Source organism: Thalassospira indica, from assembly GCF_003403095.1.
In the GTDB taxonomy this organism is placed as follows: domain Bacteria; phylum Pseudomonadota; class Alphaproteobacteria; order Rhodospirillales; family Thalassospiraceae; genus Thalassospira; species Thalassospira indica.
In genome coordinates this window covers 1,148,344-1,205,668 of sequence record NZ_CP031555.1, presented here as the reverse complement: position 1 = coordinate 1,205,668, position 57,325 = coordinate 1,148,344, and the positions used below count along the sequence as shown (strand labels likewise).

60 protein-coding genes and 1 tRNA gene (2 of these 61 running past the window's edge) are annotated in these 57,325 nt (G+C 54.1%); 46 read left to right on the top strand and 15 right to left on the bottom strand.

Annotated features, from left to right (window positions below; genetic code table 11):
- The 5 genes from DY252_RS05755 to DY252_RS05735 all read right to left on the bottom strand — a co-directional run.
- On the bottom strand, positions 1-3,213 hold the 5' portion of the coding sequence (locus tag DY252_RS05755) for a tectonin domain-containing protein (protein ID WP_129542686.1). It extends 291 nt beyond the left edge of the window; the window shows 3,213 of its 3,504 coding nt (coding positions 1-3,213); it begins with the start codon at positions 3,211-3,213; its stop codon lies off the left edge, out of view.
- 10 nt (positions 3,214-3,223) lie between these two features.
- Positions 3,224-5,830, bottom strand: a complete 2,607-nt coding sequence (locus tag DY252_RS05750) for a tectonin domain-containing protein (protein WP_064787292.1) — start codon at positions 5,828-5,830, stop codon at positions 3,224-3,226.
- A gap of 29 nt (positions 5,831-5,859) precedes the next feature.
- A complete protein-coding gene (locus tag DY252_RS05745; protein WP_165374898.1) occupies positions 5,860-7,566 on the bottom strand; it encodes a hypothetical protein in 1,707 nt (568 codons plus the stop codon).
- 429 nt (positions 7,567-7,995) lie between these two features.
- Positions 7,996-9,051 (bottom strand): helix-turn-helix domain-containing protein, encoded by a 1,056-nt coding sequence (locus DY252_RS05740; protein ID WP_082923313.1) that lies wholly within the window; start codon positions 9,049-9,051, stop codon positions 7,996-7,998.
- 369 nt (positions 9,052-9,420) lie between these two features.
- The gene (locus DY252_RS05735) at positions 9,421-9,927 is read right to left on the bottom strand and encodes a hypothetical protein (RefSeq protein WP_064787295.1); all 507 of its coding nucleotides are present in this window, start codon (positions 9,925-9,927) and stop codon (positions 9,421-9,423) included.
- A 680-nt stretch (positions 9,928-10,607) separates the two neighbouring features.
- Here DY252_RS05735 and DY252_RS05730 point away from each other — a divergent pair.
- Together DY252_RS05730 and DY252_RS05725 are read left to right on the top strand one after the other, a co-directional pair.
- Complete coding sequence (locus DY252_RS05730; RefSeq protein ID WP_064787296.1) at positions 10,608-11,012, top strand: hypothetical protein; 405 nt, start codon at positions 10,608-10,610, stop codon at positions 11,010-11,012.
- 123 nt (positions 11,013-11,135) lie between these two features.
- Positions 11,136-11,969 (top strand): DNA adenine methylase, encoded by an 834-nt coding sequence (locus DY252_RS05725; protein ID WP_064787297.1) that lies wholly within the window; start codon positions 11,136-11,138, stop codon positions 11,967-11,969.
- 473 nt (positions 11,970-12,442) lie between these two features.
- Here the strand turns inward: DY252_RS05725 and DY252_RS05720 are convergent, their stop codons facing one another.
- Together DY252_RS05720 and DY252_RS05715 are read right to left on the bottom strand one after the other, a co-directional pair.
- Positions 12,443-13,456, bottom strand: coding sequence for a phage portal protein (locus DY252_RS05720; protein ID WP_064787299.1), 1,014 nt, complete (start codon positions 13,454-13,456; stop codon positions 12,443-12,445).
- Position 13,457: 1 nt separating this feature from the next.
- Positions 13,458-15,242, bottom strand: coding sequence for a terminase large subunit domain-containing protein (locus DY252_RS05715; RefSeq protein WP_064787300.1), 1,785 nt, complete (start codon positions 15,240-15,242; stop codon positions 13,458-13,460).
- A gap of 149 nt (positions 15,243-15,391) precedes the next feature.
- On the opposite strand from DY252_RS05715, the gene DY252_RS05710 reads away from it, so the two are divergent.
- The 27 genes from DY252_RS05710 (at position 15,392) to DY252_RS05590 (ending at position 33,703) form a co-directional block, all read left to right on the top strand.
- Positions 15,392-16,177 carry a GPO family capsid scaffolding protein gene (locus DY252_RS05710; RefSeq protein ID WP_064787301.1) on the top strand — a complete coding sequence of 262 codons (786 nt, stop codon included), beginning with the start codon at positions 15,392-15,394 and terminating at the stop codon, positions 16,175-16,177.
- A 43-nt stretch (positions 16,178-16,220) separates the two neighbouring features.
- Positions 16,221-17,228 (top strand): phage major capsid protein, P2 family, encoded by a 1,008-nt coding sequence (locus DY252_RS05705; protein ID WP_064787302.1) that lies wholly within the window; start codon positions 16,221-16,223, stop codon positions 17,226-17,228.
- Positions 17,228-17,887, top strand: coding sequence for a phage terminase small subunit (gpM, locus tag DY252_RS05700; RefSeq protein WP_064787303.1), 660 nt, complete (start codon positions 17,228-17,230; stop codon positions 17,885-17,887). The genes DY252_RS05705 and gpM overlap by 1 nt, the downstream gene beginning before the upstream one ends.
- Positions 17,888-17,991: 104 nt before the next feature.
- Positions 17,992-18,450 carry a head completion/stabilization protein gene (locus DY252_RS05695; RefSeq protein ID WP_064787304.1) on the top strand — a complete coding sequence of 153 codons (459 nt, stop codon included), beginning with the start codon at positions 17,992-17,994 and terminating at the stop codon, positions 18,448-18,450.
- Positions 18,450-18,650 (top strand): tail protein X, encoded by a 201-nt coding sequence (locus DY252_RS05690; RefSeq protein WP_064787305.1) that lies wholly within the window; start codon positions 18,450-18,452, stop codon positions 18,648-18,650. Before DY252_RS05695 ends, DY252_RS05690 begins: the two co-directional genes overlap by 1 nt.
- 2 nt (positions 18,651-18,652) lie before the next feature.
- Positions 18,653-18,847, top strand: coding sequence for a holin (locus DY252_RS05685; protein ID WP_064787306.1), 195 nt, complete (start codon positions 18,653-18,655; stop codon positions 18,845-18,847).
- Positions 18,847-19,059, top strand: coding sequence for a hypothetical protein (locus DY252_RS05680; RefSeq protein WP_082923314.1), 213 nt, complete (start codon positions 18,847-18,849; stop codon positions 19,057-19,059). Before DY252_RS05685 ends, DY252_RS05680 begins: the two co-directional genes overlap by 1 nt.
- Before the next feature lie 40 nt (positions 19,060-19,099).
- Positions 19,100-19,549: a transglycosylase SLT domain-containing protein gene (locus tag DY252_RS05675; RefSeq protein WP_082923315.1), complete on the top strand. Its 450-nt coding sequence runs from the start codon at positions 19,100-19,102 to the stop codon at positions 19,547-19,549.
- Between the two features lie 2 nt (positions 19,550-19,551).
- Complete coding sequence (locus DY252_RS05670) at positions 19,552-19,929, top strand: hypothetical protein (protein WP_129542685.1); 378 nt, start codon at positions 19,552-19,554, stop codon at positions 19,927-19,929.
- On the top strand, positions 19,844-20,119 hold the full coding sequence (lysC, locus tag DY252_RS22760) for an Rz1-like lysis system protein LysC (RefSeq protein WP_425451908.1): 276 nt from the start codon (positions 19,844-19,846) through the stop codon (positions 20,117-20,119). Before DY252_RS05670 ends, lysC begins: the two co-directional genes overlap by 86 nt.
- A complete protein-coding gene (locus tag DY252_RS05665; protein ID WP_064787309.1) occupies positions 20,103-20,528 on the top strand; it encodes a phage tail protein in 426 nt (141 codons plus the stop codon). The genes lysC and DY252_RS05665 overlap by 17 nt, the downstream gene beginning before the upstream one ends.
- Positions 20,528-20,992 (top strand): phage virion morphogenesis protein, encoded by a 465-nt coding sequence (locus tag DY252_RS05660; RefSeq protein ID WP_064787310.1) that lies wholly within the window; start codon positions 20,528-20,530, stop codon positions 20,990-20,992. Before DY252_RS05665 ends, DY252_RS05660 begins: the two co-directional genes overlap by 1 nt.
- A gap of 76 nt (positions 20,993-21,068) precedes the next feature.
- Positions 21,069-21,539: a phage baseplate assembly protein V gene (locus DY252_RS05655; protein ID WP_064787311.1), complete on the top strand. Its 471-nt coding sequence runs from the start codon at positions 21,069-21,071 to the stop codon at positions 21,537-21,539.
- Positions 21,539-21,832, top strand: a complete 294-nt coding sequence (locus DY252_RS05650; RefSeq protein WP_064787312.1) for a PAAR domain-containing protein — start codon at positions 21,539-21,541, stop codon at positions 21,830-21,832. Before DY252_RS05655 ends, DY252_RS05650 begins: the two co-directional genes overlap by 1 nt.
- Positions 21,833-21,836: 4 nt before the next feature.
- Positions 21,837-22,184, top strand: a complete 348-nt coding sequence (locus DY252_RS05645; protein ID WP_064787313.1) for a GPW/gp25 family protein — start codon at positions 21,837-21,839, stop codon at positions 22,182-22,184.
- The gene (locus DY252_RS05640; protein WP_064787314.1) at positions 22,181-23,110 is read left to right on the top strand and encodes a baseplate assembly protein; all 930 of its coding nucleotides are present in this window, start codon (positions 22,181-22,183) and stop codon (positions 23,108-23,110) included. Before DY252_RS05645 ends, DY252_RS05640 begins: the two co-directional genes overlap by 4 nt.
- Positions 23,107-23,742: a phage tail protein I gene (locus DY252_RS05635; RefSeq protein WP_064787315.1), complete on the top strand. Its 636-nt coding sequence runs from the start codon at positions 23,107-23,109 to the stop codon at positions 23,740-23,742. The genes DY252_RS05640 and DY252_RS05635 overlap by 4 nt, the downstream gene beginning before the upstream one ends.
- On the top strand, positions 23,739-24,635 hold the full coding sequence (locus DY252_RS05630; protein ID WP_064787316.1) for a phage tail protein: 897 nt from the start codon (positions 23,739-23,741) through the stop codon (positions 24,633-24,635). Before DY252_RS05635 ends, DY252_RS05630 begins: the two co-directional genes overlap by 4 nt.
- A 3-nt stretch (positions 24,636-24,638) precedes the next feature.
- Entirely contained in the window at positions 24,639-26,924 is a 2,286-nt protein-coding gene (locus tag DY252_RS05625) for a DUF7483 domain-containing protein (protein ID WP_064787317.1), read from the top strand.
- Positions 26,925-26,939: 15 nt separating this feature from the next.
- Positions 26,940-27,617 (top strand): DUF4376 domain-containing protein, encoded by a 678-nt coding sequence (locus DY252_RS05620; RefSeq protein ID WP_064787318.1) that lies wholly within the window; start codon positions 26,940-26,942, stop codon positions 27,615-27,617.
- Positions 27,618-27,623: 6 nt separating this feature from the next.
- A complete protein-coding gene (locus DY252_RS05615; RefSeq protein WP_064787319.1) occupies positions 27,624-28,796 on the top strand; it encodes a phage tail sheath protein in 1,173 nt (390 codons plus the stop codon).
- Between the two features lie 42 nt (positions 28,797-28,838).
- Complete coding sequence (locus tag DY252_RS05610) at positions 28,839-29,354, top strand: phage major tail tube protein (RefSeq protein WP_064787320.1); 516 nt, start codon at positions 28,839-28,841, stop codon at positions 29,352-29,354.
- Positions 29,355-29,418: 64 nt separating this feature from the next.
- Complete coding sequence (locus DY252_RS05605) at positions 29,419-29,733, top strand: phage tail assembly protein (RefSeq protein ID WP_082923317.1); 315 nt, start codon at positions 29,419-29,421, stop codon at positions 29,731-29,733.
- A gap of 38 nt (positions 29,734-29,771) precedes the next feature.
- Complete coding sequence (locus DY252_RS22120) at positions 29,772-29,912, top strand: hypothetical protein (protein ID WP_156518934.1); 141 nt, start codon at positions 29,772-29,774, stop codon at positions 29,910-29,912.
- Between the two features lie 14 nt (positions 29,913-29,926).
- Positions 29,927-32,311, top strand: coding sequence for a phage tail tape measure protein (locus DY252_RS05600; RefSeq protein ID WP_064787321.1), 2,385 nt, complete (start codon positions 29,927-29,929; stop codon positions 32,309-32,311).
- Between the two features lies 1 nt (position 32,312).
- Positions 32,313-32,732: a phage tail protein gene (locus DY252_RS05595; protein ID WP_064787322.1), complete on the top strand. Its 420-nt coding sequence runs from the start codon at positions 32,313-32,315 to the stop codon at positions 32,730-32,732.
- The gene (locus DY252_RS05590) at positions 32,729-33,703 is read left to right on the top strand and encodes a contractile injection system protein, VgrG/Pvc8 family (protein ID WP_064787323.1); all 975 of its coding nucleotides are present in this window, start codon (positions 32,729-32,731) and stop codon (positions 33,701-33,703) included. Before DY252_RS05595 ends, DY252_RS05590 begins: the two co-directional genes overlap by 4 nt.
- On the opposite strand, the gene DY252_RS05585 is transcribed toward DY252_RS05590, so the two are convergent.
- Positions 33,704-34,432 carry an antA/AntB antirepressor family protein gene (locus tag DY252_RS05585; protein WP_064787324.1) on the bottom strand — a complete coding sequence of 243 codons (729 nt, stop codon included), beginning with the start codon at positions 34,430-34,432 and terminating at the stop codon, positions 33,704-33,706.
- A gap of 159 nt (positions 34,433-34,591) precedes the next feature.
- Complete coding sequence (locus DY252_RS05580) at positions 34,592-35,131, bottom strand: helix-turn-helix domain-containing protein (RefSeq protein WP_082923318.1); 540 nt, start codon at positions 35,129-35,131, stop codon at positions 34,592-34,594.
- A gap of 46 nt (positions 35,132-35,177) precedes the next feature.
- Here DY252_RS05580 and DY252_RS05575 point away from each other — a divergent pair, with 46 nt between their 5' ends.
- Positions 35,178-35,693 (top strand): hypothetical protein, encoded by a 516-nt coding sequence (locus tag DY252_RS05575; protein WP_064787326.1) that lies wholly within the window; start codon positions 35,178-35,180, stop codon positions 35,691-35,693.
- Between the two features lie 3 nt (positions 35,694-35,696).
- Positions 35,697-35,939: an ogr/Delta-like zinc finger family protein gene (locus tag DY252_RS22755; RefSeq protein ID WP_064787327.1), complete on the top strand. Its 243-nt coding sequence runs from the start codon at positions 35,697-35,699 to the stop codon at positions 35,937-35,939.
- A 105-nt stretch (positions 35,940-36,044) separates the two neighbouring features.
- Here DY252_RS22755 and DY252_RS05565 read toward each other — a convergent pair whose 3' ends face one another.
- Together DY252_RS05565 and DY252_RS05560 are read right to left on the bottom strand one after the other, a co-directional pair.
- The gene (locus DY252_RS05565) at positions 36,045-36,446 is read right to left on the bottom strand and encodes a helix-turn-helix transcriptional regulator (RefSeq protein WP_082923319.1); all 402 of its coding nucleotides are present in this window, start codon (positions 36,444-36,446) and stop codon (positions 36,045-36,047) included.
- A 33-nt stretch (positions 36,447-36,479) separates the two neighbouring features.
- Positions 36,480-36,737, bottom strand: coding sequence for a type II toxin-antitoxin system RelE family toxin (locus tag DY252_RS05560; RefSeq protein WP_064788213.1), 258 nt, complete (start codon positions 36,735-36,737; stop codon positions 36,480-36,482).
- A 387-nt stretch (positions 36,738-37,124) separates the two neighbouring features.
- Here DY252_RS05560 and DY252_RS05555 point away from each other — a divergent pair, with 387 nt between their 5' ends.
- The 9 genes from DY252_RS05555 to DY252_RS05520 all read left to right on the top strand — a co-directional run bounded on the left by DY252_RS05555 (position 37,125) and on the right by DY252_RS05520 (position 44,439).
- Complete coding sequence (locus DY252_RS05555) at positions 37,125-37,388, top strand: hypothetical protein (protein ID WP_064787328.1); 264 nt, start codon at positions 37,125-37,127, stop codon at positions 37,386-37,388.
- A 2-nt stretch (positions 37,389-37,390) separates the two neighbouring features.
- On the top strand, positions 37,391-37,672 hold the full coding sequence (locus tag DY252_RS05550; protein WP_064787329.1) for a hypothetical protein: 282 nt from the start codon (positions 37,391-37,393) through the stop codon (positions 37,670-37,672).
- Positions 37,660-40,308, top strand: a complete 2,649-nt coding sequence (locus DY252_RS05545; RefSeq protein WP_231959607.1) for a toprim domain-containing protein — start codon at positions 37,660-37,662, stop codon at positions 40,306-40,308. Before DY252_RS05550 ends, DY252_RS05545 begins: the two co-directional genes overlap by 13 nt.
- Positions 40,309-40,944 carry a hypothetical protein gene (locus DY252_RS05540; RefSeq protein WP_064787330.1) on the top strand — a complete coding sequence of 212 codons (636 nt, stop codon included), beginning with the start codon at positions 40,309-40,311 and terminating at the stop codon, positions 40,942-40,944.
- Between the two features lie 18 nt (positions 40,945-40,962).
- Positions 40,963-41,175, top strand: coding sequence for a hypothetical protein (locus DY252_RS05535; protein ID WP_064787331.1), 213 nt, complete (start codon positions 40,963-40,965; stop codon positions 41,173-41,175).
- Positions 41,176-41,603: 428 nt separating this feature from the next.
- On the top strand, positions 41,604-42,317 hold the full coding sequence (locus tag DY252_RS05530) for a hypothetical protein (RefSeq protein ID WP_129542684.1): 714 nt from the start codon (positions 41,604-41,606) through the stop codon (positions 42,315-42,317).
- A gap of 180 nt (positions 42,318-42,497) precedes the next feature.
- The gene (locus tag DY252_RS22325; RefSeq protein ID WP_197482543.1) at positions 42,498-43,166 is read left to right on the top strand and encodes an ASCH domain-containing protein; all 669 of its coding nucleotides are present in this window, start codon (positions 42,498-42,500) and stop codon (positions 43,164-43,166) included.
- Positions 43,163-43,354, top strand: coding sequence for a hypothetical protein (locus DY252_RS22115; RefSeq protein WP_064787334.1), 192 nt, complete (start codon positions 43,163-43,165; stop codon positions 43,352-43,354). Before DY252_RS22325 ends, DY252_RS22115 begins: the two co-directional genes overlap by 4 nt.
- Positions 43,333-44,439 (top strand): tyrosine-type recombinase/integrase, encoded by a 1,107-nt coding sequence (locus tag DY252_RS05520; RefSeq protein WP_197482544.1) that lies wholly within the window; start codon positions 43,333-43,335, stop codon positions 44,437-44,439. Before DY252_RS22115 ends, DY252_RS05520 begins: the two co-directional genes overlap by 22 nt.
- Before the next feature lie 167 nt (positions 44,440-44,606).
- Here DY252_RS05520 and DY252_RS05515 read toward each other — a convergent pair.
- The 4 genes from DY252_RS05515 to DY252_RS05500 all read right to left on the bottom strand — a co-directional run bounded on the left by DY252_RS05515 (position 44,607) and on the right by DY252_RS05500 (position 49,490).
- A tRNA-Ile gene (locus tag DY252_RS05515) sits at positions 44,607-44,683 on the bottom strand.
- 106 nt (positions 44,684-44,789) lie between these two features.
- Entirely contained in the window at positions 44,790-46,868 is a 2,079-nt protein-coding gene (gene rpoD, locus DY252_RS05510) for an RNA polymerase sigma factor RpoD (RefSeq protein ID WP_064787335.1), read from the bottom strand.
- 116 nt (positions 46,869-46,984) lie between these two features.
- On the bottom strand, positions 46,985-48,874 hold the full coding sequence (gene dnaG, locus DY252_RS05505; protein WP_064787336.1) for a DNA primase: 1,890 nt from the start codon (positions 48,872-48,874) through the stop codon (positions 46,985-46,987).
- Positions 48,875-49,034: 160 nt separating this feature from the next.
- A complete protein-coding gene (locus DY252_RS05500; RefSeq protein ID WP_008889523.1) occupies positions 49,035-49,490 on the bottom strand; it encodes a GatB/YqeY domain-containing protein in 456 nt (151 codons plus the stop codon).
- 368 nt (positions 49,491-49,858) lie between these two features.
- Between DY252_RS05500 and carA the strand changes: the two genes are divergently transcribed.
- The 6 genes from carA to DY252_RS05470 form a co-directional block, all read left to right on the top strand.
- Entirely contained in the window at positions 49,859-51,025 is a 1,167-nt protein-coding gene (gene carA, locus DY252_RS05495; RefSeq protein WP_064787337.1) for a glutamine-hydrolyzing carbamoyl-phosphate synthase small subunit, read from the top strand.
- 96 nt (positions 51,026-51,121) lie between these two features.
- Positions 51,122-54,364 (top strand): carbamoyl-phosphate synthase large subunit, encoded by a 3,243-nt coding sequence (gene carB / locus DY252_RS05490; protein ID WP_064787338.1) that lies wholly within the window; start codon positions 51,122-51,124, stop codon positions 54,362-54,364.
- Positions 54,365-54,467: 103 nt separating this feature from the next.
- Positions 54,468-54,941 carry a transcription elongation factor GreA gene (gene greA / locus DY252_RS05485; RefSeq protein ID WP_008889520.1) on the top strand — a complete coding sequence of 158 codons (474 nt, stop codon included), beginning with the start codon at positions 54,468-54,470 and terminating at the stop codon, positions 54,939-54,941.
- A gap of 278 nt (positions 54,942-55,219) precedes the next feature.
- The gene (locus DY252_RS05480; RefSeq protein ID WP_129542683.1) at positions 55,220-56,731 is read left to right on the top strand and encodes a CHASE2 domain-containing protein; all 1,512 of its coding nucleotides are present in this window, start codon (positions 55,220-55,222) and stop codon (positions 56,729-56,731) included.
- Positions 56,724-57,161 carry a hypothetical protein gene (locus DY252_RS05475; protein WP_064787340.1) on the top strand — a complete coding sequence of 146 codons (438 nt, stop codon included), beginning with the start codon at positions 56,724-56,726 and terminating at the stop codon, positions 57,159-57,161. The genes DY252_RS05480 and DY252_RS05475 overlap by 8 nt, the downstream gene beginning before the upstream one ends.
- Positions 57,158-57,325: the 5' portion of a M48 family metallopeptidase gene (locus tag DY252_RS05470; protein WP_082923321.1), read on the top strand. The gene runs 1,602 nt beyond the window's last position; 168 of the gene's 1,770 nt are visible here — the first part of the coding sequence; its start codon is at positions 57,158-57,160; its stop codon lies off the right edge, out of view. The genes DY252_RS05475 and DY252_RS05470 overlap by 4 nt, the downstream gene beginning before the upstream one ends.

The window sequence follows — 57,325 nt, the reverse complement described above, 5'->3', positions numbered from 1 at the left end:
AATTCTGGAAACATTGCCCGGAACCCTGACCCAGCCATTACCGCCCATGCGATAGACGCTGCCGTTCCCGCCAATGTGCCACTTGGTTCCAACGTCATCGACGGCAATATCCGAGGCCCAGCCTGAAATCGGTGTTTTCTTGCCAAGGGAATCCACGTTCCACATTTTACCATCCGTGGTCAGGATAAAGGCATTGTTTGCAAGCCGGTCGGCTTCAACACGAGCGACACCGGATGCAAGAACCTGCTTCCACCCCAAATGTCCTTTGGGTTGGATGTAAAGCGAGCCACTTCCACCGATATGCCAGATATCCCCGCTTTTGCCGATGCTGACCTGGCTTGCGATACCGGCGACATCTCGCCACTTCTTGGGACCGGACATCACGACATAGGTAACTGTTGGTTCATCGACCTCGATATGTGTGATCGTAATCCCGTTGTCCTGCACAATGGTTTTGGTTGAATCAATGAACGAGCCGGGATCAGCCATTGGTGGGCGCGACGCTGATTTGTGTCGATACATGACAATCGCGTTATCTGGCCGCAATGCCCACAATGTACCCGCTTCGCCAGCATCTACCTGATGGATGGTTCCGCCATTGCCTTTCTTCCACTGACCGTTATAGGACAGCCGGAAGACCTCGTTACCCAGACTGGTAATCCAGACAGCTCCGTCTGAACTGACCGACACATCTTGCGCTTTGCGGCCAAAGTCCTTCCATTGATCGTTCAGGAAATAGTGCAGCTTGTCGTTGGTATCGATAACCCAAAGCATCCCGCCCGGTCCTGCCGATATCTTTTTGGCTTTTGGGCCATTGACCCGCTGCCACCTGAAATCATCAGGGCCTGCGACATAAAGGCTGTTGCTGCCACCGATGTGCCATTTGCGTCCATCCGGGGCCACATCGACCGCATGACCGATGCCCGGCACATTGCGCCAGGCCCGGCCATCATAGGTCTTCATTGCCCCACCCTCCATCAGGGCAAAGGCCGATTTTTTTGAAGGCATTGCCGCAATATCAACGAAGGTATCGCCACCGCCAATAGCAGACCATTTGTTGTCACTAGCCGTATCAGCCCAATAGACCTGACCACCACCAATATGCCAAACATCGCCCATTGGACCGGCTGAGATAGCTGTCGCCTGCCCCTCGAAATTATGCCATTGGCCTTCATTATAGACGTAATAGAGCGGATCGGCCGCAAAGCGGGTTTCTTTATAATTTGCCGTTGCCGCGACAGCGATTTTGTTCAAATCACTTACCGATGCGCGCACTTCGTTGCTTGTTGCCAATGCCCAATATGCATAGACCTTGGACGCTTCATCCTTGTTTTGCAGCCAGACACGCAAGCTTGGTTTATAGGACTTTGCGTGTTCAAGTGCGCGCATCAGTGCCGGACGCGCATCTGCTTTTGCCAGGTTCTTGTTGAGTTCTGCCTCCAAAACCGCCGTCGCAATCTCGATCACGATTTGCGGACCACTGACCGCAAGCATTTTGGTGATGAGCTTCTTGGATGCCTTGAACGCTGCCTTTGCCGCAACACGTGCAGCATCATCGGCGCGTTCGCCCATTTCCTGACCGATCTTTGATGCAACCTTGCCCAGGTCATCGGTAGAGCCAAGGACATTATCCAGGCTGTCATCTGCCTGCTGCCCCACTCTTCTCATTTTATCGTCCAGGTTGGTGATCTCATCAAAGTCGTCAAGAACGTCATCCGTCCGATTGGGATAAGCCTCTTTGATTATTCGATCGGCAACCGTTTCATCATCAAGTGGAATAAGTGCTGTCGAAAACATGCCCAATGTAGGAACGGCAGCCACTGTGTTGACCAGAGCTGCACGGTTTGTCACCTGCTCGAAATTCGGCGGCACGGGCAACTGGTCGCTGAACAGGAACCGCATATCCGAACGCCCTGCTTTTGTATCTGCCTCTTGCTTGTTTTTGAGTTTCAGGGTCTGGGCAGCATGCCAGACGTCATAAGCTTTCACGGCCTCAGTCGCCAGATAGACGCGATAGCCGTTGGCAAAACTCTCGATCTCCCGAACAAGTCGACCCTCAGGGCTGCTTGGCGCAACGGAGCCACTTTTTACAGCTGTAATCACGTGATTAAGCACCGCATAGCGCAGTGCAAGGTTCTCTTCGGGGAACTGCGCAATTTCCTGCCAAAGCGCTTCGATGGATCGGGTCCGGTCTGTCCCGATTGCACGTCCCATGTTAACCGCAATGCGCTCGAGCTCCGTGCGCTCTTCGATCAGTTTCAGCACGATTTCGGTCGCCCCGTCCATCTGCATGAAACCTTTGCTCACATACGGCGCCATTTCCCATTCAATTGATGGGGCAAGGCAACCACGGGGCGAATCTACAGACTCTTTTGATCGGGTATAGCCCGCCGGACAGCTGTAACAACTTCCGAAATTCTTCGGGTCCCAGAATGCGTTATTGCCATATTGCTTGCACCCGGCCTTGCCCTTTTTCTCGGCAGAGGCGGTTTCGAAAATGGGGCGCCCACAGGCCTGACTGCTTTTGACTGAATTGATGGTGCGGACATATCCATCACCGCAAGACCAGCAGGTACCACCGTCAATCAGATCGAACACAGCGTTATCGTCACCACACTGCGCACCTTTGAATTCCGCGTTACGCCAACTGAATTGCAAAAAACCAGTCACCCGCTCGCAAGCCTTGTCGGAATGTACCGGGTCAAACAACGTCCGGTTATACCCCGACGGGCAGCGCCAGCAGGTCCCGCCATTATAAGGATCAAAGAAGCTTCCCGCCGGACACTGAGAAACGCCTTCAAGCAGTTTCGCCGGTTTGGCATCAGAAAAAACATCCTTGTCCGTGATCTTGTGGCATGCCGTATCGGTGGTAACATGGTCACCAGAACGGGCATAACCGGACGGGCAGGACCAGCAGGCTTCAAGATCATAGAACTGCCCCGATGGACAGGACGTACCGGGCTTGCCTTCATACTTGGCAGGTCGCCCTGTACAGCTGTCTTGCAATTGTCCGTTTTGATCAAGACCACCACAAATCGCCTCAGCCTTGGCTGGAATAGTGGAGAACGTCAAACCAACGAAACCAAGCAGCACAATGAAGATAGCAAGCATCACTTGCCAGCCAGCTTGGCGCAAAAGGGAACTGTACCCTGCGTGGGATAGTCGGTAATGTCCGATGTCCGCAGACATTGAGATGTTGTTTTGGTTGCTCATGTCCTTGCTCCTAATCGCGTGCCCGTTTGACGAGCGGTGTGTTGTCCACACTCAGCCAGATGCGTCCGTCTTCTTGGACGTCGAAGTTTTCGGCTCTGGAGTTCTTGATGAGATCAAAGCTCTTGTTGGTCGCATTCCAGCGATAGACGTCGTTATCCACGCTGCGGATGAAGACTTCGCCGTTTCGCGAGACCCGGATCGCCTGGGCCTTTTGCCCCTGACGCGGGCGCTTTTCGAAATCTGATCCCGTCCATTGTCGGACATATAGATTGCGATCAACAATCCACACATCTTCACCCGGCCCGACCGAAACGTCGAACAGCGAATTAAAGTTGCTAAACCGTGAAAAGCTGCTTTTGTCGGGATCTTTGGAATACAGCCAGTAATCACCACCGGTATAAAAGATCGCGTAGACTGTATCGTCAGGAGCAACCGAGACGCCTTCGGGTGTCAAACCATTGACCGTGAATTCCAGCTGGCCGTTATTACGTTCTCTGAAAAGGCCGGTCGACGGAGATGTGGTATAGGCCCAGATATCACCATTACTTGTTATGTCAAAATCCTGCACATTGGCGTTCTGGTTTCCCAAAACGGTAGTTTCACTCACAAATCTTTTGCGGCGTTCATCAAACACAAACATTGCACCCGATTGCGTCTGACCACCTGAATAGGAATAACCGTAGACGACGTTGTTGTTGCCAATGGCAAGCTTGATATCGGCGCCAGAGGGTGCTGCATCCGTGTTTACAGTGTCGAACCGGATGTTCTTGGTGAAGGTGAAACCTTCGACAGCGTTTGATGTGACTGACGTTGTATCGCCACGACCGTCCATTTCTTCGGACGTCGTTGCCGCTAAGCGGACATCATTACTTTCATCACGCTCAAAGAACTGACTGGATAGAACCGATCCATCCTTTGTGACCACCCAAGGGTAACCTTGCGGTCCAGCCGCCACGCGTTGGGGCGTTTGACCTGTAATCCGGATGGTTTCAAAGCCTGCTGTATCTGAGTTGTACCGGCGCAACAAACTCTCTGGCGTTACGATCCAGACAGTCCCATCCGAACCGATTGCCAGACTGGATGCTTTTTGGCTGACATTCTTGCATCCCGTTTCGTCGCAATATTGCAGGAAACCATTTTCACCAATAGTCCAGGTACTGCCATCCGGCATTACGCCGACCGCAACACCACTACCATCAATCGGTGTCGCGACAGTGCCGTCACGCTCAATTCGATACAGGCGCCCTTGTGCGTTCACCGTGACAACATCGCCGTTTGCGCCAATTGAAATATCCGCAGCTGTTTGGCCAATCACTTGCTGCCAATCTCGCCCGGTATGGCGAAAAACCCGACCAAGAGCCGAAACACCCCATGGATTGCCATCCGGGTCGACGGCAAGACGAACAAGGCTTCCGGGAAACTCGTTGAACCGTTGTCTGGTATTTGACCAACGCAATATATCGCCACCACGAATGGCGAAAACGCTGCCATCCCGGCCAATGGCGACACGGTCTGCATTGTCTCGCGTATCGGTGAAAGTCAGGGTCCCGGAATAGGTCCGGGCTGCCAGATCATCGGCAATATTATCAGAAACAGGTCGTTCTGTTCGCTGCCCATTGCCCAGACCAGACTGGTCATTTGATGCCGTTTGCGTTTCTGCTGGCGGCGGTGAAACAGGCTCTGCACGAGGCAGCTCTGCGCGCGCGAGCGGTGCTGCGGGCGGACTTGCGGATGGAGCGTCAGAAGTAATTTCATCCGCCTTTATATCATTCGCCTTGATGTCATCCGGGCGGGCTTCCGGTGCACTTAGCCACTCTGGACCAGTTTCTTGATCTTGCGGCTCGATGCCAGATGATACAGCAATCCGAACCTTGGCCAGAATGCTGTGATCCTGCAATATGACCCACGGTGCCCCCGAACGTGTTACCGCGATGTCGGTTGCCGTATCCACACCCTTAAGAAGAAACCAACGCTGATCACGCTTCCGCCAAAGCATTACCCGACCATCCGGGTGTACCTTCGCCACACGTTGATTGACGCCTGCTGCAATGTCGTGTGCCTGACCGGGCAGTGTGTGCCACCCTTCGTCATCAAGCATCCGGATTTCATTGGTCGGGGTGACCGCCCACAAGCGTCCGTCCGGATCGACGGCAAGACGTCTCGCAATGCCGGTTATGTTTTCCCAGCTATGACGGAGTTCCAACCATTTATGAACGGAGCCATCCGTCTTTGCGATATATATTTCGCCGCCTGCATTGCCCGCCACATCAACGACATCACTGCCTTTGCGTTCCCACCACAGACCGTTATAGCGATAAACATCACCATCATCGTCAATGACCCAGGGGCGGCGCTCGGCTGCACCGGTGATGCGCGCAAATGAGCCCGACATTGAGCGCCACCGTTCTTCTTGCGGATCCCAGCGAAGCGGGGTTCCATCCACCGAGATGGCATAGGCTTCGCCAATTGCAGTCACCGAAATGTCCTGTGCCTGCCCGGGCAAAGTGAACCACATCCCATCATCAAGTACCTGCGCGGCATGGCTTATTGGCGCCATTGCCTGCAGAACGCCGGCAAGCAAGACGACCAAAACAATGCGGCATGAAAGTCTTGTCATGATCAAGCCTTTCCGTTGGTGGATCCGGTTCACGACTCTGCAAGAAGATGCTTGCGAAGCTCCGTCAGGTTTTCTTCGACGCTGGTGTCTTCGAACGATGAATTGAGTTCCATGTCCCCACTTCGGAATTCGTCGAAGAATGCCTTGCCCTGAAGCTTGTCCAGGATGTTTTCAAACGTGGGCCGTGGCGTGAACCAGTCACTGTGGCGACGTTCGAGCCGCGACGTCTCCTGTTCCAGTTCAGACATGTGACCGCTGATGCGTTCGCGATCTTCTGCAGACTGACGCACATAATGTGGTCGTCGCGGTGTCAACAGGATCAGGATTGATTTTTCGAAATTGCGCTCGGTGCGTTCGGAAAACAGATAGTTCAGGATCGGCATATCCTTAAGCACAGGCACACCGTCTGAAACCTTCGATGTCTCGCGCTCGCTCAATCCACCAAGGATCAACGTTTCACCAAACTTCATCGTTACGGTCGAATTAACATTTGTCTTTGTCGTATCAAGTCGAAACTCGAACACAACGGAATTGGATGGGTCGGTCAGGAAGGTACGCTCTGCCACCACATGCAGTCTGATGTCGTCGTTTTGAAGAACCTCTGGCGTGACGGCAAGTTTCACACCAACTTCTTTCTGAACAGAGACACTGTCCCCATTGCCGCCAGAAACAGCCGCAGCAAGAATTTCCGTTCCCGAAAAGAACTCAGACGTTTTACCACTTTGTGCAACGAGGCTGGGCTTGGCCAGAACCTGATTATCCGCGTTCAGCGAATTGGCAATATTCAGCGAATAGTTTACCGCCGGAATGCTGATCTGCGAGGTGATGGTCTTGGTGCTTTCCTCAAGCCCAGTACCCAGGAAGTCACGTGTTTTGGTTCGTGTAATCCCGGCTGCCGGGGCTCCTGTCAGGGGGTCTCCAAATTGAAGTTGCAAGCCGTTTAGAAGGTTTACCCCGCGCGAATCGCGCAAATCTTCCTGTGTGCCGATCAGGACAACATCAACCACCACCATTGATGCGTCCGTCGAATTCGCTCTGGTTTCAACACCATAGGCGTCCGCAGGATCATCACCATATGCATCAAAGGGGTCAGGTGAGCCTTCTCCATATGGATCGCCAAAGGGATCGCTTTGATAAGTGGTGCCCCCACCAGCATAGGGATCATAACCACCCTGCGCCAGAATGACCTGAGCATCGCTTTCATAAAATGATCGCCAATTATCAACCCGGCGACGAATGAACGGCAGATCACCCTGATCGGCGGCAACGTCATCATATTTTGCCAATAGGCGATCAACCCCAGCACGGTCATCCATCGCCGCAAGTGCCATCATCCGGGCTTTGAGGATTTCAGGACGCCTTTGAGCATCGGGAAGAATATTTGAAAGGCGCGAAAGTGCCGCATCCGCTGTTTGCGCATCGTGGGAAAAGTACGATGCTACGGCGAGATTATACAGCACATCCGGGCTGTCAGAACGATATATCGCCACATAAGAGAAATGCTCTTGTGCCTCTTGGTAGCGACGCTGACTTTTGTAAAGCAGCCCCAAATGATAGTGCGCTGCAAGGTTGCCCGAGTCAAATTTCAGGGCCTGACGGTATCCTTGCTCTGCAAGGGTATATTTGGCCGTATCACCATCGTCACCAAGTTGGTGATAAACATAACCGTTCAGGAACTGCAAATGTGGATTGGTAATATCAAGCTTCAGCGCAAGATTGGCCGCGCGCGATGCCAAATCAAGCTCACCGTCTTCAAGGGCACTAAATGCCTCTGAAACAAGGAGCTGAACCTGATTTCCTTTATATGGTTCATTTTCCTGAGACGACGCTGTTAGACCACCTGAAAGCAGTTGCGAAGTCCCACCACCGTCAAGCGTTTGACATCCTGCGACCACAAGCAAAGTTGAAAACGCTACGCCCCGACATAGCCGTACCGAGAAATTCTGCATCCCATCCTACTTAATCTGTCCCCGATGCGTCATGACGCATACTCTTCATGTCCGAACTGATTGCTTTTGCTGCAAAATTTGCGCATGCACGAACATGTTTTCGACAGGTTAGTCAGACCTGAGCCGCAGTTACAGGGAATGGCTGTATGGGAAAGGGACAAAATTGTATGGAGAAAGGAAAGCCAAAATTCGCGCCACAAAAACGGAATCTTGATTTCATGCGTTCTTTAGCAGACGCACTACAACCGGTCTGGCCTGTTTGGCGAATTCAGCCGGGGTAACACCATATTTCTGGTTAAAAGCCGTTGAGAAGTTGGTCGAATGGTTATAGCCGACTTCCCATGCGACCTCCTTGATCGCCATATCGGTGCTTTCAAGAAGAGTTTTGGCCTTCTCAAGACGCAGGCAACGCAACACCTCAAAAACGGTATCGTTGTAAAGCTCCCGAAAAGCCTGATTAAGACGCTTTTCCGTTGTTGAAAACCGCTGTGCAAGATCGGCAAGACTAGGTGGTTCGCGCAAGTTGCTTTGTAACAACTGATAAGCGTGCTGCGCATTATCGACATCCGCACATCTCAGGACCATGCCTTGATCTTCGCCACGCGCGCGTAACGTTTGCTCTATCAGCGCAAGATACAAAAGCCCGATGCCCTCCATCTTGATCTGTTGCAGTGACTGCGCAGCATCAATATTCAGGTTCTGCAGCAATGTATCGCGCATCGTACTGGTTACAGAAAAACGGACAGAACGGATGTCGTCTGTATTTGTGCACAGCAGTGGCTGCAAAGCTTCCGGGACATCATTATCGAAGTAGCGCTCAAAGACATCCACCGCGAGACTTAACCCCAGGGATTGAACGTTTTGCCCACCCGGCAATTTAAAAGTCGTGCTAAGACCGTTATGCACAAACAGATATCCTTGCATGGGAGAGAACACGAACTCGGCGCCATCCTCAGGTTGGATCATCGAATACTCGCCCTCAAGTGCAATCATCGCGATGATCAAACGTTTGCCTGACATGGTTTCCGCCTTGATAACCATGTCCTGTTCAACAGGAAGGCATTGATAATCAACACTTCCCCCATTGGACAATAAAACACGCTGATGATGACGGTCGATAACCCGATCTGCGAGATCACGCTCTTCATCGACAAGAATCTTGTCTTTCTCGCCTGTCGGAAGCTCGAGCGTCATCTCATAACGTGTTCCAACAACTGCCTTCTCAGGCGAATTGCCGAAGGCTCGATCTTGTGTATCCCGGCTAGACGCCATCAACCAATCCCGTTTTTGATAAGGCACTGTTTTTTATCAGTTGCACACAACCACTATACTTATGGTCAATTCCAAAAACTATGAAACAATAATTGCAACACCTGCTCGGTCGCATTGAAAACAACAATGTCATAACCCCGAATTATGACAATTCGGGTAGCTGTCGGATCGAACTGATTTTTGCGGGAAATTTGAGAGCGATGGAGCAGTGAGTACGTTCTGTAATCACTGCTCCACGGTAGGCCCGGAGGGTGTATTGAGACCGGGAAAAATCCAACGAAATCAACGGCAGAACGCCCACACCGGAGACATTCTAGCCCAAATACAATCAATAGGTTAGACACAGGGTGTCCCACGATAGACTGGCCATCAATCGGGCTTTGAACGATAGATCGTCATCGTCTTTTTGATCGCGTCGATAAGGCCGAGCGCAAAGCCTTGATGATAGCTGAGATCACCTTTTTCGTGGAAGTATCTGAACTCGACAAATCCGTCATTGATCAGCTTCAATTGGTTGCGGTAGTCCATCCAGTTCGCACCATACAGACCATGCATTTGCGTAGCGAAAATTTGCTCTCTAACTGCCTGAGGCAGCGTGTTGAACAGCTTTTCAATCTCGTGGCCACTGACCTTCTCGCCAACAACTTCATGCAGCGCCTTCAAATACAGTTCGACCGAGAACGCCAAACAAACGAAATCGACCACACCTGTAGGCATCTCATTCCCTCCATATATCTCTGAAGCTGGGGGCAAGTGAGGTTTTTCTTTATTCCGGGAAACGGCGCGATTTTGTCTCTCAAGACGCTGTTCCGCCTCATGCTGTTTCAAAACATGATATGCATTGAGAAAGGACTCCGCTTGGAACTCAATCAACATCGTCACGCTCCGCTGTTTAGCCTTTGAGGGGAACTGAAAGGATAAGTCTTTCGCTTGCTATAGTCTGTCAAAATTTGAGGCCATCGGAAAAGGGTAACAAGAGTAACAACTATATAAATATTCTATCTAACTATCTATAAAATATAAGAAAATCACCAATCACTAAAAAGTTGCAATAGGGTTGCAAACGGTAACGATGTTACCTTTTGGTGGAGTTACAAAATGAATAAAGAAAATCGTTTAATATCAATTCTGTAACCCTTTACCGCTCAAAATGTTACCCTGTGTTACCTTCTGAGGTAACGCCATTGCATCAATGAAATTAGATACTTAACCCATAATTTCATCACCTGTGACGCTTGTTACCTTTTTCCGACGCGACAACCAAAAACGTGGCTGTGAAAGCCATCTGGCTAAGTCACCCTGTCAGGTCATCAGCGCAAAACAGTGCCGAAAAATGCAGAAACTTTTCTGTTTTGAAATCCACGGGAAGCGCAGTCTGCCGCTTACTTCAGCCCTTCTCACGCACTGCAGAATTTTCAACACATAAAGAGCGAAGGCGCGGAGGGGGGAGACTGCGATTTTTTGGCTGTTTTACCCCCGGCACCCCCTATCGGGCATTGCCATTTAAGCGGGATTTTCTTATAATTTAATCAACCATTAAGGAATGAGGTGTCCCGATGAAAAACCTGATCATCAAAGCGGCATGCGCCGCCCTTCTTGCCCTGCTTGGCAGTGGCATCATGGTATCCCCCGCGCTTGCCGCAGAATGTGCACCGGGCACGGCAGCGCATGAGTATGAAGACTGGAAGTGGATCGAGAACAATGCCGCCCGGACGGCAGACAGCTATGCCGCTGAACATCAGCCCATGGCAACCTATATCCGTGCCACCACCGAGGTGGTTTTTCTTGAAGGCCGGGAAGGCTATTTCGTCTATCTGGAAAACACCAGCAGCACCGGTGCCATCAGCACGGCCATCCTGCAGCCGAACTTTGATTTCTGTGATGATCCGGGAAAGCTGAATGACAGTGACCCGAACCTTTTGACCGTGGTGCAAGGCACATACAACGGGCAACCGTTCTAGCCGCTGAGTGGTTGGACAGGGCAATATGCAACCATAAAAACATACAATAAAAGAAACTCTTTTTTAGGTTGTAAAGGTCGGGGGAAGCCCCGGCCTTTTTCATTTGCCTGAAAGGTTGCCTGAATGAACGTTCAATCCCCTGACCCCGCCGATCTTTTGCCCGTCAAGCCTGTTCACCCGGTCGCGCCCTATGTCGGCGGGAAGCGCCTGCTGGCCAAAACACTGATCGAACGGATCGAGGCCACACCGCACAAGCTGTATGCCGAACCGTTTGTCGGCATGGGCGGCATCTTCCTGCGCCGCAGGTCCGCACCGCGTGCCGAAGTGATCAACGACATTTCCAAGGATGTCCATGGCCTGTTTCGCATCCTCCAGGACCATTACAGCTATTTTGTCGACTACCTGAAATTTCACCTTGCCAGCCGGGCGGAATTTGAACGCCTGCTGAATGTTGCCCCGGATACCCTGACCGATATCCAGCGGGCCGCCCGGTTCATTTACCTGCAGCGCTTGTCATTTGGCGGCAAGGTCGATGGACGCAACTTTGGCACATCATCTGAACGACCATCACGGTTTGACCTGTCGCGTCTGGTCCCGATGCTGGATGATCTGCATGAACGGCTTTCCGGGGTGGTGATTGAATGCCTGCCTTATGCGGATTTCATCACCCGATACGACCGGCCTGAAACCCTGTTTTATCTTGATCCGCCCTATTGGGGATCTGAAGACTATTACGGCAAGGAAGTCTTTTCGCGTGATGATTTCAAACAGCTTGCCGGGATCCTGTCGGGGATCAAGGGCCGCTTTATCCTGTCATTGAATGACACAGAGGGGGTCCGGGAAACCTTTGCCGATTTCGCGATCGATGCGGTGCAAACCCGCTACAGCCTGAACGGTTCAAAGCCTAAAGAAACCGGCGAAGTCATTATCACCAATTTCCATCCAACCACGACCTGATTGACGAAAACCAATCAAGGCGCAAAGCTGGGCTTCTCGACTGGAATGCCTCCCTGTTTGCGCCCGAAGGCCCGCGTTTTTCATCAAACGCGGGCCTTTTACTTTGCAATGAAAATGGGCCGCCCGGAGGCGACCCATTCCATTTAGGGTTGGAAAACTCGATCAAGCATTGCTAGATATCTATCGGGACAGGGCCAAAGGATGGCCCAATGCAGGATCAGTTCGACACACCCGTTTTTACCATTTGGTCGCGAAAAGAATTTGCTGCGCTCGGCTGCACATGCGGTTGCGGCCGTCGCAAGTATGTTTTGCTTTGGCAAGATATCTGCAAACGCCATATGGGGTTTCATACACCAAGAGAGATACAAAAAAGGCTGCGCTGCAAAGTATGCCGCGCAACCCCTGTTGATGTCGTTTTGGTTACCTATGATGATTTGGACCGTTGGCGATAGAGCATCATTATTTTCTCTTGGTCACGCTTCCTTGACCTTGCCGACATAATCACGGAATTCAATCACCTTTTCCCCGGTCATGTCGTTCAACCCTTCGAGGGCCGCCATGATCGGGCGGATTTCGTTATTGTGGAATACCTCGGCAGCGTCCTGAATGCTGCCGAAACCACCGGCATTGACAGGCACGATGCCAAGCAGTTGCGGCGGCACACGGTGCGCGGCCAGAATGTCATCGCGGGTGACATTCTTCATGCTGGCAAATTCGTCTTTGGCCGCGACTTCTGACAGCGGCATGATCTGAATACCGTCCTTTTTGCCGTTCGGACTGTAATAGAACAGGTTGCGGAAGTTGCCCGGTCCCTTGGCATCCTTCATGGCTTTGCGCAGGGCATCGACATCTTCAGGGTTAGCCGCTGCATCATTTACATACATCACAAACCCGGCATGACTGCCATTGAGGTAATACTTGCGGCGAAACAGGGTGGCGGCCTCGTTCAGCCAAGCCGACTGCAGGGCCGCGACGTAGGTTGGCAGACCATAGATTTCCTGATTGATATCGGGCTCCTGCAGGTGAATGATCGCGCCGTCTTCAAATTCATGTTCCTTGCCGTCGATCAGCATGATGAACCGGCCATCCTTTTTCGCCCGCGTCCATCGCGCTAGGCATGTGGTCACCTCAAGCAAATTGCCCATACGTGAAAACCGCTGTTCGGCAAACAGGTTGCCAAACACCAGATAATCGGTCGCCAGACGGGTGAATTCGTGGCGCTTGAGGAACTTTGACGGGATAAAATGCGCGGCCAGTTGGTTGACCTTGAAACGGATCGCGCTTTCATGGTGGGCGTTTGATGGCAGCGATTTCGCCAGACCGTCAAAACTGATTGGCGGCTCATAATAGGATCCGTTGAAGGCGGAATGAAAATAAGACATCACATCGCGCTTATTCAGGACCGGCTCCGGTTCGCCAAACGTGAACAGTTCGGCCTTTGACTTGTTTGCTGGGGCTGGTGCGTCCACCTTGGTTGCCTTCGCCATGTTAGCAAATCTCCACAATGGATTGACGCTGGCTGTCTGAGCCGACGGCAACCCCGGTTTCGTTGAAATCAAGGAAGTCGATGCGATCAATCGCATGCATGATTGACCACGCCACATCGGCATGGCCGGTTTCTTTGGACCGTGAGGCGGCAAAGGTCATCTGGCCGCCCGATGCTGTGCTGGTTTTGCGGATCGACATGAAGGCCATGCAGACATCCGACCACCCAAGATCAAATTGAAGCATGCCCTTGCTGATCAGGTGCTTTGCCTTCAGGACCAGACGGGTTTTGACCTCGGCAGAATATTTGATCGCGACGGCAGCCGGGAAGAACGCCTGGACAAGCTGGAAGACACCACTGCCGATCTGGGTGGCATCAATCCCGATGTGCTGAACATTGTATCGCTGTGTCAGGCGGCGAATGGTTTCGGCCTGTGCTGCCCAGTCAGACCCGGTCGCGTTGATCTTTTCGACAACGCGATATTTGCCCTTGCTGCTTTGGGGTGGTGCCACGACTGTAATCGAGGCTTGGTCACCCGTTTCAGATGGATCATAGCCGATCCAAACCGGCAGGTTGCCAAGCGGTCGATCGGCAAACGGGGCAAAGTCCTTTTCCCAGACTTCCCATGCATCGACCATGCATTTGCGCAGTTCGTCAAACAGGAAGTAACTGGCGGTGTCATCGACCCATTCGCACATGAACAGGTTGCGGAAATCCTGATCGTTGTATTCGCGCCTTAGCTGGTCGATATCAAACAGGTCGCAACCGGATTCCACTGCATCAATGATCGTGACCGACTGCCGCCACTGACCATCCGGCCCGACCGACCCGTGTTTCAGGGCTTCATGGGAAACATCAAATTCCGCACGATCTGCCTTTGCCCGGCCCTTGTTATAGGATTCCCCTGACCAGAATGCATTGGCATCGTGATTGATGGTCGACGGTGTCGAGAAATAGGTTTTCCGCCATTTCTTGTGCGTCGCCATGGCAGACGCAACCTTGCGGAATTCAAGGAATTTGCTGATCCACGCATATTCATCCAGATACACATGACCATGATAGGATTGCGCGGTTTTGCTGTTGGTGCCAAGGAAGTAAAGGGTTGCGCCATTCCAAAGCACAATCGGATCGCCCTTTAATTCCACCCCGGTCACCTCGCGCACGAAATCAAGGATGTATTGCTTGAAGACGTGGGCCTGTGCCTTTGAGGCCGACAGGAATATTTGATTGTCACCCGTGGTGATGGCATCGATCAGGGCTTCACGGGCGAAGTACCATGTTGCGCCGATCTGACGCGATTTCAGGATGTTGCGTTCGCGGTACTTTTTCGCAGCCCCCCAATCAATCTGATAGCCATAAAGACCATCCTCAAACGCCTTGACCAGCATTTGCACCTGTTCATCGGTCAGGGCATTTTTGCCTTTGGCCTTGGCCTTTTGCTTTTTGGCCTCGTTACGGTTTTCGATATTGGGGTTAAGGTCGGCTTCCTTGCCGGTGCGTTCATATTTCTGAATGCGCGATGTGCGTTCCAGAAGGATGCCCAACTGGTCAATTTCCTTGAGATCAGTCTCTGTTTTTTCTTCCTTGGCGATCAGACGCAGCAGACGGACATCGACCGAGTTTTCGAGCTTGGCCACAAGCGGGGTGTCGTCCCATTTGTCGCGGCGCTTCCATGCGTCAACAGTCCCATAAGGCACGGCCAGCCGCTTTGATATCTCGGCCACGCTGTATGCCTGATGGTAAAGGTTTCGCGCTTCAATGCGTGCGGCTACGTCGATGTCTGTCATGCCCTCAAGTTACAGAGGACGCGAACAACAGCATTTGCGGGGTGGTTGTATGCCCATCGAACAACCACCGGGGATTTGATGTTTTTGCCTGCTTGCAAGCAGCATTGGCCGAAATAGCGCCGATCCCTGACCCAACAGAAGCTGAAGCGATGAAAACCAAATTCTTCCGCGTAGCGACTTCCGGCAAAACCATTGATGGCCGTGAAATCACCCCCGAACAGATCAACCAGATGGCCGCCAACTATGACCCGGCCAAATACGGAGCCCGGATCAATTGCGAACACCTTATGAGCCTGCGCCCGCAAGGTGAATTCCCGGCATATGGGGATGTTCTGGCGCTTAAGGCAGAAGACGACGGCAATGGCAACCGCGTGCTGCTTGCCCAGATCGATCCGACCGATGACCTGATCAAACTCAATAAAGCCCGCCAGAAAGTTTACTGGTCGATCGAGTTGAACCCGAACTTTGCCGGTACCGGCGAAGCCTATTGCCAAGGGCTGGCCATCACGGACAACCCGGCATCGCTTGGCACCGAGATCATCAAGTTCGCGACCCAGAACAAGGGTGCACTGCCCGACAACCTGAAGTCGGAATGCGTCGAAGCTGAAACGTTTGAGGCGGAAGACGAACCGAAGCAGAAAGGCCCGGATCTGTTCACCAAGGTAAAACAGATCCTGTCTGGCAAAGAAAAGGCCGATGACGCCAAGTTCAGTCAGGTCGAACAGTCCACCCTTGCGATCGCAGAACAGGTGACCGCGTTGTCCGACGATCTGGGCGACAAGGCTGGCGCCAAGGATCTCGAAGCCCTGCAGGCGGAAGTGACCAAGCTGACCCAGACCGTTACCGATCTGACCGCGAAGCTGTCGAAGGAACCCGCCACCCCGGAACGCGATAAAAGCACCGGTGCTGCATCCGAAAACATGACCGACTGCTAATCAGCAGTCGGCCTTTTTCTTCTGCCAACAGAACGGAAATCCGATGAAAAACACCACTCGCAGCCAGTTCAATGCCTATGCGGCACAGATTGCGGCCCTCAACAGCGTTGACGACGCAACCGTCAAATTTGCTGTCGAACCGTCCATCGAACAGAAAATGGAAGATCGCATTCAAGAGAGTGCTGACTTCCTGAAGGACATCAACATCCTGCCTGTCGATGAAATGTCAGGCGAAAAGGTCGGCATCGGCATCGACAGCCCGATTGCAAGCCGCACGAACACTGTTGACAACGACCGTTCCCCGCGTGCTGTCGGCGACATGACCGGCAAAACCTACGAAGCCAAAAAGACCGACTTCGATACCTATATCACCTATAAACAGATGGATATCTGGGCAAAGTTCCCGGATTTCCAAGCGCGACTGCGCAACAAGGTGATCGAACAGATTGCGCGTGACCGTCTGATGATTGGCTTCAATGGCACATCAGCGGCGGCTGAAACCGACATTGACACCTATCCGATGTTGCAGGATGTCAACATTGGTTGGCTCCAGCACATCCGAGCCGATGCCTCGGAACGCGTGCTTGATGGCATCAAGGTTGGTGCTGGTGGCGACTATGAAAACATGGACGCTGCAGTGTTCGACGCCACGAATGAACTGCTTGATCCGTGGTATCGCGAAGACAGCGAACTCGTTGCCATCACCGGTCGTTCGCTTCTTGCCGACAAATATCTCGGCTTGATCAATGCCAACGACGCGCCGACCGAAAAGAATGCGCTGCGCACCCTGATGGCCAACAAGACGCTTGGCAATCTTCCAGGTCTTGGCGTTCCGTTCTTCCCGACACGCAGCCTTCTGATCACAAAGCGGTCCAACCTGTCGATCTATTGGCAGTCGGGCAGCCGTCGTCGCCAGATTATGGACAACCCGAAGCGCGACCGCGTTGAAGATTTCAACTCTGTCAACGAGGCATATGTTGTCGAAGACTTTGGCGCTTGCGCCTTCCTCGACAACATCCTGTTGCCGGATGGTGAAGGGGGTTGGGCATAATGAAATCCCCGGCACGCATGCATTTTGAAAAGACGCTTGCGGCGAAACAGACTGCAGCACCAACCGGTGCTGCAGCAGTTCCGGCAGAAGCCGGTATCGCCGCAAAATTCCGCGCCCTGCTTGGTAGCCACAAGGCGATCCTGAAGGCCATTCAAAGCAAGGTTGAAAAGGCCAATGTGAAGCGCGAACTTTTGCCGGAATACGAACCCTATGTTGAAGGGGTGCTTTCCGCGCAATCTGGCGCACAGGATGATATTTTGGTCACCATCATGCTGTGGCGTCTTGATGCCGGTGATATCGCCGGTGCGCTTCCGATCGTGGCCTATGCCCTTGATAGCGGCATGACCATGCCGGAAGGCTTCAAGAGCAATATCGCGGCCATGGTTCTGGACGTTATCACCGATAACGAACCGACCGATGAACAGCTTGACGTCCTGCTGGAAGCTATCGAACTAACCAAAGCGCACGACATGCCAGACGAAGTCCGTGCCAAGGCGCACAAGGCTGCCGGTCTGCTTTTGGAAGAAACCGATCCGGCAAAGGCCTTTGAACACTTCAAGATCGCTTTGGACTTCAATTCCAAATGCGGTGTCAAAGGTCGCATCGACAAGCTGGAAAAACAGATCGCGGAAGCCGAACAGAACAAGGCTTCCGACTAACGTGGTCCCCCCGGCGCGGCGGCGGCGCGGAGGAAGGGTCTAGGATTTATCCGATGGTCCCGACTTTCCCGTCGCCCGCCTCCCTTCTTTCCCGGTGAAAAATCATGAGCAGCTTTGTTCCATCTACCAATCCAGCCGCCAGTGATGCCACCGTCTCGAATGACGGTTTTTTCCCGGATCTTGAACTTGATGTTGTCCGCAAACGCACCGGCCTGAGTGACGTCTTCAGCAACGACCGGATCATTGCCGCCACCCAAGACGCCATCATGGAGATCAATGCGGTTCTTGCCGATTGGGTTGGGGATCAGGAAGCTGGGACACTGGCCGATGTACCCGCCAAGTCATATGGCGATATCAGTGAAAAAACCCATTGGTACCTGACTGCGGTTTGCAACCGTGTGCGATCGATGTTGGTCGACACCACCCGCGACTATGACAGCACCAAGTCCGGCCACGATCGCGCTGATGCACTTGAAGCCACATCAGATCGATGGCTGCAAATTTCCAACGAAGCCGTTGCCCGACTGATGGGCCGCAAGCGGACCACGGTGGAACTGATCTGATGCAGACGGTTCGCGCCCAGCAGGGCGACACAGTCGATACGATTTCCTATCGGCACTTTGGGGACAGCACGATGGTCGAGGCCATTCTCGAAGCAAATCCGGGACTGGCGAAACACGGAACCCACCTGCCCCATGGGCTGCAGGTGAAACTTCCCGAACGAATTGTCACACCGAAGCGTGGCGTGAACCTGTGGGACTGAAGATGGATAAAACGACGATTACCACCTATGCCGCGTCCGGTGCAGGCTTTCTGACCGGAATGACCACCAACGAAAAAGTGGCTGTCGCATCAGTTGTCATCGCGCTTGGGACATTCGTTCTGAACTGGATCTACAAGCACATGCACTACCGGTTGGCCCAGAAGGCCGCAAACCTCAAGGCACAAGGAAAAGGCTAATGGAGAACGTTATCTTCGCATCATTTGGCATGAAGCTTGGTCTAGCTGTTGTCGCGTTTCTTTGCATGCGTTTGGCGATGTGGCTGGTGAACCGCGCCTTGGGTTTCGATATGAGCGATTGGCTGGAGAAAGCAAATGATCAGGCTATTTCTGATTTTCATGGTCGCGTCTATCTGGGCGTCTGCATCATGTTCGGCCTCATCCTTTCCTGATCAGTTTGATCGGGACTTCCAAAGCGCCACCGGACGGTTCATGCCCGGTGTCGATTGGCGACTTTTGAAGGCGCAAAGCTGGCAGGAATCCCGGTTCAAAGTGGATGCTGTCTCGCCAGTTGGCGCTATGGGCATAACGCAGTTCATGCCCGGAACTTGGGATCAGGTTTCCCGGCAGTTGGGTTTCCCAAAAGATGCATCTGCCTTTGTCCCTGAATTGGCGATCGAGGCCGCCGCATTCTATATGGGACGCTTGCGTGCCCAATGGTCTGCGCCCAGACCGGAACGCGACCGGCACAGCCTTGCCCTTGCCAGCTATAACGCAGGCCTTCGCAATATCCTCACGGCTCAGACCCTTTGTGGGGGCGAGAACCTGTATCCGCGCATCATCACCTGCCTTCCCGATGTGACGGGCCGCCATAGCCGGGAAACCATCGGATATGTCGACAATATCTGGCGGTTCTGGAAATTGATGGTTATCGGAGGATGACGATGCCAGGACTTGGAATTTTCAAGTTTGCCGCCTCGAAATGGAAACTCTTGCTTGGTGTTGCCCTGCTTGTGGTGGTTGGTTTTATGGTCATGCGACTGCAAACGGTTAATGCGCGATTGGAAACGGCGCAATCAAAGGCCGAAAACCTGCTGAAGACGAACGTGGAAAATGCGCTTGAAGTCGCAGAATACAAACGTCGTCAGAAGACTATCGAAACCGCAATCAAAGCTGAACAGGACCGCCGAAAAGGTGTCCAGCTTCAGTTAACCGAACTTCGATCGAGGATTGACAATGCACCGCATAATGGCTGTGTCGGCCCTGCTGTTCATGCCGTTATTGACGGCCTGCGCATCCAGCCCGCCGATCACACAGATTAAAACCGTTCGCACCGTCGTGCCGGCCGCCTTGACCAATTGCAAGGAACGGCCACGGATGCCTGCCCCGCCCGTGACTGATCAGAAAGTTGGTCGCCTGATTGTCGATCTGATCGATGCCCACGACGATTGCTTTGGCAAGAACCAGCGCATCCGCGAGTTACAGGAAACAGAACATGCAAAAACTGACTGAAGCGCGGGACCATCTTCTGTCCAGTGGTTTGGGTATCAAGGCAAAAGACCTGCTGACCTTCGCGGAAAAAGGCAGTGTCGTGGCCTATCAGGGCACTGAAAGCCAGAACCGCAACTTCAAGATCCGATATGTTGCGCATCTGATCATCACCGACTATGCCGGTGATCCGCAAAGCCTGTTGTTTGTGATGACGGACTGGATTAATGCCAACATTCCCGACAGGACCGAAGAAGCTCTAAAGTTCCATGTGGATGTGATCAGCACCAAGGCCGCCGATATCTCCATACAGATCGAGCTTTCCGACACTGTCGCGGTTAACCCTGTCGACGGCGGCACAAACCTTGATCACCAGCCCGATGCGGATGTTCGCGCCATTGATATGGGCTCTTTTTATCCTGATCTTTCCTGATGGCAAAAGCAGAACTTCACGGGTTTGAGCAGTTTGACGCATGGATTGAAAGCGCGATCCGTGCCCTTTCGCCTGCCGGTCGGAAAACGCTTTTGCGTGATATCGCCCGCGAAGTGCGTCGCCGAAACCAGCAACGGATCACTAAGCAACAGGATCCCGATGGCAACAAATGGCAACCGCGAAAACCCGACAGAGAGGGCAACATTCGGGGTGCCAAGAAGATGATGCTGGGATTCCGAAAGGCCCGGCGCATGCGGATCGAAACCACGCCTTCGCATGCGGCTGTCGGTTTTCGGGGAAAGACATCCCAGATCGCGTCAGTTCACCACTATGGTGCTGTTGACTATGTTGAGAAAGGCGGGCCACGGGTGAAATACCCAGAAAGGCGATTGCTTGGGATTCCGACCGAGGATCTGCACTTGATCCGGCAAAAACTGATCGACGCCATCGTTTCGGGAAAATAGCCTTCATTGGTTGTTCGATGGGCATACAACCAGCCACCCGATGACCGGCAAATGATCGTGTGGTCATCATCTGCGCATGTCAGAAAACATCGCCGAAATCCTGCGCATTCTTCAAAATATTATCGCCATCGGCACCATTGTTGATGTCGATCACGAGAACGCACGCGCCAAGGTATCCATCAATGATGGGAAACCGGGCCGATGGATCCCCGTTCCCGGTTCTGTTGGACAGAACTATCGCGGCACCAATCACCTGCGAAAAGGCACCCAAGTTCTTGTCGCCTCGCCCAGTGGCGATCCGGCAAATGGCGTCATTCTTCAGGTTTTCTATTCCGATGGGTTGCCTTCCGTATCGTCCGACGGCGCGGTCGATATGGTGCAATGGAACGATGGCACCACCGTCACCTACAACACCAGCAACAAACGGCTAGAGCTTCACAGCAGTGGTGATTTGGTAGTGTCGGCGGATGGTGCCATCGGCATCCAGTGCCAAGGTGATCTTTGGCTTGATGGTGCGCACATCCATGCGCAGGAAGGGGGTATTTGATGCCGAAAGTCACCCTTCAGGGCCATTTGTGCACCGGTCATGGTTGCTGGCCGCCACGCGGATCCATCGAAGGCGAACCCAAATTCACAGTTGGCGGGATCCCCGTGCATTGCGAAGGGCACGCATGGGGCGCGCACACCTGCCCCGCCATCCCGGAAACTCATGCATCTGTTCTTCAGGCCGGTGCGCCGCGCTTCACTGTAGGCGGCAAAGAACTGGGACGCGTGGGCGACCCGGTCGCGTGCGGCTCTCTGGTCGCCCAAGGATTTGAAACCTTCACGGTGGGGGATTGAGGCCATGACCTATGGCATGTCCCGGCAGACTGGCAAGAAGCTGACCAAGCGCGACCATATCGGCCAATCGGTAGACGACATTCTGACCACCCCGGTAGGCACGCGTGTAAAGCGCCGGGAATACGGATCACACGTCTTTGATCTGGTGGATAGACCGGCCAACCCGACCGGTGCGCTTCAGATCATTGCAGCAACCGCCGAAGCAATCGAGCGATGGGAGCCGCGTCTCGATCTGCAAAGGGCTTCTGTGTCCGCTGGAATGGACGGCAAGGCAGTCATCAATCTGACCGGCATCGTCAAGGATGATGGCGAAGCGGTCACCTATGGTGTTGGCCTCGGGGGGCTGTCATGACGACCCGGTTTGATGCGATCGACCTGGGGGCGCTGTCTTCCCCCGATATCATCGAGACAATTTCATTTGAAACCCTGCTGGCGGAGCGAAAAGCCAAGGCACAGCAGTTGTTTGCTGATGCTGATATTCTGCAAGACTGGGATCCGTCACTGGAATCCGACCCGATTGTGAAATTGCTTGAGGAATCCGCTTTTCGAGAAACCATCTTGCGACAGCGCATCAATGATGCGGCACGCGCTTGCATGATCGCAACCGCCAAGGGTGCTGACCTTGATAACATTGCGGCACGATATCACGTTTCGCGAAAAATGATCGAAGCAGGTGACGCAAACGCTGTTCCGCCTGTTGATCCGGTCATGGAAAGCAACACGTCCTTGCGTGGCCGGATCCTGCTTGCATTCGAGGCGCTGAGTGTTGCCGGTCCTGTTGGTGCTTATCGCTATCACGCGCTTTCGGCAGATCCGCTTGTCTATGATGTGAATGTGGAGAGCCCAACCCCCGGATCCGTGGTGATCAGTGTCATGACAAGCACGGAAACCGGCATCCCGGATCAAACAGTTCTCGACAATGTCATTGCCACCCTGACCAACGATGACGTGCGCCCGCTGACCGATCAGGTCACCGTCCAAGCGGCAACCGCAATCGAGTATGCATTTTCTGCCGTTTTAACGGTGTATGGAGGGCCGGACGCTGAGATCGTGCGCACAGCAGCCAGCGAAAGCCTAACAGCGTTTGTTGCCCAGCAGAAACGCTTGGGTGAACCCATCACGCTTGATGGCTTGCATAAAGCTGCCCGTGTGGACGGTGTACAGAAAGTTGTCATCTTTCAGGGTGATGGTGAAACCGCGTTCGCAGAAATTGCCCCAGCGGATCATCAGTTCCCCCTCTGTACCGGATTTACCGTTCAGGTCGGGGGGCAATCATGACCACCGTATTGCCCCCGAACAAGACCGCAATTGAAACCTCGATCGAGGAAACGGGCAGTCACATCGACACACTTGATGTGGTGATCGACACACTTTGGGATCCTGATCACTGCCCTGAAGCGTTTCTGCCGTGGCTTGCTTGGTCCTTTTCCGTAGATACGTGGGATCCTTCATGGCCGACAGATGTCAAGCGCAAGGTTATTTCTGAAAGCTTCGATGTGCACCGTCGCAAGGGCACGCGGGGTGCGATCCGCCGTGCCCTTGAGGCCATGGACCTTGACCTGATCAAGATCACCGAATGGTTCGAGGAAAATCCACAACAGGATCCGTTCACCTTTCGGGTTGAGGTCGGCACGATTTCACGCGGCCTAACCGATCAGGAACGCGACCAGATCCTTGAAACCATCATGGCGACCAAAAATGTCCGCAGTCACCTGAATGACTTGCGGATCTACCTGCAGCAGATGTCGACCGCACCCATTCTTGGTGCGGCGCTGGTTACTGGCGAACACACGACAATTTACCCCTACGCGATCATATCCCGCCAGGTCGAAACAATGAGACCGTTTCTTGGCGCGGGCACCTATGGTGCCGAGATCGCGACCGTCTATCCTGAAGGAACCATGGCATGAGCGATTATTACACGATCTTCACCAATATCGGTGTTGCCAAGATGGCCAATGCACTTGCCCTTGGCCAGTCAGTCGTTCTGACCCAATTTGCTGTTGGCGATGGCGGGATTGATGGCGACTACAATCCAACTGCTGCGCAAACGTCCTTGAAGAACGAGACCTATCGCGCTGCGGTAAACGCGATCAGTGTTGACCCCAACAACCCATCATGGCTGGTGGTTGAGGCTGTGATCCCAGCCAACCAAGGCGGTTGGTATGTGCGCGAGGCCGGATTGTTTGATCAGGACGGCGATATGATCGCTATCATCCGATACCCGGAAACCTTCAAGCCGGTTCTGGAATCCGGTGTCGGCAAGGATCTCTATCTGCGTGTGATCCTCGAACACAGCAACACCGAGCTTGTCGAACTGAAAATCGATCCGGCAATTGTGCTGGCAACGCGACAGTTTGTCGGCGACAGCATCGATAGCCACAACGCGGACGCAACCGCACACGGCGATCTGATGGCTGCGCACAATGGCGATGGAAATGCACACCCGGATTTCCTTCGCTACAACCTTACCCGGACAGTTGCAGCAGGCTTCTGGACCACGCCGGTTGCAGCAACCGTCGATGACGGGGATGTCACCTTGCCGGTGGCCCGCGGGAACCGCTTCACCCTGACCGCGACCGATGCGCTGACGATCTTGGCACCGGACCCGATACCTGCCGGTGGATCGGCTCGGCTTGAACTGACGATTGGTTCTGAAGACCCTCTCGAAATTTCGTTTGGCGCTGGTTTCAAGGTCAATCACGGCAAGATCAATAGCGACCCGAACGCGGTCAACCTGATCCACATGGAATTCAACGGCACTCTGATCGACGTTCACATTACCCAGCGGGCGGAGGCTTGATCTATGTCCATTCTGTTTGACAACCCGCTCCCGGCAATTGGCTGTGGTGATCCGGGTGATTCGATTGATTTTGGCTGCCTATTTGATGGTGGCCAGTGGCTTGAACGAACCCCGGTTTCTGCTGGTAATCGGCGTAAGTTTGCTCTCGCCGGTTGGATCAAACGGTCACGGGCAAGGGCCGGTGAACGAATTTTTTCGGGCGTGTCGTCGGCCTCATCAAATGAGGACGATGGCATAATTTTCAACCAAAACCGAATGGTCGCTACAACCTTCACGGGGTCACAATACCACGGTCGCCAGTCACTTTCGACAATAGGTGATCCGGCAGCGTGGGCACCTTTTCTGGTGACCGTTGATACCGCAAACCCGGTCGCTTCAGAGCGGGCGAAATTTTCCATTAACTTCGGCCCAGCTAACTCAGCGTTGTTCGGTGTCTCGACGCCAGAGGATATTCCTCTGAACTATGAGTTCGGCGTAAACAACACGGTTCTGCACAGAATTTGCGCCTCGGCGGTATCGACTGTAAGCGGCCAAAACAGTCAATCTATATTGGCTGAGTTGTGCTTTTTTGATGGGATACACCCCGATCTATCAGAATTTGGTTACATCAACGCAGACGGCGTTCCGGTCCCCAGGGCTTTCGCAGGCAAAGGCCAAGGTGCTGCTGTGTATGGCGATCTCGGCTGGCATCTTGATTTTGCCGATCCGCTTGACCTTGGCAAAGACGTGTCTGGTAACGGCAACCACTTCACATCCGTTGGTCTGACGGCGGACAATCAGGTTAGGGATACACCGACTAACAATTTTGCTGTTCTTAACCCTCTAAACCCGATCAAACTCGGTTCGGGTGTGTCAACTCTGTCGAACGGCAATTTGAAATCGACCGGACCTGCTTCGGCCAATTCTGGAACAATACATCTGTCAACCATTGCTGCGCGGAAAGGCAAAATATATGCAGAAGTACCTTTGCATGCGGTTAGCTCTGCAAATGCAAACGTAGCTCTGCTCCCTGCGTCACACGAAGGCGGGTGGCCGCCGCCGGTTGGTGTTGTTCTAACCGTGTATGGGTCAATAACGAACAGCATCATACTTGATGGCGTAACCATCCAGTCCGGCTTACCTGCGTGGGCAAGCAACAATATCTGCGGGGTTGAGGTGGACCTAGACGCCCGCACAGCCCAGTTCTATCGTGACGACGTGCCATACGGAGCGCCGGTATCGGGCATTGCAGATGTAGCCATTGCAATTGGCATCTACACCAGCCGGGACGGTTCTGGTAATGTTTCCGTCGCTGAAATCAATTATGGGCAGAGGCCCTTCACACACCCGCGCGGAGCAGATTTTTTAACTCTTAGCTCCCAAAACATGCCTTGTCCTGACATTCTGAACCCTGATGACTACGTCACGACCCGCGAACGGACTGGCGGAGCGGATGTTGCAAACCTTCCGTGGAACCCGACGATTGGCAAAACCTTCCATATGGCAAAGCGGCTTGATACCGCTTCAAACTTTCGGGTTACATGCTCGGAGCTTGGTGACAACCTTGCGATCAATTGCAATGTCGGCGGCGCTGAGGTCGCAAGCAGCCATTCCTTCATAGCGGGTGGCATTTCGGTCGGTGCTGATACTGAATATCAGGGGCAGGTTTTCCACCAGTTCTGGCGGGCAAGCCCCAAGGCCGGGGCGGACTTCGTGCTGGTTGAACACGTCAACGGCACGCCTACCATGTTTGCGCAAGCCACAGGCGGTCTGTTCGACTATGCCGAGGTTTACCCGCTGTCTGGCGGAGATGTCCGGGTGTTCCATAAAGATATGGCATCGGGCGGGTATCTGATCCTGAATGACACGGGGAACGGCACCGACGCGGGATGGCTCACGCGCACAGCAAATACCGGCACGCTTGGAGCGCAAATGGCGTCCGGTCAATACCTGATCCGTATGCATCGCGCAGTGCCGCAATTCTGTGCAGTGACCAGTCGAAAGGGAACGGGCGTTGTCGATGGCATGTTCGTGCCGATGGATTTCGAGCCGCGCATATTCGTCGGAAAGGATGGATCGGACGGGATTTATAATTGGGCGCTGTATTGCTCTGACATTGCCGAGGGTAATCCGGTTTCAGATGCCTTGCGGTTCAATCTTGATACGGGCCTTCTGGGCAGCGTCCCTATCGATATGAACAGTAACGGCGTGAAGGCCCGAAATGCCGACAATTTCATTAACAAACTAGGCGTGACGTATCGGTGTATTGCGTGGGCACGGACCCCCGGCAAGTTCGCGCGTGCGCGGTAAATCAGGAGACAGGAAATGACCGCACTTTATGCGATTTGTGACGATCAGTGGGCTTTGGTCCGTGTGGCCAACAGCCCGATGGGCCTTAAGGCCGAAACCGGAAAGACCTATAGTAACGCGGCCTTGGCCACGGTCGAGGATTTGCGGGCGAACTTCGTGCTTGTGATCGATCAGGGCAGTAAGCCGGATCAGGAATGGCAGACGGTGATTGGCAACCCGCAGGTGATGATCGATGGCGATCCGAACGATCCGGCAACAATGACCGCAACGCTGCTATACACCACCCAGCCGATCAGTCTTGATCAAGCAAAGTCGAAACTCGAACGCAAGGTCAAGGAACACAAATTCCGCCGTATGTCAGGCGGCATTGAATTTGATGTGAATGGCACTGTGTATGTCGTGCAAACTGACGAACGAAGCCTTGCGCTTCTGGATCGCATCAGTGAACGGGCCAAGGCGAACCAGATTGAGAACGGCCAAATCGTTCGTATGGCCGACAATTCGAGCCCGCTTCTGACCCAACAGCAGATCATTGATCTTAACCTTGCCGTCTGCGCGATGCTTTGCGCCTGCACGGATGCGCAGACCGAACGTGAATACGCCATCGACGCCCTGCCTGATGACCTTCAGGCGCACATGGATTTCGATGTAACTGCCGGTTTCCCGGCCTTCCCTGCAACTGTTACGGAGTAAGCAGTTATGCCCACCGAATATCATCATGGCGTGCGCGTGGTCGAAGTGTCTGAAGGCACCCGCCCAATCCGCACGATCGAGACTGCCGTTATTGGCGTTGTCTGCACTGGCGAGACTGCCGACACAGACGTTTTCCCGGCCAACCGACCTGTCCTGATCACCGACATCAATGACGGTATCAGTGCTGCAGGTGATGACGGCACCCTTCCCTATGCCCTGGACGCGATCAAGGATCATGGGAATCCCCTGACGGTCGTTGTGCGTGTGCCTGAAGGTGCGGACGAAGCCGAAACCACGACCAACCTTATCGGCGGTGTGGTAAGCGGCCAGAAGACCGGCATGCAGGCCCTGACCGCCGCCAAGCCGCTGTTGGGTGTGCAACCGCGCATTCTGGGTGTTCCCGGCCTTGACAATGCCAATGTCACTGCCGAACTGGCATCGATCGCGCAACTGACCCGGTCCTTTGCCTATGCGTCCTGCTGGGACTGCGAGGATATCCCGGCCGCGACCGCCTATCGCGATGGTTTCGGCCAGCGTGAATTGATGCTGATCTATCCCGATTTCATCAATTGGGACACGGTCAACAGCACTGAACGCACCGCTTCTGCTGTTGCCCGTGCGCTTGGCCTGCGTGCCCAGATTGATCAGGATGTCGGCTGGCACAAAACCATTTCAAACGTCCCAGTCAATGGCGTATCTGGCATCAGCAAGGACGTGTATTGGGATCTGCAGAACCCGGCCACCGATGCAGGCGTTCTGAACGCTGCCGACGTTACCACGCTGATCAACAACAAGGGTTATCGCTTCTGGGGATCGCGCACCTGCAGTGCCGATCCGCTGTTCGCGTTTGAAAACTATACCCGCACAGCACAGGTGCTGGCCGACACCATGGCCGAGGCGCATTTCTGGGCTGTTGACAAGCCGATGTCCCCGACCTTGGTGCGTGACATCATTGATGGCGTCAATGCCAAGTTCCGCAGCCTTGTCGCCAATGGCTATCTGATCGGCGGTGAAGCGTGGTTTGACCCTGCAAAGAACAGCAAGGAAGAACTGAAATCCGGCAAGCTGATGATCAGCTACGACTACACCCCGGTACCGCCGCTGGAAAACCTGATGTTCGAACAGAAAATCACCGACGATTATCTGGTCGACTTCGCGGCAATGGTTGCGGCGGCCTGATCATTGGTTGTCCGGACTGAACCCATTTAAGGAGTTGGCTTAATGCTGCCCAAACATATTAAGAACTGGAACGCGTTCGTTGAAGGTGTCGGCCTTGCCGGTCTTGCCGAGGAAGTCGTCACCCCCGTCATTGAGCGTGTGACCGAGGCCTATCGCGGTGCCGGTATGCTTGGCGAGGTCGAACTGGATCTTGGCGTCGAAGCCTTGAAGCTTGAATTCACCCTTGCCGAATTCAACACCGGTATTCTTAAGCAATTCGGCGTCCCGGATGCATCCGGTATTGGTGTCCGCCTGCTGGCCGCTGCAAAGGCCGATGGTGCTGATAGCAACACCGATGCAATCGAAATGTCCGTGCGCGGTCGTTTCACCAAGATGGATCCCGGCACCCTTAAGTCCGGTGATATGGCCAAGATGAAATGCGAGATGCCGCTGACCTATTTCAAATACACGGTCAATGGCGACGTGATCATTGAAATTGATCTGATCAACGGTATCGAAAAGGTTGGCGGTGTTGACCGTCAGGCAGGGATCCGTCAGGCGCTTGGCCTGACCGCATAACCAAGATCCCAGATCAAGAGGCAGCGCCGGGGGGCTTCCTGCTTTTTCTTGAAAGGGACACATCATGACCAAGAAAACCGACGATATCGCCGCCGCAACCAACGGCGCAGTAAACGCCAGCTTTGATCACACCTTTGTCAAGCCGCTTCCGTATGGCTCTGAAAAGACACTGGACAAAACCACCATCCGTCGCCCGCTGGGCGGTGATTTGCGTGGTGTGAAACTGATCCAGCTTTCCGAGCTTGATGCCAATGTCCTGTTCGGCCTGCTGCCACGCATCACGAGCCCGGCGCTTACCGAAGCCCATGTGCAGATGATGGATCCACGGGATTCCGTCGCAATCATGCAGGGCCTCGCGGAAAATTTTTTCACAGCGTAACCCTCCCCGATGACATCCCCATGGCTTGGGGGGTGATCATGAAGGCGTTTCCGGGATCATTCCCCCCAAACGTCTTCAATAGCCTGACCCTGGAGGAACTGGCCGAAACCTATGAACTTGCGGTCGAGTTCCTTCAGATCGAGGCGGATGCTGTCAAATCCGCACAGTCCAACCGATAGCTGACAGGACTCCCATGTCTGATCTGAAGCTTAATATTCTGATGCAGGCCGCCGACAAGGTCAGTGCACCGTTCCGCAAAATCAAGCAGTCAAGCGGCCAGTTGAAAGATCAGCTTGCGCAGGCTGCAGGACGGGTGCGCGACCTTGAACGGGTATCAGGGAACCTTCAGTCGTTTAAGGAACTCAAGGCCGCTGCACGGCAAAATGCGGCGGCCTTGAACACCGCCCAACAACGCGCCCAGCAACTCGGTCAGCAGATCGCATCGACAGACAAAGTCACCCGCAAGATGCGCAACGAATTCAATGCCGCCCGCAAAGAGGTGAACCGGCTTGAAAACGCGCAACAACAGATTTCGACTTCCACTGGCGCATTGCGCCGCAATCTCTCAGCAGCAGGAATTGATACCCGGAAACTAGGCGATGCCCAACGCAAGCTGAAAACCGATCTGGATGCCGCCCGCGCTGCCGCCGACAAACAGGCAAAGTCCCTTGAACGGGCGCGCATGAAGACAAATGCGCTGGCCCAAGCCAGATCAAAAATGCAAAAGACCATGCAGCTACAGGCAAACATGGCCATCGGCGGTGCTGCTGGCATGGCTGCAGGTGGGGCCGCACTTGCGCTTGGCGGGCGGATGGCCTCGGCTGGCATTGATTTCGATGAACAAATGTCGGGTGTCGGCGCGATTGCACGGTTGGACAAGGCATCCGAAGCCATGACCAGCCTGCGTGCGCAGGCCGAGGAACTTGGTGCCACGACCAGCTTTTCCGCATCAGAGGCCGCAAGCGGCATGCAATTCCTTGCCATGGCCGGGTTTGAAGCAAAAGAAATCCTGCAAACCATGCCCGGTATGCTCGATCTGGCGAAGGCCGGTGCCACGGATCTGGCAACAACAGCGGACATCGCATCCAACGTCTTGTCCGGCTTTGGCATGCATGCCAGCGAAATGGGCCGCTTGGGCGACATCATGACGGCCACCTTCACCCGATCGAACGTGGACTTGTCCATGTTGGGTGAAACCATGAAATACACCGCGCCGATTGCAAAGGAGTTCGGGGCATCGGTTGAAGACGTTGCCGCCATGTCGGGCCTTCTGGGCAATGTCGGCATTCAGGGCAGCCAAGCCGGTACCGCGTTGCGTGCCATGTTCTCGCGCATGGCATCCCCACCAGCAGATGCACTGGACGCACTGGACCAGCTTGGGATTTCAACCATGGACTTCAACGGCAACGCCAGAAGCATGGTGGACATCCTTGGCGACCTTGCCAAATCGACCGAGGGGCTTGGCTCAGCGGAACGCCTTGCGCATCTTACGGCCATCGCGGGGCAGGAAGCCGGGGCCGCCTTTGCCACCCTTGTCGAACAGGGCGGATCAGGTGAAATCACCAAGTTCATTGATGTTCTGAACAACTCCATGGGTGAAACCACCCGCGTGGCCAAGCAAATGGGCGACAACGCGGCTGGGGATATCAAGTCCTTCTGGTCGGCAGTCGAAGGCATGAACATCAGCCTGACAAGCACGAACGACGCACCGTTGCGCAGCTTGATCCAGTCCGCCACCGATGTTGTTCGATCCATCACCGGCTGGGTGAAAGCCAACCCGGAACTTGCCAGCGGTCTGGTCAAGGTCGCGGCTGTGATGGCCGGGTTGATCTTTACTGGTGGTTTGTTGGCCACCACGGTTGCCGGTCTGCTTGGGCCATTTGCCATGGCCAAGTTTGCCTTTACCGCCCTTGGCATCAAGGCCGGGGTGCTCGGCAGCAGCATGGGACTAGTTGGCAAGGGGATCGGCTTAGTCGGATCTGTCGCCAAGATCGCCTTTCCCATCGTGTCGGGGGGCATTCGGGCCATCGGCATGGCGCTGTCCGCCAACCCCATCGCGGTTGCTGTGATGGCCATCGCCGGGGCGGCCTACCTGCTTTACGAATATTGGGGGCCGATAAAGGGCTTCTTTGTCGATCTATGGGACGGGATCACACAGGCCTTTGGCGTTGCATGGGACTGGATCAGTGAAAAGCTTCAGGCACTGGCACAGCCTGTCAAATGGCTTTCAGATGCCATTGGTGGTCTGTTTGGCGACGGAAAAACATCTGAACTGACCGTAAAGAACGGGACTTCACAGAAACCCGATTTCTCCAATCTCGCAAAAGCGGCGTCAAACCCTGTTAGCACAATGGCAGTTGCCCCGGTCGCAGCCGCGATTGCCACGTCCCCCGCCGCCGCGGCGCAATACGACCAATCCGCAATGCAGGCTTCGCACAACACCTACAGCATTACGGTGAATGCCGGTACCGAGGTTGATCCCGATGCCATTGCAAAGGAAGTCGCCCGCCAGATCGAAATGATCGAGCGCCGCAATAAGGCGCGTGAACGTTCATCCCTGATTGATCAGAGCAACTGACATGCTTCTTTCCCTTGGACTGTTCGTCTTCGAACTTAAAACCGTTCCCTATGAAACCCTGAAGCGATCAACCGAATATCGCTGGTCAGCGACCAACCGGTTCGGAAAGGCCCCTGCCCACCAGTATCTGGGGCCGGGAAACGACACCTTGACCATTGATGGCAAGCTGATGCCGGAATTGACCGGCGGCCCGGTTCATCTGACCAAGCTGCGCGAAATGGCCGCCAGCGGCAAGGCGTGGATCCTGACAGCCGGGAATGGTGATGTTTTGGGAAAGTGGTTCATTGATCGGATCGAGGATACGCGGTCGCACATGGTTTCGAACGGCCTTGCCCGAAAGATCGAATTCACCATCTCGCTTACCCGTTATGGTAATGACGACAACGAACAACTCGGCAATCTGATGGACAGCAAGCCATGATCCCGCAATACCAGATTATCGCTGATAGCATCGATGTCACCGCCCGCATGCAAAAGTATCTCAACAAAGTTCGTGTGATCGACAAGCCCGGTGTTGAGGCAGACCAATGCGAGATTGAACTGTCTGACCCGGATGGAACCTTGAACCTGCCCAAACGCGGTGTGCGCCTGCAGGTGTTATTGGGCTATGACGGCGATCTCCAGGACAAAGGCACATTCACAATTGATCAGGTCGCGGAATCCGGCCCGCCCGATATCGTCACAGTGTCCGGATGCAGTGCGGATTTCCAGGGCCCGTTCAAGATCCAGCGCGAGGAATCCTACAGCAGCAAGACAATCGGCGAGATCCTGACCACAATCGCCAAGCGATATGACCTGATCCCCGCGATCGAGGACGGACTTGCAGGAATCCTGATCGACCATATCGACCAGACCAATGAAAGCGATCCCAACTTCCTGACCCGTCTTGGCAAGGATTATGACGCGATTGCCACCATCAAGGCCGGTCGCCTGCTGTTTACCCCGGTCGGCTATAACAGGACGATCAGCGGCATCATGCTGCCAACCGCCCTGATCAAACGCGATGAAACCAGCACCCATCATTTGCAGATCGCCGACCGGGAAGGAACCTTTTCCGGTGTACGAGCCAAATGGCGCGACCATAATGGCAATCGCACCCGATATTCCACAGCCGGGAACGGTGACAACTGGAAGACGCTCAAACGCATTTTTCCCAGTGCTGTCACGGCCTATCACGCGGCAAAGGCCGAATGGGCCCGGATGCAGCGCGGTCAGATCACCATCAGCCTCACGGTGGCCAATGGCGACCCGTCAATTCACGCTGGCCAGCCGCTTCGGCTATCCGGGTGGCGACAGGAAATCAGTGGTGTCAATTGGGTGGCTGGCGAGGTATCGCACGAATGGACGGATGGCGGGGCGTCTACATCACTTGATGCGCAAGCCCGCCTGTAGTCAGCCATCTGTATCATTTCCTGCGGAAAGCAGGTTGTGACGAAGATGGCCAAGCAATGCGGACTTTTGCTTTTTGTCTGCCTCTCGCCATCCGGCCAACAGTTCCCGCTCTGCCGCACTCAAAGACCTTTCACCCCACTGCCAGTATGACAGGTCAAAACCGATCCCGACAAACAGGTCATATTCGGATTTGCGTTTGGGAAAGGCATGGAAATCTTCAAATGCCGTGATCTTCTGCATCGACAGTGCTACCGATTTGGCAAAGTCCCGCTTGGTCGCAAAGCCCAACCGCAATCTTTCCTCGGCAAATCGCTGTCCCGGCAGCTTGCCAATTCCGTCACTGCGCAGATCGGATATTAAATCAACCTCAACAGCCCGGCCCGATAATCCGGCCCGCCACTGCTTTTCAACTTCGATAAAATAGCGCCTAGCTTCCCGGCCTCGTGCCGTGCGCTCGACCATGGAAAGTTCCTTGGCCATGTCGAGAGTGATGTAATAGTCGATAACAGTTTGAACACGTGATTTTGAGCTCGCCCGTTTTGGCGAGCGCAAATTCTCACTTCGGATGAAATCTTCACCCTCGGCAAAGCCATAGCGTTCGATACGCGCTTTGATCCAGTTCGAGAAATCGCGCCCGACCTCCAAAAAGGCATGAAGGTCACGCGCATTCACCGTTTCGATGGTTTCCCCGCCAAGGGCGGAACTTTCGATCTTTACCGGAATGACCATTCAGTATCCCCACATTGCAAGGTGTTGTCGTCATGGCAACACCTTGACGGTCGATATGCACACTCTCTGGATTTCAGAAATAACGCAAAATGCGTTATTTTTATAACCTCACAACAGAACAGGCCCGGACGCACCATACTTTAGGATAGAACAACCGGATCACTCCCTGATCGACAGCCGCATCAACCCCCAAAGACCGCTGATATCAAGCCCTCCTGCCTCGCCGCGCAACGCATCCGGCTCGGCCTCCAGGGCATCATAGATTGCAAAATAAAGCTCTGTCTTTTCGTGTGGCGGGATAGTGCGCCGATGCTTTTCAAGGAAATCCTCGACCGCCACCACCACCTCAACGAACAGGGATCTGTCAAATGCAGGCCATTCGAATAACTCGTTCGGCGTGATCCCGTAGACATGACACAATCTGAGCAAAGTACCGTAATCGGCCTTGCGGGGCCCGACATCACTTTCATAGCCATACAGGGTTGACTGGTGATTGATACCCGCCAGTTCCGCCGCCGCAGCAGCAGACAATCCCTTGCGTTTTCGCGCCGCCTTCAATCGCGCCCCGATATTCGGATTCCCTTTGGGTTTCACTTGTTTTGCCCTGATTAGTGCAATTGCCATTTGGTCGATCCGTATCGATTCCATGTAGCAACCTCCGCCTGATACCTCATTATCGGGTCTTGTTAGATAACTCATAATGAGTTATTTCGGACATGGTTACACCATCAGGGGGTGAAATGCCGTGTCTATCGACCAGAACATCGGACAGGAAAACTTCAAGGAAACCCACGGGGCGATCCTGCGCAAGCATGTTGGAGATGCGCGTCGCAACGACAATGGCCTGCGCATTTCCATCACAGAACTGGCAGAACAAACACCGTTCATTTCGCGTACTGTAAAGTCCTGGCGCAATGCTGCGACCTGCCCAAACCTTGCGGACTGGATCATCCTCGCCCGTTTGCTTGGCCCGCATTATGTCAATGATTGCCTGCGCCATGCCGGTTTTGGCAATGCCGAACCGTTGCAGTTTTCAGCCTCTGTCCAGATCACCGGCAACCATGCGCAATACGAACTTGCGCAAAGGATGGCGTCTTTGTCTGAGGCCATGCTGGACAATCACATCGATCGCATCGAACGCAATCAGTTGATCCCGGAATTCCAACAACTTGTCTCGCTGTTAAACCTGTTCATCTGGGGATTGCAACAATCTGGCAATCCCGCGCCGGGGGGCGCACCAGCCACAATCGTAAAGGATTGATACATGTCTGCCTCCGGCCACAACGCCATGAAATGCCCGCACTGCGGATCAAGCTGCAGCACCGCGAAAACCCGTCAGGTCACAGCCCTTTACCGGGAAATAACCTTGTCATGCCGCAACCCCGACTGCCTCCACGTCTTTCTTGCCGAAATGAACGCCATCCGCACCTTGCGGCCAAGCCTTATCCCGGCACCGGACGTCAACCTTCACATCGCGCAAACCACAACACAGCCAAACCCGGCGTGACCAATGGTCCATCAGGGGGACATGATGCAATCTTGCACTCTTAACGAAAAAGCCCGTGCCACCACTGGCACGGGCCGATATCTCAACAGTCAGTCAAGGGATCGATCAGGCGGGCTCGAAACTTGGTCCGGTTTCAAGCATCCCGTAATCAACATCAAGCGCCTTTGCCAAGGCAGCCTGCAATTTCCTGGACGGCGGATTTTTGCCGCGTTCGATCATGCTGATGTAGTTTCCGGCGACATCGACCTTTTCGGCCAGTTCGCCTTGCGTCATTCCGCGAAACTCGCGGAACACCTTGACCGGGTGGTCGCCAGCAAGAACACGCTGCATCACTTCATACGGGTACCGGGATCCGTCATCATCACGGGCAGCGACGTCCGCGAGTTGTTCATCAGTCAGATATTCTTCCGCAATTTCCGGTGCGAGGTTGCGAAACTCCTCAAAAGTCATGGTTACAGCAATTGGAAGCCCTTCCTCGTTACGCAGGAAGGTGTATTTGTTGGGCATGTGTTAGGCTCCGTGAACAGGAACAATCCGGGATCAGTTCTTGTATGCCGATCCTCGGGGGGCAATCTTGATGATATCAAGGATATGTCCGTCTTCTGTGTAGAGGATCCGGTACTGGCCGACGCGCACGCGATATACATTCTCGCGGTTGGTCAGCTTCTTTATGTCCAGATCATCCCGTGCGGGGTTTTCAGCCAGTTGCTGGATCACCGTATCGATTTTCTGGGCTTGATGGGGCTGCATCTTGTTCAGAACTTTGAACGCTTGCTTCGAAATGGTGATCTTAAGCATCAGGTCATCCTTGCTATCAACGAAGAAAACATAACTTTTATTTATACACATCGCAAGTCATTTTATAAATCATTCGAAATTATTTTTATAACTCGTGACTTGACGACATCCCGCAACAGGCGTATGGTCCAACCTATCGGCGGAAATAACCCGCCGTGGGGGAGTAGAAACCCTCTGATCCAGACGGTCAGCCGTCACGTTAGTTGCGGCTATTTTTGTGCCCGGAATCCGGGTGCATCTCGCTTATGGCGGGAGGGCGGTGAATACAAGACCCGAAAGGGGAATAAACCCGCCTGCCTCTGGACAGGTTTCTACCCTCCCGCCACCAGCGCGGTCGTAGAAAGCCGTTCTGGTGGTGTTGTGAAACGCTATCCAGAGGGCTTTAACATGACCGACAAACTCATTTCCTTTGACCAGATCGAAACCACCGAACAGGCTGCCATGCTGCTTAATCAGCTGTATGACGGGCTTGAAGGCATCGCGCTTCTGATTGAAGCCGGACACAAGGAACAGGCCGCCTCGATCGCCCGCATGGGCATGACCGCCTGCCTCATGGTCACTCCCCCACTTGAAGAAACCATCGCGGATCTGGACGAACAGATCGACACCAGCCCACGCAAGCCCATCGCTTGGCATGGACAGGAGTCCTGATCATGCAGCGCGATCCAAAATTTGTTTCCGATATGGCTTTCACATGGGCCGCGTTCAGTGCAGCAGAAACCCTGCTGCACGGGATCTCGCGCAAAAGCGACAAGACAGATGACCACGCGGACCTTCTGATCGACTTCCTGCAGGTAGGCGATCATCTGCAGTCACCGGCCTATTTCATTGACAAGACCATCGAACTGCAAAGCTGGCTCATGCCCTATCGGGCCGAGGCCATCCGCATTGTCGCCCAACAGCAAACGCAACGGGGCATCACATGCGCGAAATGACCGATGATGTCAGGCAGGAAGTCGTCAAGCGCCTGATAGACGATTACCGTTTCAAGCCGGTAAATGACTGGTTGCGGCAAGGCCGCTGCCCGTCTTGCAACCGTCTGGAACTGTTCACCAAGGCAACCAGCCCATGGGTAATCAAGTGTGGCCGCGAGAACAAATGCGGCCACACCGCCAATGTCAAAGACCTGTACCCGGATGCCTTTGGCAAGTTCAATGAACGCTACCCGGCCACCACCGAAGATCCGAACCGCACCGCTGATCGCTATATGGATTTCGTGCGCGGGCTTGATCCCAAGAAAACAAAGGGGTGGTACCGGCAAGGCAAATTCACCCATAGCTGGGGCGACCGCGAAACCGCGACTGTGGTGTTTGATATCAGCCGCGGCGAAAACATCTTCATGGAACGGTTGATCGAAACCGTCCGCATTACCGATCCCAAAACAAAGAAGGTCGATGACCGTCGCGCCAATTTTGGCAGTGTTCCCTATAAGGGCCGGTGGTGGACACCGCCTGGACAAAAGCTGAAAGACGGGGATGAACTTTGGATTGTCGAGGGTTGCATAGATGCCGCAACCCTTGCCGTTAACGGGCAAAAGGCCGCCGCGATCCTGTCAGCCTATAACCTGCCTGATATCGAACTGGACAAGCTGAAGGCAAAGAACATCACCCTGATCTGGGCGATGGACAATGATGTGGCCGGCAGACGCCACATTCGAAAATGCATCCGGCATGTTGAGAAGAATAGCACCACGCTGATCAACAAGGCCGCACTGATCCCGCAGAAAGATGGCAAAAAGGTCGACTGGAACGACGCGCATCTTGCCAATGCCCTGACCAACAAGGATATCGATCGGTATCGCTTCCATGGTGATTTGCTGCTGGCAAAAAGCGCAATGGAAAAGGCCTATCTGGTCTGGGAACGTTACAAAAGCCGCAACTTTGCTGTGGAGTTTGAAACCCGGACCTACTGGTTTTCGGTCGTCCAAGAGATTTACAACGCCCAGATTAACCAGTGCGCCGACAATGGTATCAAAGGACCGGAAGCAGAAGAGATTGCCGTTCGCAAGGCATCCCGTCTTGAAGAAATCGCGAATTGCACCTTCAAATTCCTGTATTTCCAACAGGACAAGCAAACCGACGAAAGCTGGTATTACACCCGTATCGAATTCCCGCACGGTCGCCACACCATCAAGAACACCTTTTCCGGTGGGCAGGTGGCCACGGCCAGCGAATTCAAAAAGCGGCTTTTATCGATCGCACCCGGTGCGCTTTATACCGGCAACTCTGTACAGTTGAACTGGCTGGTGAAGCACTATCTCGACAACATCAAGATTGTCGAGACCACCGACTTCATCGGCTATTCAAAGGAACATGGCGTTTATGTTTTCAACGACCGGGCGGTCGCATCCGGCAAGGTTGTTGAAATCAACGACGAAGACTTTTTTGAAGTCGGCAAGACATCGATCAAGTCGCTAAACCAGTCCCTGCAACTACATATCGGCGATGCCACCGACTACATCGCAGATTGGTCGGACATGGTCTATGCCGCCTATGGCGCCAAGGGCCTGATCGCGACCGCGTTCTTCCTTGGAAGCCTGTTTGCCGAACAGATCCGCGCCCAACAAAAATCCTATCCCTTCCTTGAAATTGTCGGTGAAGCCGGGGCCGGTAAATCAACCCTGATTGAATTTCTTTGGAAGCTGGTTGGCCGATCAGACTACGAAGGCTTTGACCCGAACAAATCCACCCTTGCCGCCCGCGCCCGTATTTTCTCTCAGGTGTCGAACCTTCCGATCTGCCTGATCGAAAGTGACCGCGAAGACAGCGCCAAGGCCAAACAGTTTGATTGGGACGAACTCAAGACTGCCTACAACGGACGCGCCAGCCGCGCCCGTGGCCTCAAGAACGGCGGCAACGAAACCAGCGAACCGCCCTTCCGGGGATCTGTCGTTATCAGCCAGAACGCAGCCGTGAATGCGTCTGATGCGATCATGCAGCGCATCATCCATACCACCTTTGACACAACCGGCCACACACCGGCCTCAAAGGTGGCCGCAGACGCGCTTGCCGCCATCCCGGTGGAACATGTCAGTTTCTTCCTGATCAAAGCTGTGACACAGGAAAAAAAGGTGCTGGCCCACGTCTTCAGCCGAACCGCACATTGGGAAGCTGAAATCCTGAAGCGCCCGGACATCCGCTCAAACCGTATCGCCAAAAACCACGCGCAACTTATGTCCTTGGTCGAGGCACTGGCAGAACTCACGAACATGCCAAAGGAACGACTGGATGAAACGATCGATGCCCTGATGTGGGCTGCCTTCCATCGCCAGAAGGCTATTAGCGCAGACCATCCGATGATTGAGGAATTCTGGGAAGCCTATGACTTCCTTGGCGATGAAAAACTCAATCACGCAATGAGGCTGGATAACCACATTGCAATCAACCTCAACCACATGCAGGCGGTTGCTCATCATCATAACCAGCAACTGCCACCACTTTCCGATCTCAAAAAGTTTCTGAAGCAATCGCGAACCCGCCGCTTTCGCGAGATCAAAGCTGTGCGCAGCACCAACAAGGCGTTCGATGGCAAGACCGTCAAATGCTGGATTTTCTCATGGGAGGGCAAATAGATGCAGACCACTGAAAGCCTGAAGGTGCTGGTCGCGTGCGAATTCTCCGGCACCGTTAGACGTGCTTTTGCACACCGGGGCCATGATGCTTGGTCCTGCGATCTACTTCCATCTGAGGACCGATCAAATAAGCACATCGTCGGTGATGTTCGCGACATCCTGGACGACGGATGGGACATGCTGGTCGTCGCACATCCGCCGTGCACGCGCCTTTGCAATAGCGGCGTCCGTTGGTTGAGCGTTCCGCCTTCAGGCAGAACCATTGATCAGATGTGGCAAGAACTGGAAGACGGTTGCGACCTGTTTTCCCACCTGTGGAATGCATCGATCGACAGGATCGCGATCGAAAACCCTGTGATGCACAAACATGCAAAGACGCGCATTCGCAATTACCAACCGCCCGCCCAAAGCATTCAACCATGGCAGTTCGGACATGGCGAAACAAAGCGCACCTGTCTTTGGCTCAAAAACCTGCCCAAGCTCGAAGCGACAAAGATTGTCCCCGGTCGCACAGCACGTGTTCACAGGATGCCACCCGGCCCGGAACGCTGGAAAGAACGATCGCGATTTTTCGACGGCATTGCCGATGCCATGGCCGACCAGTGGGGAAACATCAAGCAGCAAGACGCTGCGTAGCAATCAGGGAGACCATCAATGAACATCAACGCAGAACGTCTCGAAGCACTGATCAACAGTTCCATGATTGAAATCGAAAATCAGGGCGCAGATCGGGAACGGCACGTTGTCGGTATTATCGGTGATGTCGAAGTGCATCTGACAATCACGCGGGATCCCGCTGACAAATTTCATATCGATGATCGCGACTGCCCATCGATCTGCTTTTTCAACCTTGATCTGCGGGATTGAAGCGATGCCAATTTCACCTGAAAACCGGGCTTTGTACCCTATAAACTGGCCGCAAATCCGTGAGAAGATCCTTACACGCGCCAAAAACCATTGTGAATGGTGCGGGGTTAGAAACCATGCGTGGGGATTCCGCACTGACAAAGGCCGGTTCATCTCGGTCGGGAAAAGGCCGCTACGCAAATCCGGGCACAAGGACACACCGTTTTACCTTGCGCGTAACGGGACTTCCCATCGGATTGTTAAGATTGTTCTGACGATTGCCCATGTTCACAACCCTGATCCGGCAGATTGTCGCGACGAAAATCTCGCAGCACTCTGCCAGCGATGCCACAACAGGCACGATGCTCCAATGCGTCGAGAGAACGCCAAACGAACGCGTCGCGCCAAAATGGCGATCGGTGATCTGTTCGACGCAAAAGGGGGCGCATATGTCCAATAGCATCCGTCCGCTTGACGATCACTACCGATCCCCGCCGTGCGCAGCCCGCGCCCTCGTGTCGGTCGAAAGTTTCCCCGGCGGTATGCATGAATTCTGTGCTGGTGATGGAATTCTTGCTGCAGCCGCTGCGGATATTGTTAATCACGAGAACGTGGTCGCAACAACGATTGGCGACCTGACCGGCAAAAAAACCTATTACCCTGTGACCGGGAACCAAGACTTCCTGAAGCGGAAGGAATTGATCAAACCTCACCTGTTCAGTAATCCACCATATGGTCGCCTGCATGGCCAACGCGTCGGCAAGGCACGAGCGGCAACAACGATTATACGGCACGGCATTGATCTGCTTACCGATGCTGGCCCCAATGGCGGAAAATTGTGCTGCCTACTGGACCTTCGATACCTTCTATCCGAAGACAGGAACCTCGATGACGGGCTTTTCACCGACCATCCGCCAGCCCGCGTTCATGCCTTTATGGATCGGATCACGATGTATCCTGCCGCATTTGAAGGCAAGACAACACGCGGCAAGCAGTCCTTTGCATGGTTTATCTGGGAATGGCCCTTCTTCCGTCCCGGCTATGTTACCCCCATTACGTCGCGCCTGCATGGCAAAGCGTTCGTTCACCCATCCGACAAGGAACGGTTCGATCTGAGCGATATCGTATCGACCAGACAGGAAATTCTGGAGGCGGCGGAATGAAGGATTGTCCGATATCCAACCCCTGCCCGCTTGCCACGGACCCTAATGCGATCGAGGTGGACAAGGGAACTTGCCCCAGATGCCGCCGAACATTTCGCGGCGCACTCAACCATCAAGAATTGCCGCCAACCCTTTTGGAACTGGCGATCATGGATGCCAAGAACAGGGAGGCAAAAAGCCATGAATGAACTGATTAAGGATGCGCAGAAGGCAATCTACACCCTGACCGCAGAGACAAAATCTTTGCACAATCAGATATTCGAACTGCGCCGTGAACTGAAAGCGATCACGCAAAGCAGAATACCACCATCATATGAAATGATCCGTCTTTCCAAGTCACAGCAAATCGGGTTGATGAAACGCCGCGCAGACTGGGAAGAAAAGCAGAACCATCTTCAGATGATGACCAAGCGTCTTGCCTTTGCCAATCAGGAAATCGGCCATTGGAACAACCGGATATTCTGGGAAGGGCAACCGATACCCGACATATTGCCGGAACTGGCTTTAAGCGTTCGCCAACCGTGGGGACACCGGATCCTGTTTGAAGGCAAGGACATTGAAAACCGCGACCGGCGCACGAAGGTGCGTGGCACGATCTTTGTCCATTCCGCACTGACGATCGAGGAAGATGGCCAAGAACTTGCCGATCGTTTGCGTTTGCCGGTCGGCGGCCTGATCGGGACGGTCGATATCGTCGATTGCGTATCGGAATCCGACAGCGAATGGTTCTTTGGCCCATATGGCTATGTGTTGGCCAACCCGCGCCCGATGCCCTTCGTTCAGTGTCGAGGCATGCCCGGTTTCTTCAAGCCCGATGTTGATTGGGATTCCGTGAGGGCTGCAGCATGAGCCGCCGCGCAGGTGTAACAGAAACGGAACTGAAAAGGGCAATCAAGGTCGCGACAGAGCGCGGCCTGACTGTCTCTGAAATCATCATGACCGCCGACTGTGTACGCCTCAAAATCGGATCAGTTGACGAAAGCGAAAAGCCGGTTGAAGATAAGGCACCTTTGGCATGGCCGACGAGAACCCCTTGAAACTTAATCTGCCTGGACTGATTTGCGAGAAACTTCCATCCGGTAATGAACGCTATCGCGTCCGTGTGGAAGGATCGCCCAAGCGCAGGATCCGGCTGCACATTCAGCCCGATCATAAGCAGTTCATGGAGCATTATCACGCGGCGCGGGCAGGCATAGAACTATCCCCGGAACCAGACAGCCCAGCCGACCGGCATGTCCGCGAAAGCCTCGATTGGCTGATTGCAAAATATCTGGACGCCCTTCAAAGCAAGGTTGATGCCGATCTTGCATCGCCTCTGACTATGATGCAGCGGCGCGGACTTTTGAACGAACTTGGCAACCGGATCAATGAAGACGGCAACAGGTTTGGTAACTGCCACATGTTGATGCCTACATCCGAGATTTATAAGGTTCATGAAGCACTCGGCAACACACCGGGCAAGGCCGACAATCTTCTGAAGTCGGTCAAGGCCATGTACCGGTGGGCTAAACGAACTGGCACCGCGCATATCAATCCCGCTGAAGGCGTTGAACGCTACAACATCAATCGCGGCGGCGCGACACCGTGGTCTGTTGAAGACCTGAAGAAATACCGATCGGTTCACAAACCCGGAACCAATGCCCACCTTTGCATTACCCTGTTTATGTTTACCGCTTGCCGGATCAGTGACGCCTATCGTCTGGGGCGCGAACATGAATTCACCCGGGACGATATGCTTGGGCTTGGCTGGCAACCGAAGAAAAAGGGATCGAAGTATGTCGCCATCCCGATGCTTACCCCCTTGGTCAAGGCCACACGCGCACCCACCGTTCAGGGCCAGACATACTTGCTGACCGAATACGGCCAGCCGTTCAAATCGGAAAAGGGCCTCGCGAACAGGTTCAAGAAATGGTGCCTTGAGGCCGGACTTCCCGACCGCACCAGTCACGGGATCCGAAAGGCTGCTGGAAAGCTGCTGACCGAAATGGGATGCACACAGTATCAGGTGATGGCCATACATGGACACGCTGTCGCCCAGACATCCGAAGTCTATACCAAGGATGCCGATCGGTGGCTTCTGGCCAAGGAAGCAATGCAGCGATTGAAACACGTCGACTGGTAGGATCTGGATCCTCGATCGCCAAACCGGCCACCTTCAGATGGTCGGTTTTTTTGTGTCTGATTTGACCTGAAACACCCCGGATGAAAGGCCAATGTGTCCCACGACCGGTTTGAACGTGGGACACATTTCCAATAAATCATTGAAAAACATGAATTTTATTGGGGGTTTGGTAGGCCCGGAGGGACTTGAACCCCCAACCAGACCGTTATGAGCGGTCGGCTCTAACCAATTGAGCTACGGGCCCCCAAGACAAAAGTCCGGGTAAAGAAAAGACCGCACCGGTGGTCCGGTGCGGTCCCGAAAACTAGCGATTTTCCGGCCAAGGTCAAGCCCGAACCGCATGTGATTTCTTAATAATCGAGGAACGAACGCAGTTTGCGCGAGCGCGACGGATGCTTGAGCTTGCGCAGCGCTTTTGCCTCGATCTGACGGATACGTTCGCGGGTCACAGAGAACTGCTGACCAACCTCTTCGAGGGTGTGGTCGGTGTTCATACCGATCCCGAAACGCATACGCAGAACACGTTCTTCACGCGGGGTGAGCGATGCCAGAACACGCGTGGTTGTTTCACGCAGGTTGGCCTGGATCGCTGCATCAAGCGGCTGAACGGCGTTCTTGTCCTCGATGAAATCGCCCAGATGGCTGTCTTCCTCGTCCCCGATCGGAGTTTCGAGCGAGATAGGCTCCTTGGCGATTTTTAGAACCTTGCGGACCTTCTCAAGCGGCATCTGCAGCTTTTCAGCCAGCTCTTCCGGGGTCGGTTCACGGCCGATTTCATGCAACATCTGGCGCGAGGTACGCACCAGCTTGTTGATGGTCTCTATCATGTGAACCGGAATACGGATCGTACGGGCCTGGTCGGCAATAGAACGCGTGATCGCCTGACGGATCCACCAGGTCGCATAGGTCGAGAACTTGTACCCACGGCGGTACTCAAACTTGTCCACCGCCTTCATCAGGCCGATATTGCCTTCCTGAATAAGGTCAAGGAACTGAAGACCACGGTTGGTATATTTCTTGGCGATCGAGATCACGAGACGCAGGTTGGCCTCGATCATCTCTTTCTTCGCACGGCCTGCTTCGCGTTCGCCCTTGTTGACCACGCCGTAAACGCGGCGGAATTCGCCAATCGGAAGGCCAACTTCGGCCGAAACGCCACCAACGCCTTCGCGCAGGTTGGCGATTTCGTCGGGATAGCGTTCAACAAACGCCTTCCAGCCCTTCCCCGGCAGGCCGCCAACGCGTTCCATCCAGTTCGGGTCAAGTTCATGCCCCTGATACTGTTTGATGAAATCAGGACGTTTGATCTTGCAACGGTCGGCAAAGCGCAGAAGCTTGCCTTCAAGGCCAAGCAGACGGTTGTTCAAACCGGTCAGATGGTCAAGCAGTTCCTCGATACGGAAGTTGTTCAGGTGAACATCTTCCATGAGGTCGACCATCTCGTTCTTGAGCTTGTTATAGCGTTTTTCGGTCGCAGCCGGAACGGCTTCACCCTTGTTCATCGCGACCAGACGCTGTTCCTGCGCCTTGTGCAATTTCTCATAGGTCTTGGCGATCAGCTCGAACTTCTCGAGAACCTGCTCGGTCAGTTCCTCTTCCATTTTGGAAAGAGAGACGTTGACCTGCTCGTTCTCGTCATCGTCGTCATCATCGCCTTCGCGTTCACCGGTGCTTTCGCCGTCTTCACCCTCTGATTCCTCAGACTCGTCGTCTTCGTCCTCTTCTTCCTCGGCATCGTCGGTGATGCCTTCGGGGGTTTCGGTCTCGGCTTCTTCGTCATCGTCGTCATTGGCCGACTCGAAGCTTTCGACATCGGCCTCTGGATCGACGTCGGTGTCTTCTTCATCGCCTTCGGCAGCGGCAATTTCCGCTTCCGGGCCACCGCCATAGGTGGTTTCAAGGTCAATGACGTCACGCAGCAGAAGTTCGCCAGCCTGAAGCTGATCATGCCAGTTTACAATCGCACGAATGGTCAGCGGGGATTCACAAATCCCGCCGATCATCATGTCACGACCGGCTTCGATACGTTTGGCAATGGCGATTTCGCCTTCGCGCGACAGCAGTTCAACACTGCCCATTTCGCGAAGATACATACGCACCGGATCATCGGTCCGCCCAACATCATCCTCAGAGATGTTGCCACGCGGATCGGCTTCGGAATCATCGCTGTCGTCATTGTCGTCGGCTTCGTCGCCATCGATGACATTGATGCCCATCTCGTTGAGATTGCTCATCACGTCTTCGATCTGCTCCGAGGAGAAGTGCTCGGACGGCAGAGCCGCGTTCAATTCATCGACCGAGATGTGGCCTTTCTCCTTGCCCTTGGCAATGAGCTTTTTTATGGCCGACTTATATGTATCGAGAAGAGGTCCGTCTGCGTTTTCAGAAGAGTTCTTTTTCTCTTCAGCGTTCGAAGTCTTAGACGACATCTATTCCCCGTTTCCCGCTGGGTACGTTCGTACCGTTGTTGTCCCAAGCGCCGTGTCTTTCAGCGCAAATCACAAATAGCCCGATCGCTGACCCAGACCATACAAATGATCAATGATCAGTCGTCGAGCTTAAACACTTTCTCCCGGCGTCGGGCCAGATCTTCCCGTCTATGAGAAAATCTTTCCCATTCCTCCTCGCTGGTATCAGCTGCCAACTGTCGGACGGCGTATTTTGCCTCTTCGTCCTCCAGGGAGCTTACAGCCATGGAAAAAACCTGTTTCCAACCCGTCAGGGCCCGTTCGAGCGGCGTTTCGGGCTTGGCGAAAGCAGCGTGCGCAATAACATCGGCACTAACCACCCGCAAAACTGTCTCTGACAGCCCGTCGCGCTCCAATTGGGCCTTGATCGTTTCGCAATCAAGTCCAGGATCATCGTCAAGCAGCTTTAAGACGGCCCGACGAAGATTGTCAAGCGCGGAGTCTGCACAACTATAGATTCCCAACTGTTCACCGATCTCATCATGCAAGGCAGGATGGTTGATCAATGTCAGCAAAAGAATGGAGTCCTGCAGGTCACGCTTCTTTTGCATGGGTGGTCGCGACATGCCCGGAACCGCTTTACCGGCCGGACCCCAGAAATGGTCATTTTTTCCGCGTTTGCCACCCCATCCAGATTTTTTATTTTGGAAACCGCCCGAATTTCCCGACCGATTTGCCGCTTTTCCGCCCCGGTCGCCCTTGAACAGTTTCCAGATACGATCACGGAACACCGCATTATATTGCGATCGAACCGCCTCATCAGCAATCACCGAAACCCGCTGATTAATCGTCGCTTCAAGCGCGGCACGGCGTTCGGGTGTATCGATCTTGTGTGCGCCAACATCCATGCGCCAAACCAGTTCGGCCAACGGCACGGCATGTTCGATGATTTTGCGGAAACTGTTAAAGCCGTCCGGGGCTGCCATCAGACTGTCCGGGTCTTCGCCCTCGGGCAGGATCGAAAACAGTAACGACTTGCCCGGACGCAGGATCGGAAGCGCACGCTCAGCTGCACGTACTGCCGCGCGCTTGCCCGCATCATCCCCATCCAGACACAGTATCGGCTCATTGGTCATTTTCCAGAGTTCGCCAATCTGTTCTTCGGTCACCGCCGTCCCCAGCGGCGCCACGGCCCCGCGAAAACCGGCGCGATGCAGGGCGATCACATCCATGTAGCCTTCGGTGACGATGATCGGCGCATCCTGACGCGATGCTTCGCGGGCCTGCGGCAGGCCGTACAATAGCCGCCCCTTGTGAAACAGCGGGGTATCCGGGCTATTGAGGTATTTTGGTTTGCCATCACCCATGACGCGTCCGCCAAAGGCAACCACCCGCCCGCGGCGATCCAGGATCGGGAACATTACGCGCCCACGGAACCGGTCATAGCTTTGGCGACCGCCCTCTTCGGGGTCAATCAGAAGCCCGGCCTCGATCATCAGTTTTTCATCGATCTCTTCGCGCTTAAGCGCTGCTTTCAGCGCGCCGCGATTATCCGGGGCATAGCCCAGCCGGAAATCGGAAATCGTCTTGTCATCCAGCCCGCGCTGACGGAAGTAATCCAGCCCCTCTTTGCCTTCGGGCATCCGCAACATGCGTTCGAAAAACGCACAGGCCGCCTCCATGACTTCGTAAAGGGTTTTGGCTTTCTGCTCGCGTTCCTGAGCTTCGCGCGATGGTTTGGGGACGTCCATGCCGACCTGATTGGCCAGCACTTCGACCGCCTCGACAAAGGTCAGGCCACGGGTATTCATCACAAAGCTGATGACATCGCCATGCGCGCCACAGCCAAAGCAGTGATAGAAACCCTTTTGCTCATTAACCGTGAAGGACGGGGATTTTTCAGAATGGAACGGGCACAGCCCGGAATATTCCCGGCCGCGTTTGATCAGCTTCACCGATGTACCGACGACGTCCGCCAGTCCCACCCGCGCCCGCAGGTCGTCTAGAAACGACTGGGGAAAGCTCATGTGTGCCCCGTTCCCGTAATGTCACAGCAGTGTGCCGCAACTCTGTTGATTGGTCCCTGCCCCGGTCGACCTGATTGATGTGATTATTGTCCGGTCCCGGGACGACGAAAGCCGGACGATTTTACACGCCCGGCTTTCAAATGACATAGTCCTGTTGCGATTAACCCAACAGTTTTTTGGCGACACCACCGGCTTTGCCGAAATCCATTGTGCCGCTGTATTTTTCACGCAGGGCTGCCATGGTGCGGCCCATATCCTTAAGGCAGGTCGCACCGATTTCCGAAACAGTGCCACGCACGGCGTCTTCGATTTCTTCATCGGACAGCTGGGCCGGCAGGAACTTTTCGATGACCTCGATCTCGGAGGCTTCCTGTTCGGCCAGTTCCGGGCGATTGCCCTTGGTGTACATTTCAATGCTTTCGCGGCGCTGTTTTACCATCGCCTGAAGCAGATTGATGATTTCATCATCTGAAATGCCATCGGTGTTGCCGTCGCTCCGTGCGGCGATATCGCGTTCTTTCAGTGCCGCCAGAATAAGGCGCACGGTGGTTACGGAGCAGGCATCCTTGGCAAGGACGGCCTTTTTCAAAGCGTCGTTAAGCTGCGATCGCAGCATGGCTCATCTCTGATTCTGTGGAAGAAAGGAGCGAACATACCGCAAAACGGCATTTGACGCAAAGAAAACGTTAACGCGCAAGTTATTGATTTTATTGCAAAAATAAAAGTTTAGATGCGTCCTTGACATGCCATGGCGACTCCCGTAGACATCCGCCAATTTGCCTGCCGGGATCACGCTTTGCCCCGCTTTCCGCACCCCCTTGCTGACGCTTTTGCGCTGTTGGCATACCTTGCTGGAAACCACTTGGCACGTCTGCATGGCCGGTATGCAGGTTAACAGCAGCCGTTTTTGTCGGCCTGCGCAGAATTATTATATATAAAAAGACTCCGTGTTTCACCGTGGAAAGATCGAAAGGACATTTGCCAATGTCAGCGCCCACGCACACCCCGCCCCCTGGTGCTTCTGCCGTTCTGGTTCTCGCAGATGGTTCAGTTTTTTGGGGACGCGGCGTCGGGGCCCGAGGAGAGGTCGTTGGTGAAGTCTGCTTCAACACGTCGATCACGGGCTATCAGGAAATCATGACCGACCCTTCCTATGCCGGTCAGATGATCACCTTTACCTTCCCCCATATCGGCAATGTCGGCACCAACGACGAAGATATCGAAAACGCCAAACCGGTCGCCCTTGGCTGCATCCTGCGCCAGGACATTACCGAGCCGTCAAACTACCGCGCCCAGAAACATTTCAATGACTGGCTGGCTGAACATGGCCGGATCGGAATCGCCGGCGTAGACACCCGCCGCCTGACCAAACGCATCCGGACCGAAGGCGCGCCAAATGGTGTGATCTGCCACAGCGAAGATGGCAGTTTTGATATCGAAGCCCTGATCGCCAAGGCCAATGACTGGCCGGGTCTCGAAGGCATGGACCTTGCCAAGGACAATAGCTGCACTACCGGTTACGACTGGGACGAAGCCCTTTGGACCCGCGAAGGCGGATACGGTAAGGTTGGCAATGCCAAGCACCACGTTGTTGCCATCGATTACGGTGTAAAGCGCAACATCCTGCGCAATCTCGCAAGCCTTGATTGCAAGGTCTCGGTTGTTCCGGCCACCACCTCGGCCGATGAGATCCTTGCGATGAACCCGGATGGCATCTTCCTGTCAAACGGTCCGGGCGATCCGGCCGCAACTGGCGAATACGCAGTTCCAACCATCAAGACCCTGATCGACAGCGGCAAGCCGGTATTTGGCATTTGCCTGGGTCATCAGATGATGGCGCTGGCGCTTGGTGCGAAAACCATGAAAATGGATGTCGGCCATCGTGGTGCGAACCACCCGGTCAAGGACACGACCACGGGTGTTGTTGAAATCACATCCCAAAACCATGGCTTTGTCGTCGACAAGGACAGCCTGCCTGCAAACGTCGAAGCAACGCACTTCTCGTTGTTTGACGGATCCCTTGCCGGTCTGCGCCTGAAAGACAAGCCGGTCTTCGCTGTTCAGTACCACCCCGAAGCATCGCCGGGGCCGCATGACAGCCACTACCTGTTCAAACGTTTCGTTGGTCTGATCGAGGACGCCAAAGCCTGATCCCCGGATCAGGACACGCCCGAGATTACGCGATTAACGGACTTAAACGAGGCGGTGCTGCACGCGCGCCTGCCCTTGCGAAAAGCGGAAAACGACATGCCGAAACGTACAGATATCAAATCAATCCTCATCATCGGTGCCGGCCCGATTGTTATTGGTCAGGCTTGCGAGTTTGACTATTCCGGTGCCCAGGCCTGCAAGGCCCTTAAGGAAGAAGGCTACCGCGTCATTCTGGTCAACTCGAACCCGGCGACCATCATGACCGACCCGAACCTGGCCGATGCGACCTATATCGAGCCGATCAAACCGGCCATGGTCGCCAAGATCATCGAAAAGGAACGCCCGGACGCGATCCTGCCGACCATGGGTGGTCAGACGGCCCTGAACACCGCACTCGCCCTGTTTAACGACGGCACGCTTGAAAAATACGGTGTCGAGATGATCGGTGCGAAAAAGCACGTCATCGAAAAGGCCGAAGACCGCCAGCTGTTCCGCGAAGCCATGGACAAGATCGGCCTTGAAAGCGCGCGCTCGGCCATGGTTCGCACCTTTGAGGATGCGGTCAAGGCACTTGAAGTCACCGGCCTTCCGGCGATCATCCGTCCAAGCTTCACCCTTGGCGGCGAAGGCGGCGGTATCGCTTACAACCGTGAAGAGTTCGAACAGATAGTGCGCAATGGTCTGGCGATCTCACCGACCCACGAAGTCCTGATCGAAGAATCCATTCTCGGCTGGAAAGAGTATGAAATGGAAGTCGTCCGCGACAATGCGGATAACTGCATCATCATCTGCTCGATCGAAAACGTCGATCCAATGGGCATCCATACCGGCGACTCAATCACTGTCGCCCCGGCGCTGACCCTGACCGATAAAGAATACCAGATCATGCGCGACGCCTCTCTGGCGGTTCTGCGCGAGATTGGTGTGGATACCGGCGGCTCGAACGTTCAGTTCGCGGTCAACCCGGATGACGGTCGCCTGATCGTGATTGAAATGAACCCGCGTGTGTCTCGTTCTTCCGCACTGGCATCCAAGGCAACCGGCTTCCCGATTGCCAAGATCGCCGCCAAGCTTGCGGTTGGGTATACCCTGGATGAGCTCGATAACGACATCACCGGCGTCACCCCGGCCTCGTTCGAGCCGACCATCGACTATGTCGTCACCAAGATCCCGCGCTTCACCTTTGAAAAATTCCCGGGCGCCAAGCCGCTTCTGGGCACTGCCATGAAGTCGGTCGGCGAAGCGATGTCCATCGGTGGCTGCTTTGCCGAAAGCCTGCAGAAAGGTCTGCGGTCGATGGAGACCGGGCTTACCGGCCTCAATGAAGTCAAAATCGAAGGTGCGCCGGACAAGGCCGCCATTCGCGCCAAGCTGACCCAGCCGATCCCGTTCCGTATCCTTTACGCTGCCCAGGCCTTCCGTCACGGCCTGACGCTTAAGGAAATTCAGGGTGCGACCAAGTTTGACCCCTGGTACCTCAAGCAGATTGAAATGCTGGTGGCCGAGGAAGAAAAAGTTCGCGCAAACGGCATTCCGACCGACAAGCAGGAATTGCTGCGTCTGAAAAAGCTCGGCTTCTCGGACGCTCGTCTTGCCGAACTGGCCGGCAAGGACGAAGACGCTGTTCGTGCGGATCGTCACGCCCTTGGCCTGCGCCCGGTTTACAAGCGCATTGATACCTGTGCGGCCGAATTCCCGTCGCGCACCTCGTACATGTATTCCATGTATGAAGGCGACGGTTTCGTTGAGCCGGAAAACGAGGCAGAAGTCACCGACCGCAAGAAAGTCATCATTCTTGGTGGTGGCCCGAACCGTATCGGTCAGGGCATCGAGTTTGATTATTGCTGTGTACATGCGGCCTATGCGCTGCGCGAAGCAGGTATCGAAGCGATCATGGTCAACTGCAACCCGGAAACGGTTTCAACCGACTATGACACCTCCGACCGTCTGTATTTCGAACCGCTGACCGCCGAAGACGTGATCGAGCTTTGCCAGCTTGAACAAAGCAACGGCGAACTGCTTGGCGTGATTGTTCAGTATGGTGGCCAGACCCCGCTGAAACTTTCTGCGGCCCTTGAAAAGGCAGGCGTTCCGATCCTCGGCACCAGCCCCGACAGCATTGATCTCGCCGAAGACCGCGACCGGTTCCAGGCCCTGATCAACAAGCTTGGCCTGCGTCAGCCGGCAAACGGTATTGCCCGTTCCGTCGACGAAGCCGTCAAAATCGCCGAGGGCATCGGATACCCGATCGTCATCCGCCCAAGCTACGTTCTGGGTGGCCGTGCGATGGAAATCGTTCACACCACCGAAGACCTTCTGCGCTACATGCATGAAGCAGTTTCTGTATCAGGCAAAAGCCCGGTTCTGATCGACAGCTTCCTCCAAGACGCGATCGAAATTGACGCCGACGCCGTATCTGATGGCGAGAACGTCTTTGTCGCAGGCATCATGCAGCATATCGAAGAAGCCGGTATCCATTCCGGGGATTCGGCCTGCTCCCTGCCGCCCTACTCGCTTGATGAAGCGATGATCGAACGCCTTAAGGAACAGACCGTTCAGCTCGCCAAGGCACTTGACGTTATTGGCCTGATGAACGTTCAGTTCGCGATCAAGGATGACATCATCTATCTGATCGAAGTGAACCCGCGTGCCTCGCGTACGGTGCCGTTCGTGGCCAAGGCAACCGGCAACCCGATTGCCAAGATCGGAGCCCGTATCATGGCCGGCGAAAAGCTTGGTGACTTTGAAATCGATCATGGTCCGTTCAAGCATATCGCAGTCAAGGAAGCGGTCCTTCCGTTCAACCGCTTCCCGGGCGTTGATACCTTGCTTGGTCCGGAAATGCGTTCGACCGGCGAAGTCATGGGTCTGGACACCGATTTCGGTCGCGCCTTTGCCAAGGCACAGATGGCAGCAGGCCATACGCTTCCGCTTGAAGGGAAGATCTTCATCTCGGTCAAAAACTATGACAAACCGGCCGCTGTTCAACTGGCGCGCGACGCCATTGCGCTTGGCTTTGGCATCGTTGCGACCCATGGCACTGCAGAAGCTCTTGAAAAAGAAGGGCTGGACGTCACCCCGGTCAATAAGGTACAGGAAGGACGTCCCCATATCGTGGACATGATGAAGAACGGCGATATCAAGCTGGTGTTCAACACCACCGAAAGCAAGCAGGCCGTGGTCGACAGTTTCTCGATCCGCCGTACTGCGCTTACCGATGACATCCCGTACTACACCACTGTCGCCGGTGCCCGCGCAACCTTGCGCGCCATCGACAACCTGAAACGCGGCGCACTTGAAGTCCGTCCCGTTCAGGAATATCTTGGGGACAAGTACTAAGGTTCTTAATCTGAACCTGACGGAAGAATTCAGACCGCCCGGCGGGATGCCGGGCGGTTGATTTTGTAGTATCGACCGCTAATAAGAATAGGCTGTGAGCGCGATGGAAAAAGTACCAATGACCCCCCAGGGGCATCAGCGTCTCGAAGAAGAACTGAAGCATCGCAAGTCCGTCGAACGTCTTGAAATCATCAAGGCCATCGCGGATGCCCGCGAGCATGGCGATCTTTCGGAAAATGCCGAATACCATGCTGCACGCGAACGCCAAAGTTTCTGCGAAGGTCGTATTGCCGAGCTCGAAGACGTGCTCAGCCGCTCCGAAGTTATCGATATCAAATCCCTTGCGGGTGATGTCGTGAAATTCGGCGCCAAGGTTCAGCTCGTTGACGAAGACACCGACGAGGAAACCACCTATCAGGTGGTTGGCCCGATCGAAGCCGATATCAACGCTGGTCGCATCTCGACCACGTCGCCAATCGGCCGTGCGCTGATCGGCAAGTCGGTCGGTGACTCTGTCGAAGTCACCGTGCCCGGCGGCACCAAAAGCTATGAGATTTTGAAGGTCGATTTCTCGTAACAGGGAATATCAGATTGCTCAAAACGGCCCGCTTAAACCGCGGGCCGTTTTTTTTATGTCTGATTACCTGCAACGGCGACACCTCAACGAGGCAAGCCCGATAAGTAGTCCCCCACAAACACACACAAAAATTGAAACACTTTCATTCAATTTTTCTTTAAATTGCACTTTGATCTAATTAATGTAGCCCTAAGATAAGATTTCTCAAGCAGAACTCATCTCTGAAGAGAAGTCTGGGGAGACTGTTCACACTTTGTGAACAAAATCGGGGCCTACATTTGTTTATTATTGCTGCGTTGAAACGGCACCTTTCAGAGCCGCTACGACCCTTCTACGCACTGTTTCGATCAATGCCGGATCTACTGATCCTGATCGCGATCATGTTCGTGGACCCATTCGGCTTTTCAAATTCCACTGATGAGCGGTCCAAAGATGTCTTTTATCAAGTAACCTCACCTTTCTACCCTGATACTGCGCGTGACAACATCGCAGTCATTCTGATTGATGACGCATCACTCGACACCGAGTTTTTCGATTGGCCTCCATCATTTGATCAGTATGATACATTGCTGTCATCTGTTGCGACTTATGCGCCAAAGGCAGTTTTCTTTGACCTGCTTTTTCTTGATCCGCGCGGGCAAGAAGACGACTTGGAATTCTTCGCCGATAACATCCGTGCTATTCGTGACTTTAAGGATACACCCGTCTTTGCAATGGGTGCAGCGTCGATACACGCGGGAACCGCCGAATGCTTCTCTGAAAGCATCAGCGTTCTGCCGCAGATCGGTGATGCAGTAACCGATCTGCCATTTTTCAGGTTTTCTGGGTATGGAAACGATTACCCGATGTACACTATGTGCAACGGTCGTACCTTGCTCTCACCAGCTGCTGAGCTTCTCAAGGCAGTCTGCAGCTTGGATAGCAACGGAAGCGAGTTAGACGGACCATGTCCGGACGCAACGCTCAGCAACGTACAGCAGATTACCAAAACAATTCCAGATGCGATCTCGATCAGGTGGGGTGAAGCCACCGCACCGATAAATCAACGACTTTATCCGGCAAGCTTCGATGGCGAAGGCAGCGATTGCGTCCCCCCCTCTGACAAGTTCATTGAAAAACTGCTGCGCAGTGCCAGCTATTTTATTGGTGCGTTCTCCGAACGACTACGTCCCGATATCTCCGAGAACTGTATTTACCATCCGCACATGTCGGCCTTTGACCTGATCGTGCGTGCGCAACAGGCAAGTCATGTAGCAACGGCTGACAAAGCAGAACAAGCAAATGCTTCTCGTAAGATTCTGGAAGACTTCCTGAACAATAAGGTGGTCTTGATTGGACTGGATGTTGCTGGAGTGCGTGACACAGTCATCTCCCCGGTTCAGGGAACAGTTCCCGGCGTCATGGCACACGCAATGGCACTCGATAATGCACTTGTACTTGGATCGGATCTGCAACATGCCGCCCCCGTTTTGTTCTGGGAAGCTGACGGAACTGATGCGATTGAAATCGCCGGACTGCTTGTTCTGACATTGCTCCGCTGGCGGCTGGCAAGCAACGCCATAGCTAGCAGCAATTCAAAGCCGGACTCCAAGCGAAGCTATGTCAGGTTTGCGTTGATGGCTCTGGGCTGCGTTGCTTTCTTCTTCGCTCTGATCGCAGCGACCTTCTTCATTCTTCGATGGTCACCGATCAATTGGATCGGCCTGATCGGGCTTGGCTGGGCATATATCGCATTTTGCTACAGTACAACCATGCAACGTCCCAACGCAGATGGATATGTTCATGAGTAGCGTCTTTTTAACCGTCAGAAATAAAATCAGTTTGGAGGGTCCCACAATGTCTCAGAAGTTTTTGTGGACAATGATGTGCATCTTTTATCTGGCAACAGTAATCATTTCAGTTCCTCCAGCCCGTGCAGAAGACCAAGCCCAACTGCAAATTATCAACTACATTTCTACGGATGGGAAAATCACTGTCTATGACGACAATGCCAGGGCCGTAGGACAAAAGCAGATCGATACATTACCGCTTCCCGTCGATGTGCTTGAGACTGCACGGGGCGGAAAGCTCTATAAAATTGAGGACAACTTGTGGGTCAGGTCAATGTCTGTGCAGGTCAATCATAGTGCTGATCTTGCCCCGACCAACATTTCCATCCTCGAAGCTAAAACCGGCCGCGCAGCTGACGAAAAGAGCCACTCGGGACGGGGGATCAAATGATGCAACTTCCCGTCAATCTCACGCGCTTTGTGCAGGGACCAATGGCTCCAAGCGGATCTAGGTTCATCGTCGCTGCAATGATTGCTGCAACCGCACTTTCGGGTTGCCAGACAATGAAGGCCATACAGGCACAGGTCTCCGGTGGAACCTACAATACCTTTGAT

Bases quoted from the DNA above. Each gene is read 5' to 3' on its own strand.
- DY252_RS05750 (WP_064787292.1), bottom strand. From the start codon at position 5,830: ATGACAAGACTTTCATGCCGCATTGTTTTGGTCGTCTTGCTTGCCGGC.
- DY252_RS05740 (WP_082923313.1), bottom strand. From the start codon at position 9,051: ATGGCGTCTAGCCGGGATACACAAGATCGAGCCTTCGGCAATTCGCCT.
- DY252_RS05735 (WP_064787295.1), bottom strand. From the start codon at position 9,927: ATGTTGATTGAGTTCCAAGCGGAGTCCTTTCTCAATGCATATCATGTT.
- DY252_RS05730 (WP_064787296.1), top strand. From the start codon at position 10,608: ATGAAAAACCTGATCATCAAAGCGGCATGCGCCGCCCTTCTTGCCCTG.
- DY252_RS05725 (WP_064787297.1), top strand. From the start codon at position 11,136: ATGAACGTTCAATCCCCTGACCCCGCCGATCTTTTGCCCGTCAAGCCT.
- DY252_RS05720 (WP_064787299.1), bottom strand. From the start codon at position 13,456: ATGGCGAAGGCAACCAAGGTGGACGCACCAGCCCCAGCAAACAAGTCA.
- DY252_RS05715 (WP_064787300.1), bottom strand. From the start codon at position 15,242: ATGACAGACATCGACGTAGCCGCACGCATTGAAGCGCGAAACCTTTAC.
- DY252_RS05710 (WP_064787301.1), top strand. From the start codon at position 15,392: ATGAAAACCAAATTCTTCCGCGTAGCGACTTCCGGCAAAACCATTGAT.
- DY252_RS05705 (WP_064787302.1), top strand. From the start codon at position 16,221: ATGAAAAACACCACTCGCAGCCAGTTCAATGCCTATGCGGCACAGATT.
- gpM (WP_064787303.1), top strand. From the start codon at position 17,228: ATGAAATCCCCGGCACGCATGCATTTTGAAAAGACGCTTGCGGCGAAA.
- DY252_RS05695 (WP_064787304.1), top strand. From the start codon at position 17,992: ATGAGCAGCTTTGTTCCATCTACCAATCCAGCCGCCAGTGATGCCACC.
- DY252_RS05690 (WP_064787305.1), top strand. From the start codon at position 18,450: ATGCAGACGGTTCGCGCCCAGCAGGGCGACACAGTCGATACGATTTCC.
- DY252_RS05685 (WP_064787306.1), top strand. From the start codon at position 18,653: ATGGATAAAACGACGATTACCACCTATGCCGCGTCCGGTGCAGGCTTT.
- DY252_RS05680 (WP_082923314.1), top strand. From the start codon at position 18,847: ATGGAGAACGTTATCTTCGCATCATTTGGCATGAAGCTTGGTCTAGCT.
- DY252_RS05675 (WP_082923315.1), top strand. From the start codon at position 19,100: ATGCCCGGTGTCGATTGGCGACTTTTGAAGGCGCAAAGCTGGCAGGAA.
- DY252_RS05670 (WP_129542685.1), top strand. From the start codon at position 19,552: ATGCCAGGACTTGGAATTTTCAAGTTTGCCGCCTCGAAATGGAAACTC.
- lysC (WP_425451908.1), top strand. From the start codon at position 19,844: ATGCACCGCATAATGGCTGTGTCGGCCCTGCTGTTCATGCCGTTATTG.
- DY252_RS05665 (WP_064787309.1), top strand. From the start codon at position 20,103: ATGCAAAAACTGACTGAAGCGCGGGACCATCTTCTGTCCAGTGGTTTG.
- DY252_RS05660 (WP_064787310.1), top strand. From the start codon at position 20,528: ATGGCAAAAGCAGAACTTCACGGGTTTGAGCAGTTTGACGCATGGATT.
- DY252_RS05655 (WP_064787311.1), top strand. From the start codon at position 21,069: ATGTCAGAAAACATCGCCGAAATCCTGCGCATTCTTCAAAATATTATC.
- DY252_RS05650 (WP_064787312.1), top strand. From the start codon at position 21,539: ATGCCGAAAGTCACCCTTCAGGGCCATTTGTGCACCGGTCATGGTTGC.
- DY252_RS05645 (WP_064787313.1), top strand. From the start codon at position 21,837: ATGACCTATGGCATGTCCCGGCAGACTGGCAAGAAGCTGACCAAGCGC.
- DY252_RS05640 (WP_064787314.1), top strand. From the start codon at position 22,181: ATGACGACCCGGTTTGATGCGATCGACCTGGGGGCGCTGTCTTCCCCC.
- DY252_RS05635 (WP_064787315.1), top strand. From the start codon at position 23,107: ATGACCACCGTATTGCCCCCGAACAAGACCGCAATTGAAACCTCGATC.
- DY252_RS05630 (WP_064787316.1), top strand. From the start codon at position 23,739: ATGAGCGATTATTACACGATCTTCACCAATATCGGTGTTGCCAAGATG.
- DY252_RS05625 (WP_064787317.1), top strand. From the start codon at position 24,639: ATGTCCATTCTGTTTGACAACCCGCTCCCGGCAATTGGCTGTGGTGAT.
- DY252_RS05620 (WP_064787318.1), top strand. From the start codon at position 26,940: ATGACCGCACTTTATGCGATTTGTGACGATCAGTGGGCTTTGGTCCGT.
- DY252_RS05615 (WP_064787319.1), top strand. From the start codon at position 27,624: ATGCCCACCGAATATCATCATGGCGTGCGCGTGGTCGAAGTGTCTGAA.
- DY252_RS05610 (WP_064787320.1), top strand. From the start codon at position 28,839: ATGCTGCCCAAACATATTAAGAACTGGAACGCGTTCGTTGAAGGTGTC.
- DY252_RS05605 (WP_082923317.1), top strand. From the start codon at position 29,419: ATGACCAAGAAAACCGACGATATCGCCGCCGCAACCAACGGCGCAGTA.
- DY252_RS22120 (WP_156518934.1), top strand. From the start codon at position 29,772: ATGAAGGCGTTTCCGGGATCATTCCCCCCAAACGTCTTCAATAGCCTG.
- DY252_RS05600 (WP_064787321.1), top strand. From the start codon at position 29,927: ATGTCTGATCTGAAGCTTAATATTCTGATGCAGGCCGCCGACAAGGTC.
- DY252_RS05595 (WP_064787322.1), top strand. From the start codon at position 32,313: ATGCTTCTTTCCCTTGGACTGTTCGTCTTCGAACTTAAAACCGTTCCC.
- DY252_RS05590 (WP_064787323.1), top strand. From the start codon at position 32,729: ATGATCCCGCAATACCAGATTATCGCTGATAGCATCGATGTCACCGCC.
- DY252_RS05585 (WP_064787324.1), bottom strand. From the start codon at position 34,432: ATGGTCATTCCGGTAAAGATCGAAAGTTCCGCCCTTGGCGGGGAAACC.
- DY252_RS05580 (WP_082923318.1), bottom strand. From the start codon at position 35,131: ATGAGTTATCTAACAAGACCCGATAATGAGGTATCAGGCGGAGGTTGC.
- DY252_RS22755 (WP_064787327.1), top strand. From the start codon at position 35,697: ATGTCTGCCTCCGGCCACAACGCCATGAAATGCCCGCACTGCGGATCA.
- DY252_RS05565 (WP_082923319.1), bottom strand. From the start codon at position 36,446: ATGCCCAACAAATACACCTTCCTGCGTAACGAGGAAGGGCTTCCAATT.
- DY252_RS05560 (WP_064788213.1), bottom strand. From the start codon at position 36,737: ATGCTTAAGATCACCATTTCGAAGCAAGCGTTCAAAGTTCTGAACAAG.
- DY252_RS05555 (WP_064787328.1), top strand. From the start codon at position 37,125: ATGACCGACAAACTCATTTCCTTTGACCAGATCGAAACCACCGAACAG.
- DY252_RS05550 (WP_064787329.1), top strand. From the start codon at position 37,391: ATGCAGCGCGATCCAAAATTTGTTTCCGATATGGCTTTCACATGGGCC.
- DY252_RS05545 (WP_231959607.1), top strand. From the start codon at position 37,660: ATGCGCGAAATGACCGATGATGTCAGGCAGGAAGTCGTCAAGCGCCTG.
- DY252_RS05540 (WP_064787330.1), top strand. From the start codon at position 40,309: ATGCAGACCACTGAAAGCCTGAAGGTGCTGGTCGCGTGCGAATTCTCC.
- DY252_RS05535 (WP_064787331.1), top strand. From the start codon at position 40,963: ATGAACATCAACGCAGAACGTCTCGAAGCACTGATCAACAGTTCCATG.
- DY252_RS05530 (WP_129542684.1), top strand. From the start codon at position 41,604: ATGTCCAATAGCATCCGTCCGCTTGACGATCACTACCGATCCCCGCCG.
- DY252_RS22325 (WP_197482543.1), top strand. From the start codon at position 42,498: ATGAATGAACTGATTAAGGATGCGCAGAAGGCAATCTACACCCTGACC.
- DY252_RS22115 (WP_064787334.1), top strand. From the start codon at position 43,163: ATGAGCCGCCGCGCAGGTGTAACAGAAACGGAACTGAAAAGGGCAATC.
- DY252_RS05520 (WP_197482544.1), top strand. From the start codon at position 43,333: ATGGCCGACGAGAACCCCTTGAAACTTAATCTGCCTGGACTGATTTGC.
- rpoD (WP_064787335.1), bottom strand. From the start codon at position 46,868: ATGTCGTCTAAGACTTCGAACGCTGAAGAGAAAAAGAACTCTTCTGAA.
- dnaG (WP_064787336.1), bottom strand. From the start codon at position 48,874: ATGAGCTTTCCCCAGTCGTTTCTAGACGACCTGCGGGCGCGGGTGGGA.
- DY252_RS05500 (WP_008889523.1), bottom strand. From the start codon at position 49,490: ATGCTGCGATCGCAGCTTAACGACGCTTTGAAAAAGGCCGTCCTTGCC.
- carA (WP_064787337.1), top strand. From the start codon at position 49,859: ATGTCAGCGCCCACGCACACCCCGCCCCCTGGTGCTTCTGCCGTTCTG.
- carB (WP_064787338.1), top strand. From the start codon at position 51,122: ATGCCGAAACGTACAGATATCAAATCAATCCTCATCATCGGTGCCGGC.
- greA (WP_008889520.1), top strand. From the start codon at position 54,468: ATGGAAAAAGTACCAATGACCCCCCAGGGGCATCAGCGTCTCGAAGAA.
- DY252_RS05475 (WP_064787340.1), top strand. From the start codon at position 56,724: ATGAGTAGCGTCTTTTTAACCGTCAGAAATAAAATCAGTTTGGAGGGT.